The 55,254-nt window shown below is 69.5% G+C and carries 51 protein-coding genes and 4 tRNA genes (1 of these 55 cut by a window edge); 12 read left to right on the top strand and 43 right to left on the bottom strand.

Features of this window, described 5'->3' with window-relative positions; genetic code table 11:
• The 11 genes from rpmC to ACWF9Z_RS11785 all read right to left on the bottom strand — a co-directional run.
• Positions 1-96, bottom strand: partial view of a 50S ribosomal protein L29 gene (rpmC, locus tag ACWF9Z_RS11835; protein ID WP_073912892.1) — the 5' portion only. It extends 129 nt beyond the left edge of the window; only the first 96 of its 225 coding nucleotides appear in the window; it begins with the start codon at positions 94-96; the stop codon falls past the left edge of the window.
• Complete coding sequence (rplP, locus tag ACWF9Z_RS11830; RefSeq protein WP_030026326.1) at positions 96-515, bottom strand: 50S ribosomal protein L16; 420 nt, start codon at positions 513-515, stop codon at positions 96-98. The genes rpmC and rplP overlap by 1 nt, the downstream gene beginning before the upstream one ends.
• Positions 516-520: 5 nt before the next feature.
• The gene (rpsC, locus tag ACWF9Z_RS11825) at positions 521-1,363 is read right to left on the bottom strand and encodes a 30S ribosomal protein S3 (protein ID WP_266626437.1); all 843 of its coding nucleotides are present in this window, start codon (positions 1,361-1,363) and stop codon (positions 521-523) included.
• On the bottom strand, positions 1,363-1,710 hold the full coding sequence (rplV, locus tag ACWF9Z_RS11820; protein WP_214946990.1) for a 50S ribosomal protein L22: 348 nt from the start codon (positions 1,708-1,710) through the stop codon (positions 1,363-1,365). Before rplV ends, rpsC begins: the two co-directional genes overlap by 1 nt.
• A 43-nt stretch (positions 1,711-1,753) precedes the next feature.
• On the bottom strand, positions 1,754-2,035 hold the full coding sequence (rpsS, locus tag ACWF9Z_RS11815; RefSeq protein ID WP_112447747.1) for a 30S ribosomal protein S19: 282 nt from the start codon (positions 2,033-2,035) through the stop codon (positions 1,754-1,756).
• Between the two features lie 12 nt (positions 2,036-2,047).
• The gene (gene rplB / locus ACWF9Z_RS11810) at positions 2,048-2,884 is read right to left on the bottom strand and encodes a 50S ribosomal protein L2 (RefSeq protein WP_112447748.1); all 837 of its coding nucleotides are present in this window, start codon (positions 2,882-2,884) and stop codon (positions 2,048-2,050) included.
• Between the two features lie 39 nt (positions 2,885-2,923).
• Positions 2,924-3,247 carry a 50S ribosomal protein L23 gene (rplW, locus tag ACWF9Z_RS11805; protein ID WP_356649541.1) on the bottom strand — a complete coding sequence of 108 codons (324 nt, stop codon included), beginning with the start codon at positions 3,245-3,247 and terminating at the stop codon, positions 2,924-2,926.
• Complete coding sequence (gene rplD / locus ACWF9Z_RS11800; protein WP_453600540.1) at positions 3,247-3,897, bottom strand: 50S ribosomal protein L4; 651 nt, start codon at positions 3,895-3,897, stop codon at positions 3,247-3,249. The genes rplW and rplD overlap by 1 nt, the downstream gene beginning before the upstream one ends.
• A 4-nt stretch (positions 3,898-3,901) precedes the next feature.
• Positions 3,902-4,546: a 50S ribosomal protein L3 gene (gene rplC / locus ACWF9Z_RS11795; protein ID WP_215015311.1), complete on the bottom strand. Its 645-nt coding sequence runs from the start codon at positions 4,544-4,546 to the stop codon at positions 3,902-3,904.
• Positions 4,547-4,560: 14 nt separating this feature from the next.
• A complete protein-coding gene (gene rpsJ, locus ACWF9Z_RS11790; protein WP_003948644.1) occupies positions 4,561-4,869 on the bottom strand; it encodes a 30S ribosomal protein S10 in 309 nt (102 codons plus the stop codon).
• A gap of 498 nt (positions 4,870-5,367) precedes the next feature.
• Positions 5,368-7,167 (bottom strand): hypothetical protein, encoded by a 1,800-nt coding sequence (locus ACWF9Z_RS11785; protein WP_453600537.1) that lies wholly within the window; start codon positions 7,165-7,167, stop codon positions 5,368-5,370.
• A 235-nt stretch (positions 7,168-7,402) separates the two neighbouring features.
• Here ACWF9Z_RS11785 and ACWF9Z_RS11780 point away from each other — a divergent pair, with 235 nt between their 5' ends.
• Both ACWF9Z_RS11780 and ACWF9Z_RS11775 read left to right on the top strand, forming a co-directional pair.
• On the top strand, positions 7,403-9,061 hold the full coding sequence (locus ACWF9Z_RS11780; RefSeq protein ID WP_453600534.1) for a hypothetical protein: 1,659 nt from the start codon (positions 7,403-7,405) through the stop codon (positions 9,059-9,061).
• A 194-nt stretch (positions 9,062-9,255) separates the two neighbouring features.
• On the top strand, positions 9,256-10,893 hold the full coding sequence (locus tag ACWF9Z_RS11775) for a hypothetical protein (RefSeq protein ID WP_453600532.1): 1,638 nt from the start codon (positions 9,256-9,258) through the stop codon (positions 10,891-10,893).
• An 84-nt stretch (positions 10,894-10,977) separates the two neighbouring features.
• Here the strand turns inward: ACWF9Z_RS11775 and ACWF9Z_RS11770 are convergent, their stop codons facing one another.
• From ACWF9Z_RS11770 to rfbB, 5 genes are all read right to left on the bottom strand, one after another.
• Positions 10,978-11,880, bottom strand: coding sequence for a glycosyltransferase family 2 protein (locus ACWF9Z_RS11770; RefSeq protein ID WP_453600529.1), 903 nt, complete (start codon positions 11,878-11,880; stop codon positions 10,978-10,980).
• A gap of 17 nt (positions 11,881-11,897) precedes the next feature.
• On the bottom strand, positions 11,898-12,353 hold the full coding sequence (locus tag ACWF9Z_RS11765) for a DUF2304 family protein (protein ID WP_453600526.1): 456 nt from the start codon (positions 12,351-12,353) through the stop codon (positions 11,898-11,900).
• Positions 12,350-13,039 (bottom strand): glycosyltransferase family 2 protein, encoded by a 690-nt coding sequence (locus ACWF9Z_RS11760; RefSeq protein ID WP_453600524.1) that lies wholly within the window; start codon positions 13,037-13,039, stop codon positions 12,350-12,352. The genes ACWF9Z_RS11765 and ACWF9Z_RS11760 overlap by 4 nt, the downstream gene beginning before the upstream one ends.
• Positions 13,040-13,358: 319 nt before the next feature.
• Positions 13,359-14,228, bottom strand: a complete 870-nt coding sequence (rfbD, locus tag ACWF9Z_RS11755) for a dTDP-4-dehydrorhamnose reductase (protein ID WP_453600740.1) — start codon at positions 14,226-14,228, stop codon at positions 13,359-13,361.
• A 47-nt stretch (positions 14,229-14,275) separates the two neighbouring features.
• On the bottom strand, positions 14,276-15,253 hold the full coding sequence (rfbB, locus tag ACWF9Z_RS11750; RefSeq protein ID WP_453600521.1) for a dTDP-glucose 4,6-dehydratase: 978 nt from the start codon (positions 15,251-15,253) through the stop codon (positions 14,276-14,278).
• A 103-nt stretch (positions 15,254-15,356) separates the two neighbouring features.
• On the opposite strand from rfbB, the gene rfbA reads away from it, so the two are divergent.
• Complete coding sequence (rfbA, locus tag ACWF9Z_RS11745; protein ID WP_453600518.1) at positions 15,357-16,232, top strand: glucose-1-phosphate thymidylyltransferase RfbA; 876 nt, start codon at positions 15,357-15,359, stop codon at positions 16,230-16,232.
• Positions 16,229-16,828: a dTDP-4-dehydrorhamnose 3,5-epimerase gene (gene rfbC / locus ACWF9Z_RS11740; RefSeq protein WP_453600516.1), complete on the top strand. Its 600-nt coding sequence runs from the start codon at positions 16,229-16,231 to the stop codon at positions 16,826-16,828. The genes rfbA and rfbC overlap by 4 nt, the downstream gene beginning before the upstream one ends.
• 285 nt (positions 16,829-17,113) lie before the next feature.
• Here rfbC and tuf read toward each other — a convergent pair whose 3' ends face one another.
• The 4 genes from tuf to rpsL form a co-directional block, all read right to left on the bottom strand.
• Positions 17,114-18,307 carry an elongation factor Tu gene (tuf, locus tag ACWF9Z_RS11735; protein ID WP_407837694.1) on the bottom strand — a complete coding sequence of 398 codons (1,194 nt, stop codon included), beginning with the start codon at positions 18,305-18,307 and terminating at the stop codon, positions 17,114-17,116.
• A 149-nt stretch (positions 18,308-18,456) separates the two neighbouring features.
• Entirely contained in the window at positions 18,457-20,586 is a 2,130-nt protein-coding gene (fusA, locus tag ACWF9Z_RS11730) for an elongation factor G (RefSeq protein WP_356649528.1), read from the bottom strand.
• A gap of 39 nt (positions 20,587-20,625) precedes the next feature.
• Positions 20,626-21,096 (bottom strand): 30S ribosomal protein S7, encoded by a 471-nt coding sequence (gene rpsG / locus ACWF9Z_RS11725; RefSeq protein ID WP_215023410.1) that lies wholly within the window; start codon positions 21,094-21,096, stop codon positions 20,626-20,628.
• A 2-nt stretch (positions 21,097-21,098) separates the two neighbouring features.
• On the bottom strand, positions 21,099-21,470 hold the full coding sequence (rpsL, locus tag ACWF9Z_RS11720) for a 30S ribosomal protein S12 (protein ID WP_007265893.1): 372 nt from the start codon (positions 21,468-21,470) through the stop codon (positions 21,099-21,101).
• 471 nt (positions 21,471-21,941) lie between these two features.
• Here rpsL and ACWF9Z_RS11715 point away from each other — a divergent pair, with 471 nt between their 5' ends.
• Complete coding sequence (locus ACWF9Z_RS11715; protein ID WP_453600511.1) at positions 21,942-24,425, top strand: YfhO family protein; 2,484 nt, start codon at positions 21,942-21,944, stop codon at positions 24,423-24,425.
• A gap of 101 nt (positions 24,426-24,526) precedes the next feature.
• On the opposite strand, the gene ACWF9Z_RS11710 is transcribed toward ACWF9Z_RS11715, so the two are convergent.
• From ACWF9Z_RS11710 to ACWF9Z_RS11660, 11 genes are all read right to left on the bottom strand, one after another.
• Positions 24,527-28,426 carry a DNA-directed RNA polymerase subunit beta' gene (locus ACWF9Z_RS11710; protein ID WP_453600508.1) on the bottom strand — a complete coding sequence of 1,300 codons (3,900 nt, stop codon included), beginning with the start codon at positions 28,424-28,426 and terminating at the stop codon, positions 24,527-24,529.
• A 97-nt stretch (positions 28,427-28,523) separates the two neighbouring features.
• Complete coding sequence (gene rpoB, locus ACWF9Z_RS11705; RefSeq protein WP_453600505.1) at positions 28,524-32,006, bottom strand: DNA-directed RNA polymerase subunit beta; 3,483 nt, start codon at positions 32,004-32,006, stop codon at positions 28,524-28,526.
• Between the two features lie 587 nt (positions 32,007-32,593).
• Complete coding sequence (gene rplL, locus ACWF9Z_RS11700; protein ID WP_453600502.1) at positions 32,594-32,977, bottom strand: 50S ribosomal protein L7/L12; 384 nt, start codon at positions 32,975-32,977, stop codon at positions 32,594-32,596.
• Between the two features lie 110 nt (positions 32,978-33,087).
• Positions 33,088-33,618: a 50S ribosomal protein L10 gene (gene rplJ / locus ACWF9Z_RS11695; RefSeq protein ID WP_215023401.1), complete on the bottom strand. Its 531-nt coding sequence runs from the start codon at positions 33,616-33,618 to the stop codon at positions 33,088-33,090.
• 287 nt (positions 33,619-33,905) lie between these two features.
• Entirely contained in the window at positions 33,906-34,817 is a 912-nt protein-coding gene (locus ACWF9Z_RS11690) for a hypothetical protein (RefSeq protein WP_453600499.1), read from the bottom strand.
• Positions 34,818-34,909: 92 nt separating this feature from the next.
• A complete protein-coding gene (locus tag ACWF9Z_RS11685; RefSeq protein ID WP_453600736.1) occupies positions 34,910-35,812 on the bottom strand; it encodes an LppX_LprAFG lipoprotein in 903 nt (300 codons plus the stop codon).
• A 174-nt stretch (positions 35,813-35,986) separates the two neighbouring features.
• On the bottom strand, positions 35,987-36,715 hold the full coding sequence (gene rplA / locus ACWF9Z_RS11680; RefSeq protein ID WP_453600496.1) for a 50S ribosomal protein L1: 729 nt from the start codon (positions 36,713-36,715) through the stop codon (positions 35,987-35,989).
• Between the two features lie 88 nt (positions 36,716-36,803).
• Positions 36,804-37,238: a 50S ribosomal protein L11 gene (rplK, locus tag ACWF9Z_RS11675; protein ID WP_053682632.1), complete on the bottom strand. Its 435-nt coding sequence runs from the start codon at positions 37,236-37,238 to the stop codon at positions 36,804-36,806.
• Between the two features lie 170 nt (positions 37,239-37,408).
• Positions 37,409-38,362, bottom strand: a complete 954-nt coding sequence (nusG, locus tag ACWF9Z_RS11670) for a transcription termination/antitermination protein NusG (RefSeq protein WP_453600492.1) — start codon at positions 38,360-38,362, stop codon at positions 37,409-37,411.
• An 84-nt stretch (positions 38,363-38,446) separates the two neighbouring features.
• A complete protein-coding gene (secE, locus tag ACWF9Z_RS11665; protein ID WP_030298162.1) occupies positions 38,447-38,728 on the bottom strand; it encodes a preprotein translocase subunit SecE in 282 nt (93 codons plus the stop codon).
• Positions 38,729-38,832: 104 nt separating this feature from the next.
• A tRNA-Trp gene (locus tag ACWF9Z_RS11660) sits at positions 38,833-38,905 on the bottom strand.
• 202 nt (positions 38,906-39,107) lie between these two features.
• Here ACWF9Z_RS11660 and ACWF9Z_RS11655 point away from each other — a divergent pair.
• On the top strand, positions 39,108-40,334 hold the full coding sequence (locus ACWF9Z_RS11655; protein WP_453600488.1) for a pyridoxal phosphate-dependent aminotransferase: 1,227 nt from the start codon (positions 39,108-39,110) through the stop codon (positions 40,332-40,334).
• 227 nt (positions 40,335-40,561) lie between these two features.
• Positions 40,562-41,581, top strand: a complete 1,020-nt coding sequence (locus tag ACWF9Z_RS11650; protein ID WP_453600485.1) for an adenosine deaminase — start codon at positions 40,562-40,564, stop codon at positions 41,579-41,581.
• Here the strand turns inward: ACWF9Z_RS11650 and ACWF9Z_RS11645 are convergent.
• The 9 genes from ACWF9Z_RS11645 to ACWF9Z_RS11605 all read right to left on the bottom strand — a co-directional run bounded on the left by ACWF9Z_RS11645 (position 41,571) and on the right by ACWF9Z_RS11605 (position 47,227).
• Positions 41,571-41,987 carry a hypothetical protein gene (locus ACWF9Z_RS11645; RefSeq protein WP_453600482.1) on the bottom strand — a complete coding sequence of 139 codons (417 nt, stop codon included), beginning with the start codon at positions 41,985-41,987 and terminating at the stop codon, positions 41,571-41,573. The two genes, ACWF9Z_RS11650 and ACWF9Z_RS11645, sit on opposite strands and share 11 nt — an antisense overlap.
• A 17-nt stretch (positions 41,988-42,004) precedes the next feature.
• On the bottom strand, positions 42,005-43,060 hold the full coding sequence (locus ACWF9Z_RS11640) for a UDP-N-acetylmuramate dehydrogenase (protein WP_453600480.1): 1,056 nt from the start codon (positions 43,058-43,060) through the stop codon (positions 42,005-42,007).
• 181 nt (positions 43,061-43,241) lie between these two features.
• Positions 43,242-44,684: a DHA2 family efflux MFS transporter permease subunit gene (locus ACWF9Z_RS11635; RefSeq protein ID WP_453600477.1), complete on the bottom strand. Its 1,443-nt coding sequence runs from the start codon at positions 44,682-44,684 to the stop codon at positions 43,242-43,244.
• Between the two features lie 310 nt (positions 44,685-44,994).
• Complete coding sequence (locus tag ACWF9Z_RS11630) at positions 44,995-45,549, bottom strand: TetR/AcrR family transcriptional regulator (RefSeq protein WP_453600474.1); 555 nt, start codon at positions 45,547-45,549, stop codon at positions 44,995-44,997.
• A 174-nt stretch (positions 45,550-45,723) separates the two neighbouring features.
• Positions 45,724-46,152: a MaoC family dehydratase gene (locus ACWF9Z_RS11625; RefSeq protein ID WP_453600471.1), complete on the bottom strand. Its 429-nt coding sequence runs from the start codon at positions 46,150-46,152 to the stop codon at positions 45,724-45,726.
• Position 46,153: 1 nt separating this feature from the next.
• Positions 46,154-46,687 (bottom strand): FAS1-like dehydratase domain-containing protein, encoded by a 534-nt coding sequence (locus ACWF9Z_RS11620; RefSeq protein ID WP_453600468.1) that lies wholly within the window; start codon positions 46,685-46,687, stop codon positions 46,154-46,156.
• Between the two features lie 93 nt (positions 46,688-46,780).
• Positions 46,781-46,945: a 50S ribosomal protein L33 gene (rpmG, locus tag ACWF9Z_RS11615; protein WP_003956487.1), complete on the bottom strand. Its 165-nt coding sequence runs from the start codon at positions 46,943-46,945 to the stop codon at positions 46,781-46,783.
• Positions 46,946-47,033: 88 nt separating this feature from the next.
• Positions 47,034-47,106, bottom strand: a tRNA-Met gene (locus tag ACWF9Z_RS11610).
• Positions 47,107-47,154: 48 nt separating this feature from the next.
• Positions 47,155-47,227, bottom strand: a tRNA-Thr gene (locus ACWF9Z_RS11605).
• A gap of 491 nt (positions 47,228-47,718) precedes the next feature.
• On the opposite strand from ACWF9Z_RS11605, the gene ACWF9Z_RS11600 reads away from it, so the two are divergent.
• Both ACWF9Z_RS11600 and ACWF9Z_RS11595 read left to right on the top strand, forming a co-directional pair.
• A complete protein-coding gene (locus ACWF9Z_RS11600; RefSeq protein ID WP_453600465.1) occupies positions 47,719-49,005 on the top strand; it encodes an amidohydrolase family protein in 1,287 nt (428 codons plus the stop codon).
• Positions 49,006-49,059: 54 nt separating this feature from the next.
• The gene (locus ACWF9Z_RS11595) at positions 49,060-49,716 is read left to right on the top strand and encodes an SDR family oxidoreductase (protein WP_453600462.1); all 657 of its coding nucleotides are present in this window, start codon (positions 49,060-49,062) and stop codon (positions 49,714-49,716) included.
• Positions 49,717-49,804: 88 nt separating this feature from the next.
• On the opposite strand, the gene ACWF9Z_RS11590 is transcribed toward ACWF9Z_RS11595, so the two are convergent.
• Positions 49,805-50,239 (bottom strand): DUF3574 domain-containing protein, encoded by a 435-nt coding sequence (locus tag ACWF9Z_RS11590; RefSeq protein ID WP_453600460.1) that lies wholly within the window; start codon positions 50,237-50,239, stop codon positions 49,805-49,807.
• Between the two features lie 207 nt (positions 50,240-50,446).
• Positions 50,447-50,528, bottom strand: a tRNA-Tyr gene (locus ACWF9Z_RS11585).
• A 199-nt stretch (positions 50,529-50,727) separates the two neighbouring features.
• Between ACWF9Z_RS11585 and ACWF9Z_RS11580 the strand changes: the two genes are divergently transcribed.
• Positions 50,728-51,216 (top strand): YajQ family cyclic di-GMP-binding protein, encoded by a 489-nt coding sequence (locus tag ACWF9Z_RS11580; RefSeq protein WP_356649509.1) that lies wholly within the window; start codon positions 50,728-50,730, stop codon positions 51,214-51,216.
• Between the two features lie 235 nt (positions 51,217-51,451).
• Here the strand turns inward: ACWF9Z_RS11580 and ACWF9Z_RS11575 are convergent, their stop codons facing one another.
• A complete protein-coding gene (locus ACWF9Z_RS11575) occupies positions 51,452-52,213 on the bottom strand; it encodes a DUF6585 family protein (RefSeq protein ID WP_453600457.1) in 762 nt (253 codons plus the stop codon).
• A 262-nt stretch (positions 52,214-52,475) separates the two neighbouring features.
• Between ACWF9Z_RS11575 and ACWF9Z_RS11570 the strand changes: the two genes are divergently transcribed.
• Both ACWF9Z_RS11570 and ACWF9Z_RS11565 read left to right on the top strand, forming a co-directional pair.
• The gene (locus ACWF9Z_RS11570) at positions 52,476-53,903 is read left to right on the top strand and encodes a SulP family inorganic anion transporter (RefSeq protein ID WP_453600454.1); all 1,428 of its coding nucleotides are present in this window, start codon (positions 52,476-52,478) and stop codon (positions 53,901-53,903) included.
• Between the two features lie 30 nt (positions 53,904-53,933).
• Complete coding sequence (locus ACWF9Z_RS11565; RefSeq protein WP_453600733.1) at positions 53,934-55,226, top strand: APC family permease; 1,293 nt, start codon at positions 53,934-53,936, stop codon at positions 55,224-55,226.
• The last annotated feature ends 28 nt before the right edge of the window (positions 55,227-55,254 follow it).

Here is a 55,254-nt window from a genome sequence, read left to right as displayed (position 1 = left end):
GAGCTTGAACAGCTCCTCCTTGGCCTCGCGCAGCTTGCCAACGAGCTCCTCGTTGCCGAGCTCACGCAGCTCGGACGCCTTGGTTCCCGTCGCCATCACGACTCACCTGCCTCGCGCCGAACAATCCGGCACTTCATCGGAAGCTTGTGAGCAGCGCGGGTGAGCGCCTCACGAGCAATCTTCTCGTTCGGGTAGGACAGCTCGAACATGACCCGGCCCGGGTGCACGTTCGCGATCCACCACTCGGGAGAACCCTTACCGGAACCCATGCGGGTCTCGGCAGGCTTCTTCGTCAGGGGACGGTCCGGGTAGATGTTGATCCAGACCTTGCCGCCACGCTTGATGTGGCGGGTCATCGCGATACGAGCCGCCTCGATCTGGCGGTTCGTCACGTAGGCGGGGGTAAGCGCCTGGATGCCGTACTCGCCGAACGAGACCTCAGTACCGCCCTTGGCCATACCACGGCGCTTCGGGTGGTGCTGCTTGCGGTGCTTGACCCTACGAGGGATCAGCATGTCGGTCAGGCCTCCGTTCCGGTGCTCTCGGCCGGAGCGGCGGCGGGAGCGTCGGCCTTGGGGGCCTCGGCACCAGCAGCCTGCTGCGGCTTGCGGCCACCACGGCCGCCGCGCTCGCCACCACGGCCACCACGGCCGGCGGGACGGTCGCCAGCGCCTGCGGCACCACGGGCCGGGCGGTTACCCGCACGGGCCGCAGCGTTCTCGGCGCGAACCTCGGCGATGTTCTTGACGTCGCCCTTGTAGATCCAGACCTTCACACCGATACGGCCGAAGGTGGTCTTGGCCTCGAAGAAGCCGTAGTCCACGTTCGCGCGCAGGGTGTGCAGCGGCACACGGCCTTCGCGGTAGAACTCGGAGCGGGACATCTCGGCGCCGCCGAGGCGACCGCCACACTGGATCTTGATGCCCTTGGCGCCGGCCTTCATCGTGCCCTGCATGCTCTTACGCATGGCGCGACGGAAGGAGACGCGGGAGGAGAGCTGCTCGGCAACGGCCTGGGCAACCAGCTGAGCGTCAAGCTCGGGGTTCTTGACCTCGAGGATGTTCAGCTGGACCTGCTTGCCCGTGAGCTTCTCGAGGTCACCGCGGATGCGGTCGGCCTCGGCGCCACGGCGACCGATGACGATGCCCGGACGAGCGGTGTGGATGTCCACACGCACGCGGTCACGGGTGCGCTCGATCTCAACCTTCGAGATGCCGGCGCGCTCCATGCCGGACGTCATCATCCTGCGGATGGCGACGTCTTCCTTGACGTAGTCCTTGTACAGCTTGTCGGCGTACCAACGCGACTTGAAGTCGGTGGTGATGCCGAGCCGGAACCCGTGCGGGTTTACCTTCTGGCCCATTACCGGGAACCTTCCTTGCTGCTGACGACCACGGTGATGTGGCTGGTCCGCTTGCGGATCCGGTAGGCACGGCCCTGTGCACGCGGACGGAACCGCTTCAGGGTCGGGCCCTCGTCCACGTACGCCTCGCTGATGACCAGCGTGGTGGCGTCCGGGTGGTTGTAGTTGTGTGCGGCATTGGCAATGGCGCTGTCGAGCACCTTGCCAACCGGCACGCTCGCGGCCTGCGGGGCGAAACGCAGGACCGCCTGAGCCTCCGTGGCATCCATGCCACGGATAAGGTCCACCACTCGGCGGGCCTTCATGGGCGTGACGCGGATGTACCGCGCCTGGGCCCTGGCTTCCATGGTTGTCCCTTCGGTGTAAGTCATAGTCGTAACCACCCCGCCTTTAGCGGCGCTTCGACTTCCGGTCGTCCTTGACGTGGCCGCGGAAGGTGCGAGTCGGCGAGAACTCGCCGAGCTTGTGGCCGACCATCGACTCGGTGACGAACACCGGGACGTGGATCTTGCCGTTGTGCACCGCGATGGTGTGACCCAGCATGGCCGGGATGATCATCGAGCGACGGGACCAGGTCTTAATGACGGTCTTGGTACCGGCTTCGTTCTGTACGTCCACCTTCTTGATGAGGTGTCCGTCGACGAAGGGTCCCTTCTTGAGACTGCGCGGCATCTAAACCCGCTCCTAGCGCTTCTTGTTCGTCTTGCGGCGGCGGACGATGTACTTGCTCGAAGCCTTCTTCGGCGAGCGAGTACGACCCTCCTTCTGACCCCACGGGGAGACCGGGTGGCGACCACCGCTGGTCTTACCCTCACCACCACCGTGCGGGTGGTCGACCGGGTTCATCGCGACACCGCGGACGGAGGGGCGAACGCCCTTCCAGCGCATACGGCCGGCCTTGCCCCAGTTGATGTTCGACTGCTCGGCGTTGCCGACCTCACCGACGGTGGCGCGGCAGCGGGCGTCGACGAGACGGATCTCGCCGGACGGCATACGAAGGTGGGCCATGGTGCCCTCCTTCGCCAGCAGCTGCACGGAGGCACCAGCGGAGCGGGCGAACTTCGCGCCACCACCGGGACGGAGCTCGATCGCGTGGATCGTGGTACCGACCGGGATGTTGCGGAGCGCCAGGTTGTTACCGGGCTTGATGTCGGCCGTGGGGCCGTTCTCAATCCGGTCACCCTGCTTCAGGTTCTTCGGCGCGATGATGTAGCGCTTCTCACCGTCGGCGTAGTGCAGGAGCGCGATGCGCGCAGTGCGGTTCGGGTCGTACTCGATGTGCGCGACCTTGGCCGGCACGCCGTCCTTGTCGTGACGACGGAAGTCGATCACGCGGTAGGCGCGCTTGTGTCCACCACCCTGGTGGCGAACAGTGATCCGGCCGGTGTTGTTACGGCCACCCTTGCTGTGCAGAGGGCGAACCAGCGACTTCTCCGGCGTGGACCGCGTGATCTCGACAAAGTCGGCGACGCTGGAGCCACGACGGCCCGGGGTCGTCGGCTTGTACTTGCGGATACCCATTTCTCAGTCCTCGTCCGATTCCGGACGACTAGACCTCCGTTAGGAGGCCTGGCCGCCGAAGATGTCGATTCGGTCGCCTTCAGCGAGGGTCACGATGGCGCGCTTGGTGTCAGCGCGCTTGCCGAAACCGGTCTTGGTGCGCTTGCGCTTACCCTGACGGTTGATCGTGTTGACCCCGGTGACCTTGACCGAGAAGACCGCTTCCACGGCCTGCTTGATCTGGGTCTTGTTCGAGCCGGGCGCGACGATGAACGTGTACTTGTTCTCGTCGAGCAGCGCGTAGCTCTTCTCCGAGACAACCGGCTTGATCAGCAGGTCGCGCGGGTCGGTGAAGGTCTTGCTGGTAACGGTCGCCTCAGACATCAGGCGTCGCTCCCTTCGGTCTCATCGGCCTTGGGGCCAGACACGAAGGACTCGAAAGCGGCCTGAGTGAAGACCACGTCGTCAGAGACGATCACGTCGTACGTGTTCAGCTGGCCCGGCTCCAGGATGTGCACCTGGGGCAGGTTGCGGGCGGACAGCCACGAGGCCTCGTCGGCGCGGTCGACGACCAGGAGCAGGTTCTTGCGCTCCGAGATCTTGCCGAACAGCGTCTTGGCGGCCTTCGTGGAGGCGGCACCCTCGACCACACCGGTGACGATGTGGATGCGGGAGTGACGCGCGCGGTCCGACAGGGCACCGCGGAGAGCGGCGGCCTTCATCTTCTTCGGGGTCCGCTGCGAGTAGTCACGCGGCTGCGGGCCGTGGACGACGCCACCGCCGACGAACTGCGGAGCGCGGGTCGAACCCTGGCGCGCGCGGCCGGTGCCCTTCTGGCGGTACGGCTTGCGGCCACCACCACGGACTTCGCCACGACGCTTGGTCTTGTGCGTGCCCTGACGGGCAGCAGCCAGCTGAGCGACAACGACCTGGTGGATCAGCGGAATGCTGGTCTTCGCGTCGAAGATCTCCGAGGGGAGCTCGACGGTACCGGCCTTGTCGCCTGCCGGCGAAAGGATGTCAATGGTGCTCATTACCTCAAGCCCCCTTGGCCGCGGTACGGACCAGGACGAGGCCGCCGTTCGGACCGGGGACCGCGCCCTTGATGAGGAGCAGACCCTTCTCCGCGTCAACCGCGTGGATGGTCAGGTTCTGGGTGGTGACGCGCTCGTTACCCATACGACCGGCCATGCGCATGCCCTTGAAGACACGCCCAGGGGTGGCGCAGCCACCGATCGAACCGGGGGAGCGGTGCTTGCGCTGCACGCCGTGGCCGGCGCCGAGGCCCTTGAAGTTGTGACGCTTCATGACACCGGCGAAGCCCTTGCCCTTGCTGTTGCCCGTGACGTCAACCTTGACGCCGGACTCGAACACAGCGGCGGTGATCTCCTGGCCGAGCGTGTACTCGCTGGCGTCAGAGGTCCGGAGCTCCACCAGGTGGCGGCGCGGGGTTACATCGGCCTTGGCGAAGTGACCCTTGAGGGGCTTGTTCACCTTGCGCGGGTCGATCTCGCCGAAGGCGATCTGGACCGACTCGTAGCCATCGATATCGTTCTTGCGGACCTGGGTAACGACGCAGGGCCCGGCCTTGACGACGGTCACCGGGACGACACGGTTGTTCTCGTCCCAGACCTGGGTCATGCCGAGCTTCTCGCCCAGGACGCCCTTGATCTGCTTTGCCATCTTCTCCGTGCCTCTCAGAGCTTGATCTCGATGTCAACGCCGGCCGGAAGGTCCAGGCGCATCAGCGAGTCAACGGTCTTGGGCGTCGGGTCGAGGATGTCGATCAGGCGCTTGTGCGTGCGCATCTCGAAGTGCTCGCGCGAGTCCTTGTACTTGTGCGGCGACTTGATGACGCAGTACACGTTCTTCTCAGTGGGCAGCGGCACCGGGCCCGCGACCGACGCACCAGTGCGCGTCACCGTCTCGACGATCTTCTTCGCCGACGAATCGATGACCTCGTGGTCGTAGGCCTTGAGCCGGATGCGGATCTTCTGTCCCGCCATGGCTACTCCGTAGTCCTGTCTGTTGTGGAAACGCTCTGGCTCTCGGTCGGCTGCGGATCGCTCCGCCGCTTTCCTCCGACCCACGCGGTCGGGCGTGTCGCACTCCCTCTACAGAAAATTCCCATACGGAAATTCCCTCGTCCAAGGGGGTGCGGTCCCAAGACCGCAGATCGGGGGCAAACACCCACCGAGTGCCTGGAAGGCACCGTGCTGACACTTCCCAGAAGATTCCCGTACGTCCGCCCCATTGCTGCCCCGAAAGGCAGATAAGGCGACGAGTACTGTGGGACTCGCTTCCGGTCCTCCCGGCGGGAGGCGCGCAGCATCGGCACTCAGCCGAGCAACTTGAGTAGTCTGCCATACGAGACACGTACCTGGCCAATCGGGCGGAAGACAATACCCCGCCACGCTGAGTGGTCAAACCGCGCCACGCAGCGGGGGTCCCCGGGACCATGTCCCGGGGACCCCCGTCGTTCTCCCCGCGACCGGGGGATGCGCTCAGATGCCGGGCGGGGCCTTGCGGCCGCAGACCACGGGCCACTTGGCGGGATGGATGCCGCCGCACCAGATCTTGCCGTCGTCGCCGTTCTGCTTCCAGAACCTGATGTTGATGTCGGCGCAGTTCTTGACCGGCGCGTAGCGCGGGCAGGTGCCGTCGGCCTTCTTCACGCTGTGCGCCCGGTAGGCGTCGATGCCCATCTGGTCGCTCTCGGGCGAGGGCATGTACCGGTTGATGGACCAGGACGCGCCCATCGTGCCGAACAGCGCCAGCGCGCAGATCATGCCGGCCGAGACCTGCTGGACCACGCGCCGCGGCAGGACCCGCGCCGAGGGTCCCTCGCCGCTCGGCCGCAGGGAGCGCTCGGCCCAGCGGGAACCCCGCTGGACCGTCGCCATCAGACCGAGCACGGCCAGGATCATCAGGCAGTACATGATGATCCAGGTGGTCCGCGGGAAGAGCATGACCGCCTTGTCGTGCGCCATGTGCGAGGCGAACCACATGCGGGCGAGCCACGCTCCGGCCAGCGTGGCCGCAGCGGTCCGGACCATCATGCTGCGCAGGCCGAGGCCCATGGCGAGGGCCACACCGAAGAGCAGCAGCAGGGAGACGCCGGTCTGCCCCGCCATCTCGCCCGCCACCGGCCAGTTCTGGTAGGTCAGCCCGCCGGACCGGTCGGAGGACCAGCCCAGCACGTAGGCCGGGTCCACGTAGACGGAGAGGTAGGCGTAGCGGTCCGGGGACTGGGAGCCGAGCCGGGCCATCTGGTAGAGCAGCGGGGCGCCGACCACGCCGGCCGTCACCAGGAGGGATCCGATGTACAGCGCCGCCCGCTTGCGGGCCGCCCCGCCCTTGCGCCAGGGGAAGACGAACAGGGCGAGCAGGCCCGCGCCGGGCGCGGCCCACACGTACCAGCCGGAGTACCAGAGGAAGAGCAGGCCGAAGATCAGGCCGAAGCCCGCGCCGCGCAGCAGCAGCGACCTCACGGAGCGCTCGCCGGCCCGGCTCATCTCGCGCAGGCAGTAGCCGAGCAGCGGGAGCAGGACGAGCATGACGACGTGGCTGTAGGGGCGGATCGGGTCGACGAAGAGGACCGACGCCGGAACCGCGATCAGCAGCGCCCAGAAGGGGCGCAGCAGCAGCCGCCAGGACAGGTAGGCCATCGGGCCGACCAGGGCGGTGAAGAAGATCTGCATGTCGTGCAGGGCGAAGCCGCCCCCGCCGAGGCCGCCATAGCGGACCTTCGCCCAGAGCGCCATCAGGGCCGGGAAGCCGGGCGGGTAGATGCCCGACATGCCCTCGCCGTGCAGGAAGGAGTTGGCCATCTCCACGAGGACGCTCGGGTCGCCCTCCTGGCCGCCGAGCGGCGAGGGGGTGCCCCGCAGGGCGACGACGATGCCGCCGGCCACGATGCCGGTGGCCAGGCCGGCCAGGGCGGCGCAGACCAGGCGCTTCACCTGCTGGTGATGGCGCAGCGTGCTCCGGTACGCGGTGTAGAGGAGCAGCGCGAGCACCGGCAGGCCGATGACGGCCGCGTACTGCTGCATCTTGGCGAGGCCGCTGACCTGGCCGATGCGGTTGAGGGGGTTCACGCTGATGTGCTTGCACAGCAGCGTGTAGCCGAGTGCCATCACCACGCTGACCACGACCTCGGCGACGGGGAGCACCCACCGCCTCGACGTCCACGGGCGCCGGCTCGGTGACGTGGACGAGACCGTCTCGCCGTCCGCGGTTCCGGTGCCGGTCCGGCGGGGCGCCGTGCCGGATGTTCCGGCCGCCCCGGGGGCCAGTTCTGTCATCTCAGTCCACTTTCCTCCGCGGGGTGTCACCGCGGGTACGGCCCGGCGCTGCGTCCGGCCAGGGTTTCCGGGTCGGGAGGGCCGGGGCGCACAGGCCCGGAACAGCCAAGGCGCGTCTTCGAACGACCTTCACATCCCCCACCGCGCTCCACCGTACAAGGGGTCGCGCCCTTACCGGTCCGGCGGTCCCGGCCCAGATCGCACCGTGGAGGTACGGGCCGGTAGGGTCCCCGACATGATAGACATCGCCGCTTCGCCCGCACCAGGCACCGATCTCCGGGCCTCGCACCGCGCGGGCGCCGGGCCCGCGCGCAAGGCAGCCGTCACCGCGGCCGAGGCGGCCACGTCTGTCATCGCCGCGGTGCTGCTCACCGGACTGGCCTGGCGCCTGCGGGTGGATCCGGTGGAGCGCATCGGTCAGGTGAGCGGTCTGGCGGCGATCCAGCTGCGCCTGCTGTTCCTGCTGGCCGCGACCGTGCTGCTGTACGCCTTCTTCGCCCGGATGTGGCCGGGAGCCGCCGTCCGGCTGGCCTCGGCGGCCGTGGCGGGCCTCGCCACCGGGGTGATCGCGGCGGGCAACGTGGTGGCCCTGCGCGGCACCGACTGGCCGATGTACGCGAACTGGGCCGACGCCGGGAACCTCCAGCAGTGGGCCTTCAACATCATCGACGGGGTGGCGCTCCCCAAGGAGTACCCGCCCGGCTTCCCGCACCTGCTCGCGAGCACCGCGCAGCTCTTCTTCGACGGCGACGTCCCGAAGGCCATGAAGTGGCTGATGATCGGCTTCGCCGCGATCGCCGGGCCCGCCGCGTACCTGGCCTGGCGGATGCTGCTGCCGCCGCTGTGGGCGCTGGGCGTCGGGGTGACCTCGACCCTGCCGCTGATGGACCTGTACAAGCCGTACTCCGCGCTCGTCCTGATCGTCGTGATCCCGGTCTTCGCCAAGCTGGCCGACGTGGTGCAGCGCTCCGCCGAGCTGGGACGCAAGCGCGCGACGGCCGCGGGCGCCGGGCTCGGGGTGCTGCTCGCCGCGATGTTCCTGCTGTACTCGGGCTGGTTCCTCTGGTCCGCGGTCGGCATGGTCGTGCTGTTCGCCCTCCTGCTGGTACGGCTCGCCCGCTCGGGCGGAAAGCGCGCCCTGGCGGACGGGCTGCTGGCGCTGGGCGCCGCCACCGCGGCCTTCCTCCTGCTGGCCGGCAGCTACCTGGTGAACCTGCTCGCCACGGGCGGTTCCACCAAGGACGGGTACTTCTACTTCGACACCTACAGCGACCCCGCCTACTTCGCCATGTGGGGCGGCGCGTTCCCGGGCCGTCAGCGCATGGCGGGCTGGGCGCCGCTGGGTGAGCTCGGCGGCGTCCAGCTGTTCAGCATCGTGCTGGTGATCGGGCTGGGCGTGGCCCTCACCCTCGGTCTGCGGCGCCCGGCCGTGCTGACCCTGGCCGCCTGCACGGGGAGCGCCTTCCTGCTGCGCTACTGGTACGCCTCGCACATGGAGCGGGACAGTGCCGTGCAGCTGTACCCGCGCACCAGCGTGCAGATCACGTACTGCCTGATCGCGCTGACGGGTCTGGCGGTGTACCTCACCGTGCAGCGGGTCCGGGACTGGTCCCGCGCCCACGAGGGCGCCGCGGGCGCCGGGAGGCGGCGCGGGGCCGCGGGCACGCCCCGGGCCATGGTCATCGGCGCGCTGTGCGCGCTGGGGCTGCTCTTCGGGATGGCCGGGTCGGCCACCGCCAACGCCTACATGCCGGCGAGCCCGGGCGAGAGCTCCAACGGGCAGCTGACCTGGACCGCGCACAACGTGCGGCAGTCGAACGGGGAGTGCCCGATGTTCGCCGAGCACGGCAGGTGCGCTCCGTACAACCCCCCGCAGCGCGTCGGGAAGCACTGAGCCGGGGCGCCGGGCGGACCCGCGCGCGGGGGTGTGCGGGAACGGAACGGAAACGTCCGCGGCGCCCGCCCGTGAATTCGTTCACAATCCCCGGGGCCGCTGCCGTACGGAGGCTGTAATTCCGCTGCTCCGGGGGCTCTGGAGGCCTTATCGCCGTCACACCACGGGGGCGGGGGCCGGTAAGGTCACAGGCCATGATAGACATCGCCCTCAAACCAACACCGGGCGCGGAGCGCCGGGCTGATCGGCCGAAGCCGTACCGCCGGATGTCCCGCTCGCTGGTACTCATCGGCGCCGAGGTGGGCACCTCGCTCTTCTTCGCAGGGCTGCTCACGTTCCTGGGCTGGCGCCTGCGGGTCAACCCGATGGAACGGATCGGTCAGGTCAGCGGCCTGGCGGCGATCCAGCTCCGGCTGTTGGTGCTGCTGGGGGCGACCGTACTCCTCTATCTCCTCCTCGCCAGGATGGTGCCCGCCGTCGCCGTGCGGGTCGGCGCGGCCGCCGTGGCCGGTCTGGCCACCGGTGTGACGGCAGCCGGCCACGTGGTGGCGCTGCGCGGCGCCGACTGGCCGCTGAACGGCCTCGGCGGTGACATCGGCTACCTCCAGCAGTGGGGGCTCAACATCATCGACGGGGTGCCGCTGCCGTCGATGTACCCGCCCGGGTTCCCGTACCTGCTCGCCGGAGCGTACGAGGTGTTCGGCGGTGACATGGGCAAGGCCACGAAGTGGATGATGATCGGCTTCGTCGCCATCTCCGGGCCCGTCGCCTACCTGGTGTGGCGCATGCTGCTGCCCCCGCTGTGGGCGCTCGGCGTCGGAGTCACCGCCATGCTGCCGCTGGTGGACCTGTACAAGCCGTACTCGGCGCTCGTGCTCGTCGTCGTGATCCCGGTCCTCGCCAAGCTGCTCGACGTGGTGCAGCGCTCCAGTCTGCTGGGACGCAAGAGGTCGATGCTGATGGGCGGCGGGCTCGGGGCCGTCCTCGCCCTGATATTCCTGCTGTACTCGGGCTGGTTCGTCTGGTCCGCGGTCGGTGTGGCCGTGCTGTTCACGATCGTCCTGGCGCTGAAGTACCGCGAGGGCGGCAAGCGGACGCTGGTGGACGCCGTGCTCCCGCTGGGCGCGTCCCTGGTCGTGTTCCTCGCGCTGGCCGGCAAGTACATGGTGAGCCTGCTGCGTTCGCGGGGCACCAAGGACACCTTCTTCTACTTCGACACCTCCACCGACCCGGCGTACTTCGCGATGTGGGGCAACAACGCCCCCGGCGCGCAGCGCACGATCGGCCTGCCGCCGCTCGGCGAGCTCGGCGGTGTCCAGCTGTTCAGCGTCGTCCTGGTGATCGGCCTGGCCACGGCCCTCGGCCTGGCCATGCGCAAGCCGGCGGTGATCACCCTCGCCGCGTGCACGGCCAGCGCGTTCCTGCTGCGCTACTGGTACGCCTCGCACATGGAGCAGGACGGGGTCGTGCAGCTGTACCCGCGCACCAGCCACCAGATCACGTACTGCCTGATCGCCCTCACGGGACTGGCGGCGTACTACGCGTCCCAGCGCGTCCGGGACTGGATGCGGGCGAACGAGACGCGCCTGCCGAACCGGCTCACCCAGCGGTCCCCCGCGGGTGTCATCGGCGCGCTGTGCGCGATGGCGCTGCTCTTCGGGATGGCGGGCTCCGCCACCGCGAACCAGTACATGCCCGGGTCCCCCGATGACAACGCCCTCTCCCAGCTCGCCTGGAACTCGCACAACCTGCGGCAGGGGAACGGCCGGTGCCCGATGTTCGCGATCAACCACGAGTGCGGCAGCTACTCCCTGGAGCGTGCCAAGAAGTAGTGCGCGGGCGATGCGCAACGGCCTGCGGCCGGTCCTGGGACCGGCCGCAGGCCGTTTCTCGTGCCGTGTCACGCGGCGTCGGTGCTACCGGGGGACGCCCGAGGTGAAGGCGTGCCGGGCCAGGTTGCGGACGCCCTCGCGCCGGCCGTGACGCAGGGCGCCCGGCAGCATCGAGAGGGCGTGGAAGCGGGAGCCGCTGTGGATGCGGGCGGCGCGGGCCGCCCTGGACCAGCCGCGGGCGTCCATCCGGCCGGCGACCGCGTCGAAGTAGCGCGCGGCCTCGGTGAAGCGGGTGCCGGTGAAGGCCTGGACCGAGGACTCGCTGACGGCGTGCCGGCGGTACTGGAAGACGGGGGCCGCGTGGTCGATCACCATCTCCTCGCCGAGTTCGAGGAGGTCGACCACGAGCGCGAGGTCCTGGATCACCGAGTACTCGGCCTGGAAGCTCACCCGGCGCAGGGCCTCGCCCCGCCAGGCGATGGACGGGAAGTACAGCCAGTTCCCGCGCAGGACGCTGACGGCGAGCTCCTCCCCCGCCATCGTGCGCCGGCCCTTGACCCGCGGGGCGTAGACCATGCGCTTGACCTTGTCCACCAGTCCGGCGGTGACCCGGCCTTCGGAGTCGATGATCTCGACCCCGGGCTGGATCATGCCGATGCCCGGCTGGGCCCGCGCGAGGTCCCGTACGGTCCTCACGTAGTGCCGGTCGAGGACGTCGTCGCAGCCCATGATGACGACGTAGTCGGCCTCCGAGAGGCGCACGCACTTCCTGAAGTTCTCGGTGATGCCGAGGTTCCGCTCGTTGCGGGTGTAGGTGACCCGCTCGTCGCCGAGCGCCGCGAACCAGCCGGGGACCTCCGGCTCCTGGCCGTCGTCGACGACGACGAGCCGGAAGTCCGGATCCGTCTGGGCCAGGACGCTGCGCACGGCGCCCTGCATCAACCGGACGTCCCCGTAGTAGGGGATCAGGAAGTCTAAGGTCACCATCGCGGTCCCCCGGTTCCTCAGGCCTTGACGGAGTCCGACGGAGCCTCGGCCGTCACGGTCGCCGCGAGCTCGGCGGACGGTGCGGACCCGGTCGGAACGATCGGGGAGACCGCGTCCTGGCCGAGGCGCTCCCCGTTGTGGCGCACGCCCTCGCTGAGGGCCACCGTCCGGGCCAGGTCGGTGATCTTCTTCTCCAGCGAGCGGAAGCGCAGGAAGGTGTTGAGGGTGAGGAAGCCCATGGCCAGGACCATCACGTACAGCACCAGGTCGGTGCCCCGGCCGACGCCGAGCGCGTGGGCGAGCCAGGTGACGTCCGTCGGGCGCAGCACGGCGTAGACGTTGACGACGACGAAGACGGAGAAGGCGATGCGCTTCCAGGCCCGCGTCTTCGCCTGGTCCCAGTTGCGTATGAACATCAGGGCCAACGAGACGGAGCCCAGGATGAGCACCAGCTGGATCCAGAAGTACTTCATCGGCGGCCACGCTCCCGCAGGGTGATGTCGAAGAGGATGTTGACGCCGTTGATCAGGGACTGACCCTTGGCGCGCGAGTAGTCGGTGTAGAGGATGTTCACGGGGACCTCGACGACGCGCAGTCCGGAGCCGGCCAGGTAGCCGACGATCTCGGAGGCGTGGGCCATGCCGTTGTGCGTGATCTGCACCTGCTCCGCCGCCTTGCGGCCCAGTACGCGCAGGCCGTTGTGCGAGTCGGTGAGGTTGAGCTTGCGGGCGGTCGGGCTGACGGCCGCGGCCGTGCGCAGCACGACCCGCTTGATCCACGGCACTTGGCCGTTCTGCTCGATGAAGCGCGAGCCGAGCACGACGTCGGCCTCGCCGCCGCGCAGTACCGCGACCATCTTCTCGACGTCGTCGGTCTGGTGCTGGCCGTCCGCGTCGAAGGTGGCGAAGTAGCGGGCACCCGGCTGGGAGAGCGCGTACTTGAGACCGGTCTGGAGGGCGGCACCCTGGCCGAGGTTGACCGGGTGCTGCACCAGGTGGGCCCCGGTGGTCGCGATGTGCTGGGCCGAGTCGTCCGAGCTGCCGTCGTCGACGACGACTATGTTCGGAAAGGTCTTGCGCGCTCCCTCGACGACGTCGGCGATCACCTGCCCCTCGTTATAGGCCGGGATGACCAGCCAGACATCGTCGTATTGGGACACGCTAACTCCAGCAATATGTGGCACGGACAAGTGCGCGGGGATCGGTGGGACTTCGGGGGCGGACACGGTCATTTCCCGCCCGCGCCGGCGCCCAGCGGGCTCGCGACGCCTGTCTTTCCGGGGCCTTGGACGGCTTCCGGAGCCGTAGAGGGGACACCGGGCCTCAGTGCGATCAGCATAGCGAGCACTGCGGCGGCGGAGCCGGGAGGATGGGTCAGGATCACAGGGTGAGCCGCCTCACCCGGGGCGAGGGCGACGGTGAGCAGGGCGAGGGCTCCGGCGGCTCCGACGGTCCGGCACGGCCGGCCCGCTGGGGAGCTCATCCGACGCCCCCGTCGCGGTCCGCGCCGTTGCGCACCGCGAAGGCCGGGAGGGCCAGGGCTTCGGCCAGCTGTTCGCGCCAGTCCGCGAGCGGGGCCAGGCCGACCTCGGTCCAGCGGCCGTGGGCGAGGACGCTGAAGGCGGGACGGACTGCGGGGCGGACGAACGTGGCGGAGTCCGTCGGCCGGATCCGCTCGGGGTCCAGGCCGCTGAGCCGGTAGGTCTCGCGGGCGAGTCCGAACCAGGTGGTCCGGCCGCTCGCGGTGCCGTGGTACACCCCGCCGGGGGCTCGGCCGTCGAGAGCCGCTCGGCCGAGCTCGGCTAATCGCCGGGCGAGCGCGTACGACCAGGTGGGCTGGCCGTGCTGGTCGTCGACCACGTCGACGGTGTCCCGCTGGGTGGCGAGCTTGAGCATGGTGGAGACGAAGTTCGGACCGTGCTCTCCGTACATCCAGGCGGTGCGGACGATGTAGCCGTCCCGCGGCAGCAGTTCGGCGATGGCCCGCTCGCCGACCAGCTTGGAGCGGCCGTAGGCGTTGACCGGGCCGGTCGGGGCGGACTCGGGGTACGGCTGCGAGGCGTCGCCCGGCAGCACGTAGTCGCTGGAGACGTGCAGCAGCCGGGCCCCGGCCACGGCGCAGGCCGCGGCGAGGTTCCGTACACCCGTGCCGTTGACGGCGGTGGCGGCCTCCTCGGCCGTCTCCGCGCCGTCGACGTCGGTCCAGCCGGCGCAGTTCACGACCACGGCCGCACCGTCCACGGCCGCCTGGACGGCGGCCGGGTCGGTGATGTCGAGGTCGCCGCGGCTCAGCCCCGCGGACTCGATCCCGGCGCCTTCGAGCACGGCCAGGACGTCCTGGCCGAGCATGCCGGCGGCGCCGGTGACGAGCCAGCGCGCGCCGGCTGGATTCACGGTCACTTCTGCAGCGCTGCCTTCGCCTTCAGAGGCTCCCACCAGGCGCGGTTCTCGCGGTACCAGTCGATGGTCGACGCGATGCCGTCCTCGAAGGTGACCTGCGGGGCGTAGCCGAGCTCCGAGCCGATCTTGCTGATGTCGATGGAGTAGCGCAGGTCGTGGCCCTTGCGGTCCTCGACGCGCTCGACCATGTCCCAGCCGAGGCCGGCGGCCTCGAGCAGGACGCCGGTGAGCTCCTTGTTGGTGAGCTCGACGCCGCCGCCGATGTTGTAGACCTCGCCGCCGCGGCCCTTGCGCATCGCCAGGTCGATGCCGCGGCAGTGGTCGGAGACGTGCAGCCAGTCGCGGACGTTGCCGCCGTGGCCGTACAGCGGGACCTTCTTGCCGTCCATCAGGTTCGAGACGAACAGCGGGATGACCTTCTCCGGGAACTGGTAGTGCCCGTAGTTGTTGGAGCAGCGCGTGACGACGACGTCCATGCCGTGCGTCCGGGCGTAGGCCAGCGCGAGCAGGTCGGAGGAGGCCTTCGAGGCGGAGTACGGGGAGTTGGGCACCAGCGGCCACTCCTCGGTCCAGGAACCCTCGGAGATCGAGCCGTACACCTCGTCGGTGGAGATGTGGACGAAGCGGCCGACACCGTGCTTGCGGGCGGCGTCCAGGAGGACCTGGGTGCCCACGACGTTGGTCATCACGAAGGGTCCGGCGCCGGCGATCGAGCGGTCCACGTGGGACTCCGCGGCGAAGTGCACGACGACGTCGTGGCCGGGCATCACCTGGTCGACGGCCTCGGCGTCGCAGATGTCACCCTTGACGAAGGCGTAGCCGGGGTGGTCCGCGACGGGAGCGAGGTTGGCTTCGACGCCTGAGTACGTCAGCTTGTCGAAGACGGTGATCTGGGCCGAGGGGTCCGAACCGAGCTGCTGGCGGACGAATTCTGAACCGATGAAGCCGGCGCCGCCGGTCACGAGGATGCGCATAATACAAACAGTCTAGCCGCTCGCCTACTCCGCCACGGGGCCCCGTCCATTCCGTTATGTACCCAGACCCCGCGCCCCCGTTGCTCTCGCATAGGGTTGGGCCATGCGTGGAATTCTCTTGGCCGGCGGCACCGGATCCCGACTCTGGCCTCTGACGCGGGCAGTCTCGAAGCAGCTGCTGCCCGTCTTCGACAAGCCGATGATCTACTACCCGCTCTCGACGCTGGTCATGGCCGGGATCAGCGAGATCCTCGTCATCACCACCCCGGACGACCGCGACCAGTTCGAGCGCCTGCTCGGCGACGGCTCGCAGTTCGGCATCCGTCTGGAGTACGCCGTCCAGGAGCGCCCCGAGGGCATCGCCCAGGCCTTCGTGCTCGGCGCCGACTTCATCGGTGACGACTCGGTCGCCCTGATCCTCGGCGACAACATCTTCCACGGCAGTGGCCTCGGCACGCGTCTGGCCGAGCACACCGACTCCAAGGGCGGCCGGGTCTTCGCGTACCCGGTGGCGGACCCGACGGCGTACGGCGTGGTCGAGTTCGACGCGAACGGCCAGGCCATCTCCATCGAGGAGAAGCCGGTCAAGCCCAAGTCGCGCTACGCCGTGCCGGGCCTCTACTTCTACGACAACCGCGTCGTGGAGATAGCCCGCGGCCTGAAGCCCAGCGCCCGCGGCGAGCTGGAGATCACGGCCGTCAACGACGCGTACCTCCAGGCCGGTGAGCTGAATGTCACCATCCTCGACCGCGGCACCGCCTGGCTCGACACCGGCACCTTCGTGTCGATGGTGCAGGCCTCGGAGTTCGTGCGCGTGATCGAGGAGCGTCAGGGCTTCAAGATCGGCTGCATCGAGGAGGCCGCCTGGCGGGCGGGCCTGATCGACTCCGCGCAGCTGCGCGCGCTGGCCGAGCCCCTCCTCAAGAGCGGCTACGGGGACTACCTGATCGGTCTGCTCGAAGAGGAGGCCTCCCGGTGAAGTTCCGCGAACTCTCCCTCGGGGGCGTCTTCGAGATCACCCCTCAGCAGCACGGCGACCCGCGCGGCATGTTCATGGAGTGGTACCGCTTCGACCGTCTCGCCGAGGTCGTCGGCCACCCGCTGAACCTGGCGCAGGCGAACCTCTCCGTCTCCCAGCGCGGTGTGGTGCGCGGCATCCACTTCGCCGACGTCCCGCGCGGCCAGGCCAAGTACGTCACCTGCGTGCGCGGCGCCGTGCTCGACGTCATCGTGGACCTGCGGGTCGGCTCCCCGACCTTCGGCCGCTGGGAGGGCGTCCGGCTGGACGACGTGGACCGCCGTGCGGTCTACATCCCCGAAGGCATGGGCCACGGCTTCTGCGCGCTGAGCGACGACGCCACGCTGTCCTACCTCTGCTCGGAGACGTACAACCCGACGGGCGAGCACTCGGTGCACCCGCTGGACCCGGACCTGGGCATCGACTGGCCGGCGGAGGTCCCGCTGCTGTCCGCCCGCGACGAGGCCGCGCCGTCGCTGGCCGACGCCCTCGCGACGGGCCTGCTGCCCGACCACGCGGCGTGCCTCGAGTTCACCGAGTCCCTGCGCGTGAACTGACCGCCGCCGCGCACGGCACGGCGTAGCGAAGAGGGCCGCACCCCCCCCCGGGGGGCCGGCGTCGCGGGGGCCCCGGGGGTGGACCGCGCGGCGGGGGCCCCGGGGGCCCGCGCCCCGGGGGGGGTGGGGCCCGGGGGGCGCGCCGAGGCGCGCCCCCGCCCGGGGGGGGTCCGCCCGGGGGCGCCCCGCCCCGGGGCCCGCTCCCCCGGCGGGCGGGGGCGGGGGAAGGGGCCCTCCTGTCAAACGTGGTGCCCGCTCGCGCGAGCTACCAGGTCAGAACACGAATTACTTCGTGATCTTGGTGACCTGGCCGGCGCCCACGGTACGACCACCCTCACGGATGGCGAACTTGAGGCCTTCCTCCATGGCGACCGGCTGGATCAGCGCGACCGTCATCTCGGTGTTGTCGCCCGGCATGACCATCTCCGTGCCGGCCGGCAGGGTGACGACACCCGTGACGTCCGTGGTACGGAAGTAGAACTGCGGACGGTAGTTGTTGAAGAAGGGGGTGTGACGGCCACCCTCGTCCTTCGACAGGATGTAGGCCTGGGCCTCGAACTCGGTGTGCGGGGTGACCGAACCGGGCTTGATGATGACCTGGCCGCGCTCGACGTCCTCGCGCTTGATGCCACGGAGGAGCAGACCGACGTTCTCGCCCGCCTGGCCCTCGTCGAGGAGCTTGCGGAACATCTCGATACCGGTGACCGTGGTGGTGGTCTTGGTCTCCTTGATACCGATGATGTCGACGGTCTCGTTGACCTTCAGGACACCACGCTCGATACGGCCGGTGACGACGGTACCGCGACCGGTGATCGTGAAGACGTCCTCGACGGGCATGAGGAACGGCAGCTCGGTGTCACGCGGCGGGGTCGGGATGGCCTCGTCGACGGCGGTCATGAGGCCGAGAAGCTTCTCGCCCCACTCCTTGTCGCCCTCGAGCGCCTTCAGCGCGGAGACGCGGACGACCGGAAGGTCGTCGCCCGGGAACTCGTAGTCGGAGAGGAGCTCGCGCACCTCGAGCTCGACGAGCTCCAGGATCTCCTCGTCGTCCACCATGTCGGCCTTGTTCAGGGCGACGACGATGTAGGGGACGCCGACCTGGCGGGCCAGGAGCACGTGCTCCTTGGTCTGCGGCATCGGGCCGTCGGTGGCGGCGACCACGAGGATCGCGCCGTCCATCTGCGCGGCACCGGTGATCATGTTCTTGATGTAGTCCGCGTGACCCGGGCAGTCGACGTGGGCGTAGTGACGCGCCTCGGTCTGGTACTCGACGTGCGCGATGGAGATGGTGATACCGCGCTGGCGCTCTTCGGGAGCCTTGTCGATCTGGTCGAAGGCCGAGGCCTCGTTCAGGTCCGGGTACGCGTCGTGCAGCACCTTGGTAATGGCGGCCGTGAGGGTCGTCTTACCGTGGTCAATGTGACCGATGGTGCCGATGTTGACGTGCGGCTTAGTCCGCTCGAACTTCGCCTTCGCCACGGGGTCCTCCTGGAGAGTGGTTCTGTACGCCTTGCTCATCGGCGCCAGGTGATCTTTGCTGGATAGCCGGTACCCCCGGGGCAACGGGAGGGTTGCTCCTGTTGCCCCTGAGGCTCCGGTGACAAGCCTAAAGCGTGTACTCGGAAGAGTTACTCGCCCTTGGCCTTCGCGATGATCTCCTCGGCGACGTTCCGGGGAACCTCGGCGTAGGAGTCGAACTGCATCGAGTAGCTGGCGCGACCCGAGGTCTTGCTGCGGAGGTCTCCGACGTAGCCGAACATCTCCGAGAGGGGCACGAGGCCCTTCACGAGGCGAGCACCGTGACGCTCCTCCATGGCCTGGATCTGGCCACGACGGGAGTTGATGTCACCGATGACGTCACCCATGGACTCCTCCGGCGTGGTGACCTCGACGGCCATCATCGGCTCGAGGAGCACGGGAGAAGCCTTGCGCGCGGCCTCCTTGAAGGCCTGCGAACCGGCGATCTTGAAGGCGAGCTCGGAGGAGTCGACCTCGTGGTAGCCACCGTCGAGAAGGATGACGCGGACGCCGGTCATCTCGTAGCCGGCGAGGATGCCGAACTTCATGGCTTCCTGCGCACCCGCGTCGACCGAGGGGATGTACTCCCTCGGGATGCGGCCACCGGTGACCTTGTTCACGAACTCGTACGCGGGACCGTCGGCCTCGAGGATCGGCTCGATCGCGATCTGCACCTTGGCGAACTGACCGGTACCACCGGTCTGCTTCTTGTGGGTGTAGTCGTGACGCTCCACCGTCTGGCGGATCGTCTCGCGGTAAGCGACCTGCGGCTTGCCGACGTTGGCCTCGACCTTGAACTCGCGCTTCATACGGTCGACCAGCACCTCGAGGTGCAGCTCGCCCATACCACCGAGGATGGTCTGGCCGGTCTCTTCGTCCGAGTGAACGTGGAAGGAGGGGTCCTCCTCCGCGAGAGACTGGATGGCGACACCCAGCTTCTCCTGGTCACCCTTGGACTTGGGCTCGATGGCGACCTGGATGACCGGAGCCGGGAAGTCCATGGACTCCAGGATCACGGGGTTCTTGTCGTCACACAGCGTCTCACCGGTGGTGGTCTGCTTCAGGCCCATGACGGCGACGATGTCACCGGCGCCCACCGACTCGATCTCTTCACGCTTGTTGGCGTGCATGCGGTAGATCTTGCCGATGCGCTCCTTCTTGCCCTTGACGGAGTTCAGCACCGCAGTGCCGGCCTCCAGGCGGCCCGAGTAAACCCGGACGAAGGTGAGCTTGCCGAGGTGCGGGTCGCGCATGATCTTGAACGCGAGCGCCGCGAGGGGCTCGTCGTCAGACGGCTTGCGCTTCACGACGACCTCGGCGTCCCGGACGTCGTGGCCTTCGATGGCCTCGATGTCCAGGGGCGACGGGAGGTAGCGGACGACGGCGTCGAGCAGGGGCTGAACGCCCTTGTTCTTGAACGCCGTGCCACAGAACACGGCGGTAACCGTGGCGCCGTTGTCACCCTTGGAGCCGATGATGATGCGACGCACAGCGGCGTGCAGCTGCTCGACGGTGGGCTCGACGCCCTCGAGGAACAGCTCCATGATCTGGTCGTCGTTCTCGGCGACCGTCTCGACCAGCTTGGCGTGCCACTCTTCAGCGGCTTCCTTGTGGGTGTCCGGGATGTCGACGATGTCGTACATCTCGCCCTTGGTCGCCTCGGCGGACCAGACGAACGCCTTCATGGTGACCAGGTCGACAACGCCCTGGAAGTCCATCTCGGCGCCGATGGGGAGCTGCATGACGATCGGAACCGCACCGAGGCGGTCCTTGATCATGTCGACACAGCGGTGGAACTCGGCGCCGGTGCGGTCCAGCTTGTTGACGAAGCAGATGCGCGGCACGCCGTAGCGGTCCGCCTGACGCCAAACGGTCTCGGACTGCGGCTCCACACCGGCGACACCGTCGAACACGGTGACGGCACCGTCGAGGACGCGGAGCGAACGCTCCACCTCGACCGTGAAGTCAACGTGACCCGGGGTGTCGATGATGTTGATGGTGTGGTCGACGTCTTCGAGCGGCCAGTGGCAGGTCGTCGCGGCAGACGTGATCGTGATGCCGCGCTCCTGCTCCTGCTCCATCCAGTCCATCGTGGCAGCGCCGTCGTGGACTTCACCGATCTTGTACGACACACCGGTGTAGAACAGGATGCGCTCGGTGGTGGTCGTCTTGCCCGCGTCGATGTGAGCCATGATGCCGATGTTGCGCACCTTGGCCAGGTCAAGCGAAGTGGTAGCCATATCGGCTCAGTCTTCTCTCGGTCTCGATGTGGGTTGGGACTACCAGCGGTAGTGCGCGAAGGCCTTGTTGGACTCGGCCATCTTGTGCGTGTCCTCACGCTTCTTGACGGCAGCGCCAAGACCGTTCGAGGCGTCGAGCAGCTCGTTCATGAGGCGCTCGGTCATCGTCTTCTCGCGGCGGGCGCGGGAGTAACCCACGAGCCAGCGCAGCGCGAGGGTCGACTGACGGCCCGGCTTGACCTCGATCGGCACCTGGTAGGTGGCGCCACCGACACGACGGGACTTGACCTCGAGGGACGGCTTGACGTTCTCGAGCGCGCGCTTCAGCGTGATGACCGGGTCGTTGCCGGTCTTCTCGCGGAGGCCTTCCATGGCGCCGTAAACGATGCGCTCGGCGGTGGAGCGCTTGCCGTTCAGGAGGATCTTGTTGATGAGCGACGTCACCAGAGGAGATGCATAGACCGGGTCGATGATGACCGGGCGCTTCGGGGCGGGGCCCTTACGAGGCATTTCTACTTCTCCTTCTTGGCGCCGTAGCGGCTGCGGGCCTGCTTGCGGTTCTTGACAGCCTGGGTGTCAAGCGCACCGCGGATGATCTTGTAACGAACACCCGGCAGGTCCTTCACACGGCCACCACGCACGAGCACGATCGAGTGCTCCTGCAGGTTGTGTCCCTCGCCCGGAATGTAGGCCGTGACCTCGATACCGGAGGTCAGACGCACACGCGCGACCTTACGGAGGGCCGAGTTCGGCTTCTTCGGGGTGGTCGTGAACACACGCGTGCAGACGCCGCGGCGCTGGGGCGAAGCCTCAAGCGCGGGGGTCTTGGTCTTCTCGACCTTGTCCTGCCGGCCCTTCCGGACCAGCTGCTGGATCGTAGGCACTACTTCTCCGGTTTCTGTGTGCCGTGTAGTGAAACTAACCTGGAACATTTGCCGACCCACGCGGTCGGGTGTGTCGGATCCGGCGGACTCCCGCGCAAGCACGGAAACGCATGGATCGCAGTGGCCCGATACGGCTCGAGTGCGGTTGATGGACACGCACAGGAGCCCAGGCACACCCCAGGCACAAGGTCTGAGCGTACCTACCGCATCCACTCCGGTCAAAACAAAAGCCCCCGGCCCGGCCGCCCGGAGTACCCGCAGGCCAGTAGCCGCACGGCCGGGACGGGGGTGCGGCCCCTCCGATGTGCGGACGGGGTGCGCGTGTGCTAGGGGCCGGCGCCGCCGGGGACCGCTCGAACATGCGCGCCGCACCCCCCGTCCCGGCCGGGCGCGGACCGCCCGGCAACTAAACTGCCCAGCGATTCGGCGCAAACGGCACGACCGGGCACCATCACACCAGGGAGCGGGACATTGGGGACGGCCACGATCGAGCCGGCGACGACCGACGGCCCGCCCGACCCGCCCGCACCGGACCGGGCCCCCGCCAGGCGCGCGCGCCGGCGCCTGCGGCGGCTCTCCGCCCCCCTGCTGGCCTTCCTCGTCACCGCGGGCGCCTTCTGCGCCTCCTGGGCGGCCCGCGGCACCTTCCCCTTCGGGAACACCGGCCGCGCCGTCAACGACCAGGCCAACCAGTACGTGCCCTTCCACCGGGCGCTGTGGGACCTGGTCCACGGGCAGGCCGCGGGCGACCTCCTGTTCACCTGGCGCGGCGGCTTCGGCCAGCAGTTCCTCTCCGACGCCTACACGTACCTGGGCAACCCCTTCTCCTGGCTGGTCGTCCTCGTCCCCCGCGCACACGTGGACCTCGCCGTCTTCGCGCTCACCCCCCTCACCATGGGCGCCGCGGCCGCCGTGATGGCCGTCTACCTCGGCAAGCTGCACCCCGGCCCCTGGTGGCAGCGGGGCGTGCTCGGAGCCGTGTACGGCCTGTGCGGCTGGGCGCTGAGCGACGCCTCGTACATCCCCATGTGGCTCTGGGGCCTGGTCGCCCTCCCCCTCCTCGGCATCGCCGTCGAATGGTGCCTGGAGGAACGCCGCTGGCCCGGCGTGGCCCTGCTGGTCGCGCTCGCCTGGTTCGGGAACTTCTACACCGCGATGATGGCCACGATGGCCGCGTGCGTCCTGCTCGGCATCCGCCTGGTCGTCCTGGACCTGACCGCCCGGCAGCGGCTGCGCGCCGTGTGGCGGGCCGCGACGGCCTCCGCGACGGGCATCCTGCTCACCCTCCCCCTCCTGCTGCCGTCGTTCCTGTCCAGCGGGGCCGCGCAGCCCACCAAGGCGGCCGCCTTCGATCCCGTACGGCTCGAGGTCTTCCTGACGGGCATGCTCCCCGGCACCTACCTGTGGGGCGGCCGGCCCCGGCTGTACGTGGCCTCGCTCGGCCTGATCCTGGCCGGGTCTTTCCTCCTGAACTCCTCCGTCGCGCGGAAGACCCGCCTGGTGTGGGCGGCGGCGACCCTGCTGGTCCTCCTCTCCTTCCAGTTCCCGCCCACCCAGTACGTGTGGCACGGGCTGGCGGTGCCCAACGGCAACCCCTACCGGGAGGCGTTCGTCTTCAGCGGGATGGTCGTGGTCGTCGCCTGGCTGTCGCTGGCCCACCGGCCGCGCCCGCTCCACCTGGCCCTGACCGCGGCCCTGCTGGTGGCCGCCACCTTCGCGCTCCGCCACACCGACGACTTCGGCGGCACCACCTGGCCCGCCGTCCTCGGGGGCGGCGCGGTCTCGCTGCTGGCCCTGGTCCTGCTGGCGCTGGGCGAGAAGCGCCGCTTCCTGATCCCCGTGGCCGCGGTGCTGATGATCGGCGTCGTCTTCGCCGAGTCCACGGCGGCCGCCCACAACGCGGACGTCCGCCGCTCGCGGGAGCGCTGGGCGAAGCCGGTCGCCACCTCGAACGAGTCGATCACCCGCCACGCCGAGGCCGTCCGGTCCGTGGCCGGCTGGCCCGCCCACCGCACCGACTCGGGTGCGCCGCAGACCTCGTACAACGACGCGCTCGCGCTCCAGGCGGAGGGCCCGCAGTACTACAGCAGCTACCTGCCCGAGGCCACCTACCGGGCCCTCGAACCCCTCGGCTACGGCTACAAGAACGACGGCCGGACCTTCTTCGGCGCCGACAACCCCGTCCTGGACGCGATCTTCTCGATCGGCGCCCGGGTCCGGCCCGGCGACGGCCCCGGCACCTGGACCGGCTCGACGTTCCCCGCCCCGCCCCTGGTCACCGTGCGCAGCGGCCCGTACGCCTCCCCCAACCCGGCGGACAGCGTCTACGCCCGCCAGGAGAACGTGCTCGGCGCCACCGTCTACCGGGTCCCGGACGTCCACGCCGGCGGCACCGCCACGGAGCAGACCTACGCCGCCCGCTGCACGCCCGGCTCCGAGGCCTTCTGGTACTCCCCCGAGCTCTACGGCACCCTCGCCTCCGGCGGCGCCGAGAAGCCCCTGGAAGACCGGATGGCGGGCGTCCTGCCGCTCGGCGAGGTCCCCGCGGACGGCGCGGTCGCGGTCACGGTCAGGACGCGGACCCAGGGCGCGACCGCCGGGCAGCACCCCATCGGCTGCCTGGACCGCGCGGCGCTCACCGAGGCCGTCGGCCGGCTGACGGCCACGGGCGCCACGCGGGTCACCGCCGGCGGCCACACCATCGAGGCCACCCTCCCGAAGGGCACCACGGGCACCGCCGTCTTCGCGATGACGGACGTCCCCGGCTGGCAGTGCACGGCCCCGGTGAAGAGCTTCCACGGCCTGGTCTCCATGGACGTCCCCACCGGCACCGACACGCTCTCCTGCACCTTCACCCCCAAGGGCCTCACCCCGGGCCTGGCAGGCGCCGCCCTCTCCCTCCTGGCCCTGGCCTCGGTCACGGTCACGGGCCTGCGGCGGCGCAACCGCTCCTGATCCGGCCCGCCCCCGGAGGCACCCGGACACGAAGAAGCCCCCCGCCGCTCCTCTCGGAGCCGCGGGGGGCTTTCCCGGTACTACCTGCTACTCAGGCGACCTCAGCCGTTGTACGGGCCGTAGTCGTAGTCCTCCAGCGGGACGGCCTGGCCGGAGCCGGTGCCGAAGGGCGAGTAGTCGATGTCGTCGTAGCCGACGGCCGAGTACATCGCGGCCTTGGCTTCCTCGGTCGGCTCGACCCGGATGTTGCGGTAGCGGGCGAGGCCCGTACCGGCCGGGATGAGCTTACCGATGATGACGTTCTCCTTGAGGCCGATCAGGGAGTCGGACTTGGCGTTGATCGCCGCGTCCGTCAGAACCCTGGTCGTCTCCTGGAAGGACGCCGCCGACAGCCACGACTCGGTGGCGAGCGAGGCCTTGGTGATACCCATCAGCTGCGGACGGCCGGAGGCGGGGTGACCGCCCTCGGTGACCACGCGACGGTTCTCGGTCTCGAACTTCGACCGCTCGACGAGCTCGCCCGGCAGGAGCTCCGCGTCGCCGGACTCGATGATCGTCACGCGGCGGAGCATCTGCCGGATGATGATCTCGATGTGCTTGTCGTGGATCGACACGCCCTGCGAGTTGTAGACCTTCTGGACTTCGCCGACCAGGTGGACCTGGACCGCACGCTGGCCGAGGATGCGCAGCACGTCGTGCGGGTTGGTCGCACCCATGGTGAGCTTCTGGCCGACCTCGACGTGGTCGCCCTCGCCGACGATGACCTTGGCGCGCTTGGAGATCGGGAAGGCCGTCTCCTCGCTGCCGTCGTCCGGCATGATGACGATCTTCTTGGTCTTCTCGGTCTCCTCGATCCGCACGCGGCCGGCGGCCTCGGAGATCGGGGCGACACCCTTCGGGGTACGGGCCTCGAAGAGCTCGACGACACGCGGCAGACCCTGCGTGATGTCGTCACCGGCCACACCACCGGTGTGGAAGGTACGCATCGTCAGCTGGGTACCGGGCTCACCGATGGACTGGGCGGCGATGATGCCGACCGCCTCACCGATGTCGACCAGCTTGCCGGTGGCGAGCGAGCGTCCGTAGCAGAAGGCACAGGTGCCGACCGCGGACTCACAGGTCAGGACCGAGCGGGTCTTGACCTCCTCGACGCCGTTCGCGATGAGGGCGTCGATGAGCACGTCACCGAGGTCCACGTTCGCCGGCGCGATGACCTTGCCGTCGATGACGACGTCCTCGGCCAGCATGCGGGCGTAGATGGAGGTCTCGACGTCGTCGGCCTTGCGCAGAACGCCGGCCTCGTCCTTGACACCGATCTTGAGCTTGAGGCCGCGCTCGGTGCCGCAGTCCTCCTCGCGGATGATGACGTCCTGCGAGACGTCCACCAGACGACGGGTGAGGTAACCCGAGTCGGCGGTACGCAGGGCGGTGTCCGCCAGACCCTTACGGGCACCGTGCGTGGAGATGAAGTACTCCAGAACGGTGAGGCCCTCACGGAAGGACGCCTTGATCGGACGCGGGATGGTCTCGTTCTTCGCGTTCGACACCAGACCACGCATACCGGCGATCTGCCGCATCTGCATCATGTTTCCTCGGGCACCCGAGTCAACCATCATGAAGATGGGGTTCGTCTTGGGGAAGTTCGCGTTCATCGCCTCGGCAACCTCGTTGGTCGCCTTGGTCCAGATCGCGATGAGCTCCTGCGTGCGCTCGTCCTTGGTGATCAGACCGCGCTCGTACTGCTTCTGGACCTTCTCGTCCAGGTCCTCGTAGCCCTTGACGATGGCCTTCTTGGCCTCGGGCACGACGACGTCGGAGATGGCCACGGTGACGCCCGAACGGGTCGCCCAGTGGAAGCCGGCCGCCTTCAGGTTGTCGAGCGTCGCCGCCACGATGACCTTGGGGTAGCGCTCCGCCAGGTCGTTGACGATCTCGGAGAGCTGCTTCTTGCCCACCGAGTAGTCGACGAACGGGTAGTCCTCGGGCAGCAGCTCGTTGAAGAGCGCGCGGCCCAGGGTGGTGCGCAGACGGAAGCTGTCGCCCGGCTGGAACTCCTGCTCGCCCTCTTCGCGGACCGGGGGCACCCAGCCGCGCGGCGGGATGGTGCCCACCGGGAAGCGGATGTCGACGGCCGACTGGAGCGCCAGCTCACCGTTGTCGAACGCCATGGTCGCCTCGGCCGTGGAGCCGAACGCGCGGCCCTCGCCCTTGACGTTGCGGAGCTCGCCGTCGGTGGTGAGGAAGAACAGACCCAGCACCATGTCCTGGGTCGGCATGGTGACGGGACGACCGTCGGCCGGCTTCAGGATGTTGTTCGAGGACAGCATCAGGATGCGGGCCTCGGCCTGCGCCTCTGCCGAAAGCGGCAGGTGCACGGCCATCTGGTCACCGTCGAAGTCCGCGTTGAACGCGGTGCAGACGAGCGGGTGGATCTGGATGGCCTTGCCTTCGACCAGCTGGGGCTCGAAGGCCTGGATGCCGAGGCGGTGCAGCGTGGGCGCACGGTTCAGCAGAACCGGGTGCTCGGCGATGACCTCTTCGAGCACGTCGTAGACGACCGTGCGGCCGCGCTCGACCATGCGCTTCGCCGACTTGATGTTCTGCGCGTGGTTCAGGTCCACCAGGCGCTTCATCACGAACGGCTTGAAGAGCTCCAGCGCCATGGCCTTGGGCAGGCCGCACTGGTGCAGCTTCAGCTGCGGGCCGACGACGATCACGGAACGCGCGGAGTAGTCCACGCGCTTGCCGAGGAGGTTCTGACGGAATCGACCCTGCTTGCCCTTGAGCATGTCGCTCAGGGACTTCAGCGGACGGTTACCGGGACCGGTCACCGGACGGCCACGACGACCGTTGTCGAAGAGGGCGTCGACGGCCTCCTGGAGCATGCGCTTCTCGTTGTTCACGATGATCTCGGGGGCACCGAGGTCGAGAAGGCGCTTCAGGCGGTTGTTGCGGTTGATCACGCGGCGGTACAGGTCGTTCAGGTCGGAGGTCGCGAAGCGGCCACCGTCCAGCTGCACCATCGGACGCAGGTCCGGCGGGATCACCGGGACGCAGTCCAGAACCATGCCCTTGGGCTTGTTGCTGGTCTGCAGGAACGCGGAGACGACCTTGAGGCGCTTGAGCGCACGGGTCTTCTTCTGGCCCTTGCCGGTACGGATGATCTCGCGGAGGCGCTCGGCCTCCTCGTCGAGGTCGAAGGACTCCAGGCGCTTCTGCAGCGCCGCGGCGCCCATGCAGCCGTCGAAGTACGTACCGAAGCGGTCGCGCAGCTCGCGGTAGAGCAGCTCGTCGCCCTCGAGGTCCTGGACCTTGAGGTTCTTGAAGCGGGCCCACACCTCGTCGAGGCGGTCGATCTCGCGCTGGGCGCGGTCACGGAGCTGCTTCATCTCGCGCTCGGCACCTTCGCGCACCTTGCGGCGTACGTCGGCCTTCGCGCCCTCGGCCTCGAGCTCGGCCAGGTCGGTCTCGAGCTTCTTGGCACGGCCTTCGAGGTCCGAGTCGCGACGGTTCTCGATCTGCTGGCGCTCGATGGAGACGTGCGCCTCCAGGGACGGGAGGTCGCGGGTGCGGCGCTCGTCGTCCACGAACGTGATCATGTACGCGGCGAAGTAGATGACCTTCTCGAGGTCCTTCGGCGCGAGGTCCAGCAGGTATCCGAGGCGCGACGGGACGCCCTTGAAGTACCAGATGTGGGTGACGGGAGCGGCAAGCTCGATGTGGCCCATCCGCTCGCGGCGCACCTTGGCGCGCGTGACTTCGACGCCACAACGCTCACAGATGATGCCCTTGAAGCGGACACGCTTGTACTTGCCGCAGTAGCACTCCCAGTCCCGGGTCGGACCGAAGATCTTCTCGCAGAAGAGTCCGTCCTTCTCGGGCTTGAGCGTGCGGTAGTTGATGGTCTCCGGCTTCTTGACCTCGCCGTGGGACCAGGTTCGGATGTCGTCCGCGGTGGCAAGGCCGATCCGCAGCTCGTCGAAGAAGTTGACGTCGAGCACTGTGCGTCAATCCCTCTTTCGGGGTCGAGTCTCAATCATGGTCTGAACGGTCCCGGGGATGACGGGGGGCTCTTGAGCGAGCCCCCCGTCAGGCCCGTCAGACCTCTTCGACGCTGCTCGGCTCACGCCGGGACAGGTCGATACCGAGCTCCTCCGCCGCGCGGAAGACGTCCTCGTCGGTGTCGCGCATCTCGATGGACATGCCGTCCGAGGACAGCACCTCCACGTTGAGGCAGAGCGACTGCATTTCCTTGATGAGCACCTTGAAGGACTCGGGAATGCCCGGCTCGGGGATGTTCTCGCCCTTGACGATGGCCTCGTAGACCTTCACGCGGCCGGTGACGTCATCGGACTTGATGGTCAGCAGCTCCTGGAGGGCGTAAGCGGCGCCATAAGCCTCGAGCGCCCACACCTCCATCTCACCGAAGCGCTGGCCACCGAACTGCGCCTTACCACCCAGCGGCTGCTGCGTGATCATCGAGTACGGACCGGTCGACCGAGCGTGGAGCTTGTCGTCGACCAGGTGGTGGAGCTTGAGGATGTACATGTAGCCGATCGAGACCGGCTCCGGGAACGGCTCGCCGGAGCGGCCGTCGAACAGGTGCGCCTTGCCGGTCGGGAGGACCAGGCGGTCCCCGTCGCGGTTCGGGATCGTGTGCTCGAACAGGCCGGCGAGTTCGTCCTCGCGGGCACCGTCGAACACGGGGGTGGCGACGTTGGTGCCGGGCTCGACGCGGTCGGCGCCGATGACCTTCAGCCGCTCGGCCCACTCCTCGGCCACGCCGGAGACGTCCCAGCCGCGGCTGGCGAGCCAGCCGAGGTGGATCTCCAGGACCTGTCCCGGGTTCATTCGGGACGGGACACCCAGCGGGTTGAGGATGATGTCGACCGGCGTGCCGTCCTCAAGGAAGGGCATGTCCTCGATCGGAAGGATCTTGGAGATGACACCCTTGTTGCCGTGGCGGCCGGCGAGCTTGTCACCGTCGGTGATCTTGCGCTTCTGGGCGACGTAGACGCGGACCAGCTGGTTCACGCCCGGGGGAAGCTCGTCGCCCTCTTCGCGGTCGAAGACGCGGACGCCGATGACCTTGCCGATCTCACCGTGAGGAACCTTGAGCGAGGTGTCACGCACCTCGCGGGCCTTCTCACCGAAGATCGCGCGGAGCAGGCGCTCTTCCGGGGTCAGCTCGGTCTCGCCCTTGGGCGTGACCTTTCCGACCAGGATGTCGCCGGCGACCACGTCGGCGCCGATGCGGATGATGCCGCGCTCGTCGAGGTCCGCGAGGACCTCTTCGGAGACGTTCGGGATGTCCCGGGTGATCTCCTCCGGGCCCAGCTTGGTGTCACGGGCGTCGACCTCGTGCTCCTCGATGTGGATCGAGGAGAGGACGTCGTCCTGCACGAGGCGCTGCGACAGGATGATCGCGTCCTCGTAGTTGTGACCTTCCCAGGGCATGAACGCGACGAGCAGGTTCTTGCCGAGGGCCATTTCGCCCTCTTCGGTCGCAGGACCGTCGGCGAGGACCTGGGCCTCGATGATGCGGTCACCCTCGTTGACGATGACCTTCTGGTTGACCGAGGTGCCCTGGTTCGAGCGGGAGAACTTCGCGACGCGGTACGTGGTGTACGTGCCGTCGTCGTTGGCGACGGTGATGTAGTCGGCCGAGACCTCCTGGACGACACCGTCCTTCTCCGCCTTGATCGAGTCACCGGCGTCGACCGCACAGCGGTACTCCATGCCGGTGCCGACGAGCGGCGCCTCCGCCTTGATCAGCGGAACGGCCTGGCGCATCATGTTCGCGCCCATGAGGGCGCGGTTGGCGTCGTCGTGCTCGAGGAAGGGGATCATCGCGGTCGCGACGGACACCATCTGGCGCGGGGAGACGTCCATGTAGTCGACGTCGTCGCCGGCGATGTAGTCGATCTCGCCGCCACGACGGCGGACCAGCACGCGGTTCTCGGTGAAGCGCATCTCGTCGTTCAGGCCGGCGTTGGCCTGGGCGATGACGAAGCGGTCTTCCTCGTCGGCCGTCAGGTAGTCGACGTCGTCCGTGACGACACCGTCGATGACCTTGCGGTACGGGGTCTCGACGAAACCGAACGCGTTGACGCGGCCGTAGGACGCGAGCGAGCCGATCAGACCGATGTTCGGGCCTTCGGGGGTCTCGATCGGGCACATGCGGCCGTAGTGCGACGGGTGGACGTCTCGGACCTCGAAGCCGGCCCGCTCACGGGACAGACCACCGGGACCCAGAGCCGAGAGACGACGCTTGTGCGTCAGACCCGACAGCGGGTTGTTCTGGTCCATGAACTGCGACAGCTGGCTGGTGCCGAAGAACTCCTTGATGGAGGCGACGACCGGCCGGATGTTGATCAGGGTCTGCGGCGTGATCGCCTCGACGTCCTGGGTGGTCATCCGCTCGCGGACGACGCGCTCCATACGAGCCAGACCCGTGCGGACCTGGTTCTGGATGAGCTCGCCGACGTTGCGCAGACGACGGTTGCCGAAGTGGTCGATGTCGTCGGTCTCGACGACGATCGAACGGCCCGACTCACCGGTGGTCTCGGTCTCGCCCGCGTGGAGCTTCACGAGGTACTTGATGGTCGCGGTGATGTCGTCGGTGGTGAGCACACCGGCGTCCAGCGGCTCATCCGCGCCGAGCTTCTTGTTCACCTTGTAGCGGCCGACCTTCGCGAGGTCGTAGCGCTTCGGGTTGAAGTAGAGGTTCTCGAGCAGCGTCTGAGCGGCCTCGCGGGTCGGCGGTTCGCCCGGACGCAGCTTGCGGTAGATGTCGAGCAGCGCGTCGTCCTGGCCCTGGGTGTGGTCCTTCTCCAGGGTGGCGCGCATGGACTCGTACTCGCCGAACTCCTCGAGGATCTGCTCGGTGGTCCAGCCGAGAGCCTTCAGGAGAACGGTGACGGACTGCTTGCGCTTGCGGTCGATGCGAACACCGACCATGTCGCGCTTGTCGATCTCCATCTCGAGCCAGGCACCCCGGGAAGGGATGATCTTGGCGGCGAAGATGTCCTTGTCGGACGTCTTGTCGATGGAGGAGTCGAAGTAGACACCGGGGGAACGGACGAGCTGCGACACGACGACACGCTCGGTGCCGTTGATGACGAAGGTGCCCTTGTTGGTCATGAGCGGGAAATCGCCCATGAAGACCGTCTGAGACTTGATCTCTCCGGTCTCGTTGTTCGTGAACTCGGCGGTGACGAAAAGCGGCGCCGCGAACGTGAAGTCGCGGTCCTTGCACTCGTCGACCGAGTTCTTCGCCGGCTCGAAACGGTGGTCGCGGAACGTCAGCGACATCGACCCGGAGAAGTCCTCGATCGGCGAGATCTCCTCGAAGATCTCTTCCAGACCGGACTTGGTGGGAACGTCCTGTCCGCTCTCAAGCGCCGACTCGACGCGAGACTTCCAGGCGGCGTTGCCGAGCAGCCAGTCAAAGCTCTCGGTCTGCAGCGCCAGGAGGTTCGGAACCTCGAGGGGCTCCTTGATCTTTGCAAAGGAGATGCGCAGCGGGGCGGTGCTGGCACCGTTGTTCGTATTGGTCGAGGCGTTGCGCGAGGCGGCCAAGAGGGGGTCCTTCCGAGGGCTCGGACTCACTACGCGCGTACCGGTCCCAGCTGACACAGAAGACAAGCGCCCCCCATCTGGTCAAAGGACCAGCTCAGGGCCGTTCAATCAAGTGTGCTCATGCGTGGGCATGCCCCTGGCGACGGGCAGGGGGCAGCTAACAGGCAGCGCAAAGGGTCAGTGTAGCCACTTGGCTCACTGATGTCCAGACCAGGTTTCCGGAAACCGGCAACAGGCCTTCCCCATGTCGTTTCAACTGCGTCCAACGGTTCGGCTCTCGCACACAGAGCGCGTAACAGTACTGCCCTCTTCGTAGTCGATCCATGCCCGATGTGGGCCCGATCCATGCCTCGGATCTCGGATCGAACCGGCCCATCTCGCGACGGCTCTGAGAATTGCGCGCCGCGTGCCGTTCGTCAAGGCCCCCTGCTCCGTGCGGATCATCCAAGGACCCTGCCGCGGAGCAACGAAGATCACCCTACTCCCCAACGAGACGGGGGCAAATCAGGCGCTCCGGGTACGCCAAAGGGCGACCACCCTTACGGGTGATCGCCCTTCGGTTGGGGCCCTGAAGGGCCCCAGAGGTGTTACTTGACCTCGACAGCCGCGCCGGCAGCCTTGAGGGACTCGGCGGCCTTGTCAGCGGCCTCCTTGGCGACCTTCTCGAGGACCGGCTTCGGAGCGCCGTCGACGAGGTCCTTGGCCTCCTTGAGGCCCAGGGAGGTCAGCTCGCGGACGACCTTGATGACCTGGATCTTCTTGTCGCCGGCGCCGGTGAGGATGACGTCGAACTCGTCCTGCTCCTCGGCAACGTCGGCGGCGGGGCCACCGGCGGCGGGACCGGCAACGGCGACGGCCGCGGCGGCGGTGACGTCGAACTTGTCCTCGAACGCCTTCACGAACTCAGAGAGCTCGATGAGGGTCATCTCCTCGAACTGGGCGAGGAGGTCGTCCTGAGAGAGCTTCGCCATGATGGGCGATCCTTCCACTAAATCGGCAGGTGCCGGATGTATATAGAGGCGGGCGTAACGGCCCGCTTTGACCCGCGCGCTAGGCGGCGCGGATCAGTGCGCGAGCCGAATTACTCGGCACCGCCCTGCTCGGCGAGCTTGACGCGAAGCGCTTCCGCAGTGCGGACGAACTTCGACGGCAGCGCCTGGAAGAGCGAGGCAGCCTGAGACTGCTTGCCCTTGAACGCGCCGGCCAGCTTGCTGAGCAGAACCTCGCGGGACTCGAGGTCCGCAAGCTTCTTGATCTCATCCGCGGTGAGCGCCTTACCATCAAGGACACCCGCCTTGATGATGAGGTTCGGGTTTTCCTTGGCGAAGTCACGCAGGCTCTTCGCCGACTCCACCGGGTCACCGGTGATGAAGGCGACCGCGGTGGGACCAGCGAAGTGCTCGTCCAGCGCGGTGATCCCGGCCTGGTTGGCCGCAATCTTGGTCAGCGTGTTCTTCACCACGGCGTACTGGGCGTTCTCACCGAGAGAGCGACGCAGCGTCTTGAGCTGCGCGACGGTGAGACCCCGGTACTCGGTCAGCACGGCGGCGTTCGAGTCGCGGAACTGGTCCGTGAGCTCGGCTACCGCGGCAGCCTTGTTGGGCGTCGGCATAGTGCGTCGGCCTCCTTCCGGGTGATGAGGACCGCTCAGAAGGGGCACACATACGAAACGCCCCGGCGCAGGCGCCAGGGCGTAGCTCAACCGGAACGAGTCCGGGAACTTTCCAAGGTCACCTGCGCAGGACGTCCGCGGTATACGGATCCTTCGGCCACCGCACCCTTGCGGGCACGGCAACGACCAGCGGTCTTTGGCTTCTCCCGAAGAGTACGCGAACGGTGCCGCGCAGAGCAAATCGGTCACCCGGCGCCCTCCGGGATGCCCCGGCGGCGGACCCGGGATCAGTACCCCAGGTCCTTCAGCTTCTCGTTGGTGTCCTTCAGGCTCTTCTCGGTCTCCTTCAGGCTCGCGTCGACGTCCTTGAGGGTGTCGTCGACGCCCTTCATGACGTCCTCGAAGGCCACCGTGTCCTCGGCCGGCGGAGCCTGGACCGCGGGGGTCGTCGCGAAGCCGGAGAACTTCGCCGTGGTCTTGGCCGGTCCCTCGTTCCCGCTGACCGCGACGGTGTCGACCCGGAGCGGGTAGCCGTCCCCGCCGATCCACAGGTCGATCTCCAGCGACGTGACCTGCTGGAGCGACTCGTGGAGGTACTGGCGGTCCTTGTCCTGCATGACCTTGGTGGACTCGTCCGCCTTGATCAGGTCCGCGTGGGTGAGGACGGCCTTGTAGTGCTCGGTGTCCACGCCGTCGGTCTTCTCCGCCGCGACGTGCTTGAGGCCCTCCTGGCCCAGCGTCATCGCGAGGTACTCGGCCGGGTCGTCGTTCAGCCGGACGCCGGGCTTCCCGTCCTTCGACAGGTTCAGCTTCATCCAGGACTTGCCGTGCACGGGCTCGGCCATCTGGGTGTAGATGAGGTCACCGATCATGATCGACCGGGCGGCGGGCTCCTCGGCCTTGATCATGAGGTCGTGGCTGGACGGGTACCAGCCCTTGGAGCCGGACTGGGTCGAGGTCTTGCCGTCGGCCTCGACCGTCGACAGCTCCGCCTTGGCGAACTTGGCCGCCACCGTCTTGAGGTAGGCCGCCTTCACCGCCTCCCCGGGCGTCGGGGGCTCGGCGGCCTCCTGCTTCGACCCGGCGGCCCCGCCCCGGCCCCCGTCGGCCTTGTCCCCGCCACATGCCGTGAGGCCACCCACGAGCAGCGCCGTGCCCGCGAGGGCGGCACCGGTTCGGGTCCAGACAGCCTTGTTCATCGCGTACTCCCCCATGAAAAGAAAAATCTCGTGCTTCGTGCGTCATGCGTCGTGCGTCGTACGTGCTCTGCCGGGCCGGGCCCGGCCGGCGATCAGCTCTCGCCGGCGCCCTTCATCATTTCGGCGAGGTCGACGACCTGGCCGGCGGGCGGCGCGGCCACCTCGACCGGCTGGTTGTACTCGTGGAACGTGATGGTGGTGTCCACCGGCCCGCTCGCCGCGTCACCGCGGGTACGGACCTGCTTGGTGTGGTCCGACTCGTCGATCCACATGTCCACGGTCAGGCTCTTGACGCCCTGCGCCTCGAGGCCCTTGACGGACTCCTCCTGGCGCTTCTTGGCCTCGGGGTCCGCCGAGGCCAGCGCGGCCCGCATCTCGTCGAGGGTGACCGTGCCGCTGAGGTGCTTGGTCTTCACACCGTCGACGGTCTCGTCACCGACGAGCTTCAGGTCCTTGGCCTTGAGCAGCTCGCCCGCCCGGTCGCCCGGGTTCTCGCCGGCCTTGTTCGCCGAGCCGCCCGCGCTGTTCAGCTTCTCCGCGGTGGCCGGGTCCAGGCTCTTCATGTCGAACTTGATCCACTTGCCCTCGGTCCCGATGAACATGGCCTCGTCGAGGACGCGGATCTCGGCCGCCCGGCCGCCCTCGCCGGAGGTGCTCATCTTCATGGCCATCGCCACCGACGGCTTGAGCCGCATGGAGACGTCGCCCGAGAACTGCTCGCCCTTCGCCGTACCCGTCATCGAATAGCGCAGCGAGGTGATCTCCTGCGACTTCGCCTTGACCTTCTCCAGGTAGGCGGCGGGGACGACCTCCACGGCGCCCTTCCCGGCGCCCGGGGAGGACGGCGCGGCAGAGGAGCCCGCGGCCTTCCCGGCGGCGTCCTCGTCCCCGCTCTCGCACGCCGTGGCCCCGCCCACGAGCAGGACGGCGGCCAGCACGGCCCCGGCGGTCTTGTGGCGGCTGCCCGCACGGTTGGCGATGCGGTTGCGGTACACGGACAAGAGTCCCCACCCCTGATGTGATCGTTTGATTGAATTTTTACCCTACTCGTCGGTCAGTCGATCACTGCGCGATTTTCCGGGCGGAACACGAGAACGGGCCCTTCGTCCCCCAGTGGGGGACGAAGGGCCCGTTCGGGCAACTCAGCGAGCCGTGAGGCCCGGGCCTGATCAGACCGCGGCCGGGTCTTCCTCGACGAGGAGGTTCCGGGTGCGGTTCTGGTCCAGGATGATGCCGGGGCCCATCGTGGTGCTCAGGGCGGCCTTCTTGATGTAGCGGCCCTTCGCGGCGGACGGCTTCAGACGAAGGATCTCGTCCAGGGCCGCGCCGTAGTTCTCGACCAGCTGCTCATCGGTGAAGGAGACCTTGCCGATGATGAAGTGCAGGTTCGAGTGCTTGTCGACGCGGAACTCGATCTTGCCACCCTTGATCTCGGTGACAGCCTTGGCGACGTCCATCGTGACGGTGCCGGTCTTCGGGTTCGGCATCAGGCCACGGGGACCGAGCACGCGGCCGAGGCGGCCGACCTTGCCCATGAGGTCCGGGGTGGCCACAACGGCGTCGAACTCGTTCAGGCGGTTGCCCTTGGCGATCTCGTTGATGAGCTCGTCATCGCCGACGATGTCGGCGCCGGCGGCTTCCGCGGCCGCAGCACGGTCACCGGTCGCGAAGACCAGGACCCGGGCGGTCTTGCCGGTGCCGTGCGGGAGGTTCACGGTGCCGCGGACCATCTGGTCGGCCTTGCGCGGGTCTACACCCAGGCGGAAGGCGACCTCGACGGTGCTGTCGAACTTGGTGGAGGAGGTCTCCTTGGCGAGACGGACGGCCTCGAGCGGGGCGTAGAGCTTGTCCCGGTCGACCTTGGCGTCCGCAGCGCGGAGAGTCTTGCTGCGCTTCACTTCTGCTCCTGTGTAGTGACTTCAGGCGTGGAGTCGTGGTGCGGACCAGCGCTTGGTCCTACCACTGTGGTGCTGGGGGGTGGCTGAATCAGCCTTCGACCGTGATGCCCATCGAACGCGCGGTGCCGGCGATGATCTTCTCGGCCGCGTCGATGTCGTTGGCGTTCAGGTCAGGCATCTTGAGCGTGGCGATCTCGCGGACCTGGTCACGGGTGAGCTTCGCGACCTTGGTCTTGTGCGGCTCGCCGGAGCCCTTCTCCACGCCCGCGCTCTTCAGGATGAGACGCGCGGCCGGCGGAGTCTTGGTGATGAAGGTGAAGGAGCGGTCGTCGTAGACCGTGATCTCCACCGGCACGACCATGCCACGCTGCGACTCGGTCGCGGCGTTGTAGGCCTTGCAGAACTCCATGATGTTGACGCCGTGCTGACCGAGCGCGGGGCCGACCGGCGGAGCCGGGTTGGCCGCACCGGCCTTGATCTGGAGCTTGATGAGCCCCGTGATCTTCTTCTTCTTGGGAGGCATTGCTCTCTCCGGGTCCTAGTGAGAGTTTTCGCCGCCAATCCGGTCATCCGGATGGAGGCATACCGCACCACGATAACGGGTATCGGCACGGGGCTAAAAACCGAGCAGGTCAGACCACCCGTAAGCGGGCAATCTGACCTGTCCGGAAGCGTGAGTCAGAAGACTGTGGATCAGTTCTTCTGGATCTGGTCGAAGCTCAGCTCGACCGGGGTCTCGCGGCCGAAGATCTCGACGAGGCCCTTGACCTTCTTCGAGTCCGGGTTGATCTCGTTGATGGTCGCCTGCAGCGTCGCGAACGGGCCGTCGGTGACGGTGACCGAGTCGCCGACCTCGAAGTCCAGGACCTCGATGGTGCGCCGGACGGAGGGCGCGGGCAGGCCGGCCTCTTCCGCCGCGAGCTTGGCGGCCTTCTCCTGAGCCTCGGGAGCGAGCATCTTGACGATCTCGTCCAGGGTCAGCGGGTACGGGTCGTACGCGTTGCCGACGAAGCCGGTGACGCCAGGCGTGTTGCGGACGACGCCCCAGGACTCGTTCGTCAGATCCATGCGGACGAGAACGTAGCCGGGCAGCTTGTTCTGCCGGACGTTCTTGCGCTCGCCGTTCTTGATCTGGACGATCTCTTCCTCGGGCACCTCGGCCTGGTAGATGAAGTCCTCGACGTTGAGCGAGACGGCGCGCTGCTCGAGGTTCGCCTTCACGCGCTTCTCGTAGCCGGCGTACGTGTGGATGACGTACCACTCGCCGGGCAGGAGGCGCAGCTCGTCGCGCAGGGCCTGGATGGGGTCGACGGGCTCGGCCGGCTCGGCGTCGGCCTCCTCGGCCTCCACGTCGGCCTCGGCCTGCGCGGAGTCGTCCTCGTCGTCGGCCTCGTCGGCCTCGTCCTCGTCGGAAGCCTCGTCGGCCTCGTCCTCGTCGGCGGCCTCTTCGACCTCGGCGTCGTCCTCAGCCGCGGCGTCGACCTCGTCCTCGACGTGCAGCGCGGCCTCCTCGGCGGCGACACCCGCCTCGGCGTCGGCGAGCTCGGCCTCGTCGGGGTCCACAGCGTCTGCAGCCTCGACGATGTCGAGCGCGTCCTCGACGGACTCGACGGAGTCGGGGCTCGCGTTCAGGTTCGGGTCAGACACGGTGGCTGCTTCTTCCTGGATACAAAAGGTGGTCGAACATGCGAAAACGGGCGGCACCCATCAAGGCGCCGCCCTCCGCGGGGATCAGCCGAAGACGAACTTGATGGCTTCCTGGAACCCATAGTCAATCACGGTCACCAGACCGATCATGATGACGACGAAGACGATCACCACAGTGGTGTACGTCGTCAGCTGGTTGCGAGTGGGCCAAACAACCTTGCGGAGTTCCGCGACGATCTGGCGGTAGAACAGCGCGAGCCGGCCCAGGGGGCCCTTCTTGCCGCGCTTGCCGCCCTTGCGGGCCTTCTTCTCGCGAGTGTCATCCTCGGCGTCAGGCATGTCGATGGAGCCCAGGGCGTCCGTCACGTCTCTCACCTGAATCCGGGTCGTGGCCGTTGCCGCGCCCGGTTGCGCCGCACGGCGTTGCATCGAAGTACGTACCTGCGCACACATCCGAGAGGAGTGTGGAGCAGGGCCGGAGGGACTCGAACCCCCAACCGCTGGTTTTGGAGACCAGTGCTCTACCAATTGAGCTACGACCCTTTGCGTTCCCCAACCTACCGCATCCAGACGAGTGCACGGAGTGCTCACGCTCTGCAGCGTTCGGCGAGGGCCAACGACGGTTGAGTGTACGTGGTCCGGGCCCTGACGTCGAACAGCACCGTCCCGAGCTCCTCCGAGCCCCTTCCGTCCGGTAACTGAAACGGCGTGCGGCGGTTCTCGACCGTCTGGGACGATTGGCCGCATGACCTCTGAAACGCCTTCCGCCGAACGTCGCGTGTCCGCCCGTATCGGCGCCATCTCCGAGTCCGCCACCCTCGCCGTCGACGCCAAGGCCAAGGCCCTCAAGGCCGCCGGGCGCCCGGTGATCGGTTTCGGAGCGGGCGAGCCCGACTTCCCGACCCCGGACTACATCGTCGACGCCGCCGTCGAGGCCTGCCGCAACCCCAAGTACCACCGCTACACGCCGGCCGGCGGGCTGCCCGAGCTGAAGGCCGCCATCGCCGCGAAGACGCTGCGCGACTCCGGCTACGAGGTCGACGCGTCGCAGGTCCTGGTGACCAACGGCGGCAAGCAGGCGATCTACGAGGCGTTCGCGGCCATCCTGGACCCGGGTGACGAGGTCATCGTCCCGGCTCCTTACTGGACCACCTACCCCGAGTCGATCCGTCTCGCCGGAGGCGTCCCGGTCGAGGTCGTCGCCGACGAGACCACCGGATACCGGGTCTCCGTCGAGCAGCTCGAGGCCGCCCGCACCGAGCGCACGAAGGTCGTCCTCTTCGTCTCCCCGTCCAACCCGACGGGCGCCGTCTACTCCGAGGCCGACGCCGAGGCGATCGGCCGCTGGGCCGTCGAGCACGGCCTGTGGGTCCTGACCGACGAGATCTACGAGCACCTGGTCTACGGCGACGCGAAGTTCGTCTCGCTCCCGGCGATCGTCCCCGAGCTGGCCGACAAGTGCATCATCGTCAACGGCGTCGCCAAGACGTACGCCATGACCGGCTGGCGCGTGGGCTGGATCGTCGGCCCGAAGGACGTGGTCAAGGCCGCGACCAACCTCCAGTCGCACGCCACCTCCAACGTCTCCAACGTGGCCCAGGTCGCGGCACTGGCCGCCGTCTCCGGCAACCTGGAGGCCGTCCACGCGATGCGCACCGCCTTCGACCGCCGCCGCCAGACCATGGTGCGGATGCTGAACGAGATCGACGGCGTCTTCTGCCCGACCCCCGAGGGCGCGTTCTACGTCTACCCCGCGGTCAAGGACGTGCTCGGCAAGGAGATCCGCGGCAAGCGCCCGCAGACCTCCGTCGAGCTCGCGGCCCTGATCCTGGACGAGGCCGAGGTCGCGGTCGTTCCCGGCGAGGCCTTCGGCACCCCCGGCTACCTCCGCCTCTCCTACGCCCTGGGCGACGAGGACCTGGTCGAGGGCGTCTCCCGCATCCAGAAGCTCCTCGCGGAGGCCAAGGCCTAGGCCTCCGGCGGTTCCGCGAGACCCCGAGCGGCGGTTCCCCTGACGGGGGCCGCCGCTCGGGCATGTGCGTCCAGGGACAACCCGGCCCCGCCGGCGTTCGAGACCCGGGTCCGGGCAGCGCCCGCAAGGGCCCCGCACGGCGGACCCGCCCCGCTCATCCGTACGGACGAGCCCCCGATCGGTAAAACCCCCTCCCGCCGAGCGCTGCGGTACGGCAGGATCACCGGATGGAGCACGTACGCGATCTTTCGCTTCTGCCGAAAGCCCACCTCCACCTGCACTTCACCGGTTCGATGCGCCCGTCGACCCTTCTGGAGCTGGCCGACAAGTACGGTGTCCGCCTCCCGGACGCCCTGACCGCCGGCGAGCCCCCGAAGCTCCGCGCCACCGACGAGCGCGGCTGGTTCCGCTTCCAGCGGCTCTACGATGCCGCGCGCTCCTGTCTGCGCGAGCCCGACGACATCCGCCGGCTGGTCCGCGAGGCCGCCGAGGAGGACGTGCGGGACGGCAGCGGCTGGCTGGAGATCCAGGTGGATCCCACTTCCTACGCCCCCCTGCTCGGCGGGATGATCCCGGCCGTCGAGATCATCCTCGACGCCGTCGACGCCGCCTCCCGCGAGACCGGCCTGGGCATGCGCGTCCTGATCGCCGCCAACCGCATGAAGCACCCCCTCGACGCCCGTACGCTCGCCCGGCTCGCCGTCCGCTACGCCGACCGCGGCATCGTCGGCTTCGGCCTCTCCAACGACGAGCGCCGCGGCATGGCCCGCGACTTCGACCGGGCCTTCGCGATCGCCCGCGAAGGCGGCCTCCTCGCCGCCCCCCACGGCGGCGAACTGACCGGCCCGGCCTCCGTCCGCGACTGCCTCGACGATCTGCACGCCTCCCGCATCGGGCACGGCGTACGGGCCGCCGAGGACCCCCGGCTGCTCAAGCGGCTCGCCGACCGGCAGATCACCTGCGAGGTCTGCCCGGCGTCCAACGTGGCCCTGGGGGTCTACGAGCGCCCCGAGGACGTCCCGCTGCGCACCCTGTTCGAGGCCGGGGTCCCGATGGCCCTCGGAGCGGACGACCCGCTGCTGTTCGGCTCCCGGCTCGCGGCACAGTACGAGTTCGCCCGTGAGCACCACGCCTTCACGGACGAGGAGCTCGCCGAGCTGGCCCGCCAGTCGGTGCGCGGTTCGGCCGCGCCCGCCGACGTACAGGAGAAGCTGCTGGCCGGGATCGACCACTGGCTCACTTCGTGAGGCGCAGATCGCCCTCGTAGCAGTCGGCCCGCACCCGCGCGCCGTCCGGGAAGCCGATCTCCAGGTGGGTGCGTCCCCGCGCGGGCAGCGCGTACTCGGCCACCGATTCGACGCTCTCGCCGAGGTGGCGCAGGAAGGGGTGGTCGCCGAGGTCCTCGCCCACCTCGACGCGGCCCCACTCCCCCATGTCGTACGGCGCGTGCGGCGCGGCGGATTCCACGATGAGGCAGGCGTCGGACCCGGTGGTGATCCGGGTGGATTCGCCGGCGCTGTCGAAGAGCCAGACGTCGAGGGGCGCCTCGGAGCGTTCTCCGTCGCTGATGTGCCAGGACGCGACGACTCTCCTGAGCGTGCGTCCCACCAGCCGGGTGGGGTCCGTACCGGCCCCGTGCAGGGGACAGAGCATGGGCGGGCCGGGACTCCTCAGATGCTGACGCCGACCGTTACCGGCTCGTTGACGAGGGTGACGCCGAAGGCGGCGTGGACGCCCGCGACGACCTCGCGGGCCAGGGCGAGGAGGTCTTCGGTGGTGGCCCCGCCGCGGTTGGTGAGGGCGAGGGTGTGCTTGGTGGAGATGCGGGCCGGGCCGTCGCCGTAGCCCTTGGTGAAGCCGGCCTTGTCGATGAGCCAGGCCGCGCTGGTCTTCGTACGGCCCTCGCCGGCCGGGTACGCGGGCGGGGCCGCGTCGGGGCCGAGGCGGTCCTGCGCGCGGGCCAGGAAGGCGGCGTAGGCCTCGTCGCCGAGGATCGGGTTGTGGAAGAAGGAGCCGGCGGACCAGGTGTCGTGGTCGGCCGGGTCCAGGACCATGCCCTTGCCGGCGCGCAGCCGCAGGACGGTCTCGCGCACCTGCGCCGCCGGGACCCGGTCGCCGGCCTCGACGCCGAGGGCGCGGGCCGTCTCGGGGTACTTGACCGGCGCGGACAGCCCGCCCGCGTCCTCCAGGGCGAAGCGGACGCGCAGGACGACGTACCGCTCCGGCTCGTGCTTGAAGAGGCTGTCGCGGTAGGTGAACGCGCACTCGGCGGCCGACAGCGTGACCGTCTCGCCGCGCGTGCGGTCGTAGGCGACGACCTCGGTGATCGTGTCGCAGACCTCCTGGCCGTACGCCCCCACGTTCTGGATCGGGGTGGCGCCCGCGGACCCGGGGATCCCGGCCAGGCATTCGACGCCCGCCAGTCCCGCCTCGACGGTCCGGGCGACGGCCTCGCTCCAGTTCTCGCCGGCGGCCAGCTCCAGGCGCGTCCCGTCGAGCGTGAAGCCGGTGGTCGCGATGCGCAGGGCGGTGCCCGCGAAGCCGCGGTCGCCGATGACCAGGTTGCTGCCGCCGCCGATGACCAGGAGCGGGGTGCCGCTCTCGTCCGCGGCGCGCACGGCGGCGACGACCTCGGCGTCGGTGGTCGCGGTGACCAGCCGGGCGGCGGGGCCGCCGAGCCGGAAGGTGGTCAGCGGGGCGAGGGGGGCGTCGTGGATTTCCTGCACGTGGACAAGAGTACGGTCCGTGTCCCCCCAACCCGGCGGGGCCACGGACCGCGGTCTCACAGCAGTCGTTCCTTGTGGCGTTCCTTCTCGCGTTCCTTCTCGCGTTCCTCTCGCGTCCGCTTCCGCGCGCGTACCCCCCTACGGGGCTTCGCGCGGTGCGGCCGCCGTGGTGCTCCCCGGCTCAGCTCGCCGCGGGCACCTTCTCGACGGCGGGGGCCACGGCCGCGGCCGCCGCCTGGCCCTGCTTCTCCTTCGTGCGGCCGGGCAGCAGCAGCGCCATGGCGGCCGCCACGGCGACGACCGAGGCGCCGATCCACAGGGCGGGGACGGTGCCGTCGGCGAAGGACTGGCCGCTCTCGTAGCCGCCCTGGGCGGAGAAGACGGAGGCCAGGACCGCGACGCCGAGGGCTCCGCCGACCTCGCGCAGCGCGCTGTTGGCTCCGGCCGCCTTGCCCTGGTCGGCGGGGGCGACGGTGGACATGAGGGCGTTGGAGGCCGGGGCGAAGAACATGCCCATGCCGAGCCCGCTGATGATCAGCGGCGGGAGCTGGGCGGCGTAGGAGAGGTCGGTGTTCACGATCGCGGCGAACCAGCCGAGGCCGACGGCCTGGAGCGCCAGCCCGGCGGCGACGACGGGGCGGCTGCCGATGCGGTCGGAGAGGATGCCGGAGACCGGCGCGACGATCATGGGCATGCCGGTCCAGGGGAGCATGCGCAGCCCGGCCTCGGTGGGCGAGTAGCCGAGTACGCCCTGGAGGAACTGGCTCAGCAGGAAGATCGAGCCGAACATCCCGGCGAACATCAGCAGGCTGGCCATGTTGATGCCGAAGAAGCCCCGGTCGCGGAAGAGCCTCATGGGCAGCACCGGGTTGGCGCTGCGGAAGCCGTGGAGGATGAACGCACCGACCAGGAGGGACCCGAGCACGAGGCAGGTCAGCACGGAAGCGCTGGTCCAGCCGTCCGCGTTGGCGTTGACCAGCCCGTAGACGATCCCGAAGAGGCCGAGGCTGATCAGCGCCGTTCCCGGGACGTCCAGCTTGGCCCGGGGGGCGGTGGACTCGGCGAGCCGCAGCCGGGAGAGCGGGATGAGCGCGAGCCCGATCGGGACGTTCAGCCAGAAGATCCACTGCCAGGAGATGTGCTCGGTCAGGCTGCCGCCGATGAGCGGTCCGCTGGCGACGGCGAGGCCGCTGAGGGCTCCGTAGATGCCGAGGGCCATGCCGCGGCGGGCGGCCGGGACGGCGACGGTCAGCAGGGTGAGCGAAAGCGGCATCATGACCGCCGCGCCCACGCCCTGGACGGCCCGGGCGGCGATGAGCTCGTTGATGCCGGGCGAGAGGGCTGCGGCGGCGGAGGCGCCGGTGAAGACGACCATGCCCGCGATGAAGAGGCGCCGCCGCCCGAAACGGTCACCGAGGGCCGCGCCGAACATAAGGAGGACGGCGAAGGTGAGCGTGTACGCGTTCACCGTCCACTCCAGGTCCTCCAGCTTCCCGCCGAGGTCCTCGCGGATGGAGGGGAGCGCGGTGGTGACGACGAGGTTGTCGAGCGCGGCCATGAAGCCGGCGGCCCCGGTGATGACGAGCGCCCATATCGCGGGCGCTCGAAGCTTGGCGTCTTGCATGAATCCCCCAAAACTAGTTATTGCTCACTAACTTCACTGGGCAGAACTCCGCACCACCGCACCGCGCGCACGGGCGGACGGACGGGCGGGCGGATGGCGGGCCGGGCACCAAGGGAGCCGATGGAGCTGGTGAACGGCTGGAACCGAAGGAACCGAAGGAACAGAGGGAACGGAAGGAACGGCTGGAACCGAGGAAACCCAAGGGACCGAGGGAACGGAACCGAAGAAGCCGACGGCCGGCGGGCAGGATCGCCGACTCCTGGAGCGACGGGATCCAACGGGTCTCCGGGATCCGGGGGATCCCGCGGACCTACTGGGGCCGGATCCCGGGGTAGCAGCCGTCCCAGACCCGGTGTCCGGCCGGGAACCCCATGGCGGACAAGGTATTGATCAGCATTCCGTAGGCGAGGAACGTGGTCGTCTCCTTCACGTCCGCCCCGAGCGGCACGTGGACGGTGTCCCACAGCTCCATCCAGGCGGCCCGCACCATCTCCCCGAAGGCCGGCTCCCCGGCGGCTTCGGCGGCGGCGACCGTCACGTACGTCTGGAGCTGCATCTGCAGCTTGTCCGGCTGCTCGGCGATCAGCCGCATGTACGCCGCGCCCATGGCCTCGACCGCGTCGTCGCCCTCGTGACCCTTGACGGCTTCCTCGAAGACGACGCGGATGTCCTCCATGCAGCGCGCGGCGGCGGCGAGGAAGATGGCCTGCTTGTTCGGGAAGAGCCGGAACAGGTAGGGCTGCGAGACCCCGACCCGCTTCGCGATCGCCTCGGTGGACGTCCCGTAGTACCCGCCCCGGGCGAACTCGCTCATCGCCGCCCGGATGACGCTCTCACGCCGCTCGTCCGCACTCATCCTTGCCATGCGTTCTAAGTTAGTGGCCAATCACTAACTACGCAACCCCGGGGATGGCGGTGTGCATTCGACGGCCGGGGGGGGCGGGACCCCGGGACGGCCCACGGCGGGCCCGCACCGCGCGCGGGGCGCGGGGGGTGGCGGCGAGGCGCCCGCCCCTCCCCCACCCCCCGCGCGTCGGGACTACGCGAGCGCGACCACCGCGCGCGACATCCCCAGCACCTTCTGCCCGGCGCTCTTCGCGATCAGGTCGACCCGTACGCGGTTGTCGTCCAGCTTCGCCGCGACCTTCGCCGTGACCTCGATCAGCGCGCCCTGCCCGTCGTCCGGGACGACGACCGGCTTCGTGAACCGCACCCCGTACTCGACGACGGCGCCCGGGTCGCCCACCCAGTCCGTGACCACGCGGACCGCCTCGGCCATGGTGAACATGCCGTGCGCGATCACGTCCGGCAGCCCGACCTCGACGGCGAACTTCTCGTTCCAGTGGATCGGGTTGAAGTCACCCGACGCGCCCGCGTACCGGACGAGCGCCGCCCGGGTCACGGGGAAGGACGCCGCCGGCAGCTCGGTGCCGACCTCGACGTCGTCGTACTGAACCTTCGCGGCCATCTCAGACCTCCTCGGTGACGGAAGCGGGAGCGGAAGCGGCATCCGCGGCGGCATCGGGAGCCTGCGCGGCAGCGGCCGGCTCGGCGGCCGGCTCGGGGGCCCGGGAGACGAGCTTCGTCCAGGCCGTCACCACGTGCTCGCCGCTCTCGTCGTGCACCTCGCCGCGGATGTCGATGACGTCGTTGCCCGCGAGGGACTTCACGGACTCGATGGTCGACGTCACCGTCAGCCGGTCACCGGCCCGCACGGGGCGGGAGTACGCGAACTTCTGGTCGCCGTGCACGACGCGGCTGTAGTCCAGACCCAGCGCGGGGTCCTCGACCACCAGGCCGGCCGCCGCGAACGTGATGGCAAACACAAAGGTCGGCGGGGCGATCACGTCCAGGTGACCGAAAGCCTTGGCCGCGTCGGGATCGGTGTAGACGGGATTCTCGTCCCCCACCGCCACCGCGAATTCGCGGATCTTCTCCCGGCCGACCTCGTACGGATCGGTGGGCGGGTAGCTCCGCCCGACGAAGGACTGGTCGAGCGCCATGACCCACTACCTCCTAGTGAAACGACACGAGGCCGCCCCCAAATGAAGGGGACGACCTCGTGACTGTGCCTGTTATTCGAGACTTCGCTGGGGTCAGCGGGTCTCGCGGTGCGCGGTGTGCGAGTTGCAGCGCGGGCAGTGCTTCTTCATCTCAAGACGGTCCGGGTTGTTACGCCGGTTCTTCTTGGTGATGTAGTTCCGCTCCTTGCACTCCACGCAGGCCAGCGTGATCTTCGGGCGGACGTCGGTGGCAGCCACGTGAGTGCTCCTTGACGGACAATAGGACGGATGAACGCATAAAAGAGTAGCCGATCGGGAGACCGACCCCGCAATCGGCTACTGTGTGTAGCGGCGACCGGACTTGAACCGGTGACACAGCGATTATGAGCCGCTTGCTCTACCGACTGAGCTACGCCGCTTTGATGAGATCCGTTCCCTGCCCGAGGACAGGGAACCTCTCTCACCAGAGCCCCAATGCGGAATCGAACCGCAGACCTTCTCCTTACCATGGAGACGCTCTACCGACTGAGCTATTGGGGCGAGCGAGGAAGACATTACACGGTGGTCCGCCGATCGCCCAAATCCTTTGCGGGGCCTGGCCTCGGAGCTCTGCCGCCGCGTTTCTTGATCGCCTCGGAATGAGCCTCCGGCGCCCCTCGGAGGGCTTTCCGCCCCTAAAAGTGTCCGAGGTCACAGCCCGGTCCACGGGCTCGGGCTCGGGCCGCGGCCGTGACCTCCGGCCGGCCGGGACGCGCACGGCGGTCCGGGCGGAGGCCGGGCACCGGCGCGGGCCCCGGCGCGGGCGCCGTCCGCGCAGCCGTGCGAGCGGCCGTCCCCGTAGCGGTGCGAGCGCCGTCCCCGCAGCCGTGCGAGCGGCCGTGCGCCCGGACGGCGCCCGCACCGGTACGACTATTTCTCTCCTCCTCGAAGCGAGGGCCCCCGCCCCCTAGGCTCTGAGCACGCTGCGTGATCTTGGGCCGCGGGCCGCGGTCACGGGCCCAGGAAACCGCCCGAGCCACCGCAGGAGTGCGATGTCCGACAGCCAGCCGCAGCAGCCGTCCCACTCCCCGCGCAATCGCCCGGCCGACGGCGGGAGCACCCCCGGCGGCTCCGGGGCCGAATCCACCACCCTGCTCCTCACCGGTGCCCGCCTCACCGACGGCCGCACCGTCGACCTCCGCCTCGGCGCCGGCCGGATCCAGGCCGTCGGCACGGCCGGCAGCCTCCCCGCCCCGGCGGGCTCCCGCGTCGACCTCACCGGCTACCTCCTGCTCCCCGCCCCCGCCGAGCCCCACGCCCACGGGGACACCGCCCTGACCGCCGACGGCGAGGGGCCCGTCTCCTACGCACCCGACGAGGTCCAGCGCCGCGCCACCGAGGCCGCCCTGCTCCAGCTGGGCCACGGCGCGACGGCCGTACGGTCCCACGTGCGCATCGGGGACGTGCACGGCCTCGGCCCCCTGGAGGCCGTCCTCCAGGCGCGCCGCTCCCTGCGCGGCCTCACCGACCTCACCGCCGTGGCCGTCCCCCGGCTGCTGACCGGGGTGGCGGGCGCCGACGGGCTCGCCATGCTCCGGGACGCCGTGAAGATGGGTGCCTCCGTCATCGGCGGCTGCCCCGACCTCGACCCCGACCCGACGGGCTTCCTCGAAGCCGTACTGGAGCTCGCCGCCGAGCACGGCTGCCCGGTGGACCTGCACACCGACGGGGACGACCCCGCCCGTCTGTCCCGGCTCGCCGCCATGGCCGGCGGGCTGCGGCCCGGCGTCTCCATCGGCCCCTGCGGCGGCCTGGCCCGGCTCCCGCTGGACGTGGCCGGCCGGGCCGCCGACCAGCTGGCGGCCGCCGGCGTACAGGTCACCTGCCTCCCGCAGGGCGACTGCGCCGCCCTCGAACGGCGTGGTCTGCGCACCGCCCCCGTACGGCTGCTGCGCGCCGCCGGGGTCCGCGTCGCCGCCGGCAGCGGGGCCCTGCGGGACGCCGGCAACCCGGTCGGCCGCGGCGACCCGCTCGAAGCCGCGTACCTCCTGGCCTCCCAGGGCGGACTGCGCGCCGCCGAGGCCTACCACGCGGTCAGCGCCGCCGCCCGCGAGGCGATGGCGCTGCCGGAGGTGCGGGTGGAGGCCGGCTTCCCGGCCGAACTGCTCGCCGTGCGCGGGGACCGGATCGCCGGTGTGCTGTCCCTCGCCTACAGCCGGATCGTGATCCACCGCGGGCGGGTGGTAGCCCGGACGAGTGCCGTACGGGAGTACTGCGACTCCGCCGTCGCCGTGGCGCTGGACCTGCCCCGGCAGGGCCGCACGGAGCCCGGTCCCTGACCGTTCGCCGTGCGTTCGCGGGCGCGCGGGCCCGGCTCGTCGTACGGTCGGGACATGCGCATCGTCATCGCGGGTGGACACGGTCAGATCGCGCTGCGGCTGGAGCGCCTGCTCGCCGCGCGCGGGTACGAGGTCGCGGGGATCATCCGCGACCTGGAACAGGGCGACGACCTCAGGGAGGCGGGCGCCGAACCGGTGCTGTGCGACCTGGAATCGGCCACGGTCGAACACGTGGCGGGCATCCTGCAGGGCGCGGACGCCGCGGTGTTCGCGGCCGGCGCCGGTCCCGGCAGCGGCGTCGGACGCAAGGACTCGGTGGACCGGGGCGCGGCGATGCTCTTCGCGGACGCGGCCGAACGGGTCGGAGTCCGCCGCTTCCTGATGGTCTCTTCGATGGGCGCGGACAGCCGCCGCGAGGGCGACGAGGTCTTCGACGCCTACCTCCGCGCCAAGGGCGCGGCGGACGAGTACCTCCGTACGCGCCTCGGCCTGGAGTGGACCGTCCTGCGCCCCGGCGCGCTGCTCGACGACGCGGGGACGGGCCTGGTCCGGCTGGAGGCGCAAACGGGCCGTGGACCGGTTCCGCGCGACGACGTGGCGGCGGTGCTCGCCGAACTGCTCGAAACCCCCGCGACCGCGGGCCTCACCCTGGAGCTGATCTCCGGCTCGACCCCGGTCGCGGTGGCGGTCAAGGACGTGGCGGGCAACTGACCGGCGCCCCGCCCCACCGGCGCCCCCCGCGGGCCCCTGCGGGGCGGGGCGCCGGTGGCGGTCGCCGCCGGGGCGGGGCGCCGGCCGGTCAGAACTCGGCGGTCAGCTGGTCGTCGGACCGCCCGACGGAGTCCTGCTGGAACCGCTGCTCGTACGCCCGCCGGATCCGCTCGACGCGCACGCCGCGCTCGCCCGCCTCCTTCTCGGGGTAGAGCAGGATCACCTCGTACGAGACCTCGTGGACGATCGCCCCGTTGCTCCCCCGCCACTGGCCGTGTCCGTCCTGGACGGTGAGCCCGTCGGGGAAGGCCGGGGTGATCTCCTGGTCGACGAAGCCCATGAACTCCCGCTCCCCGACCGCCGGCCGTCCGTCCGGACGTTCGGTGCCGAAGTAGAGCCGGGTCTCCTGGTAGGGCTCCCCCACGTCGGTGTGCAGTGCCGCCCCGACCAAGGCGGGGATCCCGGCGCCGAGCAGGGCGATGAGCACCCCGCCTCCGACCTTTCCGCGCGTGTCAAAAGTCAATTTCACCCCCGATGAACGACGCGCCCCCGACATCGGCACGCCCCACCCGCCCGATTGGGTCACGCCGCCGCCGGACGGCCCCCGGCCGGTGCCCTGCTCCGCGCCCCGCCTCGCGGGCCCCCCGGACCGGTGCCGCCGGGTCCCCGACGGCATACGAGAAAACCCCCGTTCATCGCGTTTCCGCAATGAACGGGGGTCTCACTCGCGTGGCGGCGCCAGGGTTCGAACCTGGGTAGGCTGAGCCGGCAGATTTACAGTCTGCTCCCTTTGGCCACTCGGGCACACCGCCATGATCGCTGCCGTCTTTCCGCCTTTCGGCGGCGCTCCGTGGCAACGACGTAAACAATACCCGATGGCCGGGGGTGCTTCGCCACGTGATTGATCTGCGCCGCACGTGGGCGCGGTGGCTAGGCTTTACGGCGCGGGCCGGGGATGTCCGGCCGCGCCCCCCAGGGGCCGTCACAGCCGACTTCAAGGAGCCACAGCACATGGCCGACTCCAGTTTCGACATCGTCTCGAAGGTCGAGCGGCAGGAGGTCGACAACGCCCTCAACCAGGCCGCCAAGGAGCTTTCGCAGCGCTACGACTTCAAGGGCACCGGCGCCACCATCGCCTGGTCGGGCGAGAAGATCCTCATGGAGGCGAACTCCGAGGAGCGCGTCAAGGCCGTTCTCGACGTCTTCGAGACCAAGCTGGTCAAGCGCGGGATCTCCCTCAAGGCGCTCGACGCCGGTGAGCCGCAACTGTCCGGCAAGGAGTACAAGATCTTCGCCACGATCGAGGAAGGCATCTCCCAGGAGAACGCCAAGAAGGTCGCGAAGATCATCCGGGACGAGGGCCCCAAGGCCGTCAAGGCCCAGGTCCAGGGCGAAGAGCTGCGCGTCAGCTCCAAGAGCCGCGACGACCTCCAGGCCATCCAGGCCCTCCTCAAGGGCAAGGACCTGGACTTCGCGATCCAGTTCGTCAACTACCGCTGACCAGCGCCTCCGGCCCCCGTGCGCGGGGGACGACGGGGGCCGGCGGGGGGGGGGGGGGGCCGGGCCGCGGGGGGGGGGGCGGCGGCGGGGGGGGGGGGGGGCGCGGGGGGGGGGGGGGCGCGGGGGGGTGTCGGGGGGCCCGCCGAATGTAGCGCGCTGGGGGCCTCAACCCGGGGGGCCCCCGCCCTCCCCCCCCCCCCCGTCGCGTTCCGGGCCCCGGTCCGTCAGTGGCCCGTCAGTGGCCCGCGGGCCGGTGGCCTTCGCGGAGCCGGTCGACGACGCTGAGGAACAGGAAGAAGTTGGGGATCTTCGCGACCGGGGTGTTCGACCACGCCAGCATCTTGCCCGCCTTCGCCACGAAGACGGTGCCGTTCTTGACCTCGATCTTCTGGATGTCGCCCCAGTGCGCCCCGCCGCGCCTGGGGGTGGCGATGCCGCCCAGCGTCATCGAGATGTCGCCGAAGCCGAGGGTGGCCCCGTTCTCCAGCGCGGTGATCACGCCCGGCAGCTGGGCCCGGGTGATCTCGTGCTGGATGGCCGCGCCCCAGCGTTCCGGGTCGGCGTAGAAGTTGGTCAGCTTGACCGCGGAGCCGTCCTGCCTGAACAGCGTGTACAGGTAGCTGGTCCCGACGTAGACGCCGTTGGCGTACCGCTGGGTGATCTGCTGGAGCACCGTCATCGAGTCCCACCGGAACGCGCTGACCGGACCGGTGCCGTCGGCGACGATCAGCCCTTCCTCGAACAGGTGGATGCGCTTCGCCGCCTGCTTGCGGGAGAGGTTCGGGCTCTGCGCGAGGAGCCAGACGAACATCAGGCCGGGCAGGACGAAGCACGCCAGACCGAGGATCGCGAACAGGAACAGTCCGGCCATCCGCCAGGCGCCCAGGCGCTGGGGCAGGAAGGTCTCGCGGTGACGTCCCAGACCCTGGGCCGTCGCGAGGGCGGTGACCTCGTCGGATATCCGCTCAGGGACCGAGGGGGCGGCGGCTGACGCCATGGTGCCTCTTTCATAACACCCGCGGTGTCCTCCGCGGGCGAGTGCGATGGGAGCAGGCGGAGCCTAACCAGCCAATCAAAACCAGCCACCGCCGGGCCGTCCGCCACGTCCCCGGCCCCGATCGCGCGCGGCGGACGCGGGTGGCACGTACCGGGCGTGAACGGCGTACGCGCCTGCGGCGCTCCCGATGCGGACTGGGGTGACCGGGAGTGCGCCCAGCACGCTGAGGACTGTTCACCCGTCCTGACAGAGGGGTTTGCCCATGCCTGGGACCGGCACGTTCCGCGAGGACCTCGGCGCGTCCGTCGTCGTCGCACTGGTCGCGCTACCGCTCTGCGTCGGGGTGGCCGTCGCCTCCGGGGTACCGGCCGAACTGGGGATCGTCACCGGGGTGGTGGGCGGGCTCGTCACGGGATGGTTCACGGGCAGCTCGCTCCAGGTCAGCGGGCCGGCCGCCGGGCTCACCGTGCTCGTCTACGAGGCCGTACGGACGTACGGGCCGGCCGCGCTCGGCGTACTCGTCCTCGCCGCGGGCCTGGTGCAGCTGGGCATGGGGGCGCTGCGTCTCGGGCGGTGGTTCCGGGCCATCTCCGTGGCCGTCGTGCACGGGATGCTCGCCGGGATCGGACCGGTCCTGATCGCCGGTCAGACCTACGCCCTGGCCGACGCGCGGGCCCCCGCGGGAACCCTGGGGAAGCTGGCCGGGGCGGCGGAGCTCGGCGGGCGGGCCGACTGGACCGCCGTGGCCCTCGGGGCCGGGACCATCGCGGTCCTGGTGGCCTGGCGCCGGATGCCGGACCGGCTGCGGCGGGTGCCGGGGGCGCTCGTCGGGGTGGCGGCCGCGACCGCCGCGGCCGTGCTGCTGCGGCTGCCGGTGGAGCGGGTCAGCGTGACGGGGGTCCTCCGGGCCGTGGCGCCGCCCGGCTGGGAGGAGTTCGGGGTACTGGCCTCCGCGGGGGCCGTCGGGACAGTGATCGCGCTCGCGCTGATCGCCTCCGCCGAGACCCTGTTCAGCGCGGCCGCCGTGGACCGGATGCACGACGGGGACCGGACCGACTACGACCGCGAACTGGTCGCCCAGGGCTTCGGGAACACCCTCTGCGGGCTGCTCGGAGCACTGCCGATGACCGCCGTCATCGTCCGCAGCGCCGCCAACGTCGAGGCCGGCGCCCGCACTCGGGCGGCCCGGATCCTGCACGGCGGCTGGCTCCTGGTGTTCGCCGTGGCGCTGCCGGGCCTGCTGGAGGCCGTCCCGCTCGCCGCGCTGGCCGGGGTGCTGCTGCACGCCGGCTGGAAACTGCTGCCGGCCCGGCAGGTGGCCGCCCTGTGGCGCACGCACCGGGGCGAGGCGGTCGTGCTCGTGGCGACGGCCTCGGCGATCGTGGCCACCAACCTCTTCGAGGGGGTGCTCGTCGGGCTGGGTCTCGCCGTCGCCAAGGCGGCCTGGGAGACCTCCCACGTCCACCTCGAGCAGGTGTGGGACGGCCAGGAGCTGCGCGTGCGGATCGTGGGCAACGCCAGCTTCCTGCGCCTGCCCAAACTCCTCGACGAGCTGGACGCGCTGCCGCGCGGCGGCGCCGTGCACCTCGACCTGAGCGGGCTGCGCCACCTCGACCACGCCTGCCTGACCGCGCTCGACGGCTGGGAACGCGACCGCACGCCACTTCCCGGCAGGGAAGGCGTCATCTGACGCGGTTACCCTCCAGCGGTGAAAGACGAGATGAAGCGCACCCTGGGCGTCGGCGACGCGGTCGTCGTCGGGCTCGGCGCGATGGTCGGTGCCGGGATCTTCTCCGCGCTCGCCCCGGCGGCGCGCGCGGCCGGCGGAGTGCTCCTCGCGGCGCTCGCGCTCGCCGCCGTGGTGGCCTGGTGCAACGCGCACTCCTCGGCGCGGCTGGCCGCCCGGTACCCGGCCTCGGGCGGCACCTACGTGTACGGGCGCGAGCGGCTCGGGCCCTTCTGGGGGCATCTGGCCGGCTGGGGCTTCGTGGTCGGCAAGACCGCCTCCTGCGCGGCGATGGCCCTCACCGTCGGGGCCTACGTGTGGCCCGGCCACCAGCGCGCGGTGGCCGTGGCGGCGGTGGTGGCGCTGACCGCCGCGAGCTACGGCGGGGTGCGCAAGTCCGCCCGGATCTCCCGGGTGATCGTGGCGGCCGTGCTGGCCGTGCTGGCCGCGGTCGTGGTGGCGTGTCTGTCCGGCGGCGCGGCCGACGCCGGCCGGCTCGGCGGCGGGGACTGGGACGGCCTGGGCCTGTTGCGGGGGGCCGGGCTGCTGTTCTTCGCCTTCGCGGGCTACGCCCGGATCACCACGCTGGGCGAGGAGGTGCGCGACCCGGAGCGCACGATCCCGCGCGCGGTGCCCCTGGCCCTGGGGATCGCCCTGCTCGTGTACGCCGCGGTCACGGTGGCGGCGCTCTCGGTGCTCGGCTCCGACGGGCTGGCCCGGTCGGCGGCTCCCCTGGCCGACGCCGTGCGCGCGGCGGGGTGGCCCGGACTGACTCCCGTCGTCCGGGCGGGTGCGGCCCTGGCCGCGCTGGGCTCGCTGCTGGCCCTCGTGCTCGGGGTGTCGCGGACCACCCTGGCGATGGCACGGGACGGCCATCTCCCGCGCGCGCTGGCCGCCGTACATCCCCGGCACCAGGTGCCGCGCCATGCCGAGCTGGCGGTGGGGACGGTCGTGGCGGTGCTCGCCGCGACCACCGATCTGCGGGGTGCGATCGGTTTCTCTTCCTTCGGCGTGCTGGTGTACTACGCGATCGCGAACGCCTCCGCGTGGACACTCGATTCAGGTGTCAAGGACCGGGCCGTGGCAGCGGCGGGGCTGTCCGGCTGTGTGGTGCTGGCCTGCGCGCTGCCCCCCGCTTCGGCGCTCACGGGGGCGGTCGTGCTGGCACTGGGCGCGGCGGCCTTCGGCGCGCGCCGAAGGCTCACGCGCGGGGTAGCGGGACCGTCCGGGGGGGGGCGGCCCCCCCGCGCCCCCCGGCTTTTTATGCCCGGGGGCTTTACAAAATGACGGGCCCGCGGGAAAGTGTGGGGTTTTA

It is taken from the genome of Streptomyces sp. NPDC054961, assembly GCF_053609145.1.
The sequence above is the reverse complement of the archived record's forward strand: the minus strand, read 5'-3'. Positions and strand labels throughout refer to the sequence as shown.

What these genes read in the sequence shown, in the direction of transcription:
- rplP (WP_030026326.1), bottom strand. Translation starts at nt 515, where the DNA reads ATGCTGATCCCTCGTAGGGTCAAGCACCGCAAGCAGCACCACCCGAAG.
- rpsC (WP_266626437.1), bottom strand. Translation starts at nt 1,363, where the DNA reads ATGGGCCAGAAGGTAAACCCGCACGGGTTCCGGCTCGGCATCACCACC.
- rplV (WP_214946990.1), bottom strand. Translation starts at nt 1,710, where the DNA reads ATGGAAGCCAGGGCCCAGGCGCGGTACATCCGCGTCACGCCCATGAAG.
- rpsS (WP_112447747.1), bottom strand. Translation starts at nt 2,035, where the DNA reads ATGCCGCGCAGTCTCAAGAAGGGACCCTTCGTCGACGGACACCTCATC.
- rplB (WP_112447748.1), bottom strand. Translation starts at nt 2,884, where the DNA reads ATGGGTATCCGCAAGTACAAGCCGACGACCCCGGGCCGTCGTGGCTCC.
- rplW (WP_356649541.1), bottom strand. Translation starts at nt 3,247, where the DNA reads ATGTCTGAGGCGACCGTTACCAGCAAGACCTTCACCGACCCGCGCGAC.
- rplD (WP_453600540.1), bottom strand. Translation starts at nt 3,897, where the DNA reads ATGAGCACCATTGACATCCTTTCGCCGGCAGGCGACAAGGCCGGTACC.
- rplC (WP_215015311.1), bottom strand. Translation starts at nt 4,546, where the DNA reads ATGGCAAAGCAGATCAAGGGCGTCCTGGGCGAGAAGCTCGGCATGACC.
- rpsJ (WP_003948644.1), bottom strand. Translation starts at nt 4,869, where the DNA reads ATGGCGGGACAGAAGATCCGCATCCGGCTCAAGGCCTACGACCACGAG.
- ACWF9Z_RS11785 (WP_453600537.1), bottom strand. Translation starts at nt 7,167, where the DNA reads ATGACAGAACTGGCCCCCGGGGCGGCCGGAACATCCGGCACGGCGCCC.
- ACWF9Z_RS11780 (WP_453600534.1), top strand. Translation starts at nt 7,403, where the DNA reads ATGATAGACATCGCCGCTTCGCCCGCACCAGGCACCGATCTCCGGGCC.
- ACWF9Z_RS11775 (WP_453600532.1), top strand. Translation starts at nt 9,256, where the DNA reads ATGATAGACATCGCCCTCAAACCAACACCGGGCGCGGAGCGCCGGGCT.
- ACWF9Z_RS11770 (WP_453600529.1), bottom strand. Translation starts at nt 11,880, where the DNA reads ATGGTGACCTTAGACTTCCTGATCCCCTACTACGGGGACGTCCGGTTG.
- ACWF9Z_RS11765 (WP_453600526.1), bottom strand. Translation starts at nt 12,353, where the DNA reads ATGAAGTACTTCTGGATCCAGCTGGTGCTCATCCTGGGCTCCGTCTCG.
- rfbD (WP_453600740.1), bottom strand. Translation starts at nt 14,228, where the DNA reads ATGCTCGGCCAGGACGTCCTGGCCGTGCTCGAAGGCGCCGGGATCGAG.
- rfbB (WP_453600521.1), bottom strand. Translation starts at nt 15,253, where the DNA reads ATGCGCATCCTCGTGACCGGCGGCGCCGGCTTCATCGGTTCAGAATTC.
- rfbA (WP_453600518.1), top strand. Translation starts at nt 15,357, where the DNA reads ATGCGTGGAATTCTCTTGGCCGGCGGCACCGGATCCCGACTCTGGCCT.
- fusA (WP_356649528.1), bottom strand. Translation starts at nt 20,586, where the DNA reads ATGGCTACCACTTCGCTTGACCTGGCCAAGGTGCGCAACATCGGCATC.
- rpsG (WP_215023410.1), bottom strand. Translation starts at nt 21,096, where the DNA reads ATGCCTCGTAAGGGCCCCGCCCCGAAGCGCCCGGTCATCATCGACCCG.
- rplL (WP_453600502.1), bottom strand. Translation starts at nt 32,977, where the DNA reads ATGGCGAAGCTCTCTCAGGACGACCTCCTCGCCCAGTTCGAGGAGATG.
- rplJ (WP_215023401.1), bottom strand. Translation starts at nt 33,618, where the DNA reads ATGCCGACGCCCAACAAGGCTGCCGCGGTAGCCGAGCTCACGGACCAG.
- ACWF9Z_RS11690 (WP_453600499.1), bottom strand. Translation starts at nt 34,817, where the DNA reads ATGAACAAGGCTGTCTGGACCCGAACCGGTGCCGCCCTCGCGGGCACG.
- rplK (WP_053682632.1), bottom strand. Translation starts at nt 37,238, where the DNA reads ATGCCTCCCAAGAAGAAGAAGATCACGGGGCTCATCAAGCTCCAGATC.
- ACWF9Z_RS11655 (WP_453600488.1), top strand. Translation starts at nt 39,108, where the DNA reads ATGACCTCTGAAACGCCTTCCGCCGAACGTCGCGTGTCCGCCCGTATC.
- ACWF9Z_RS11650 (WP_453600485.1), top strand. Translation starts at nt 40,562, where the DNA reads ATGGAGCACGTACGCGATCTTTCGCTTCTGCCGAAAGCCCACCTCCAC.
- ACWF9Z_RS11645 (WP_453600482.1), bottom strand. Translation starts at nt 41,987, where the DNA reads ATGCTCTGTCCCCTGCACGGGGCCGGTACGGACCCCACCCGGCTGGTG.
- ACWF9Z_RS11635 (WP_453600477.1), bottom strand. Translation starts at nt 44,684, where the DNA reads ATGCAAGACGCCAAGCTTCGAGCGCCCGCGATATGGGCGCTCGTCATC.
- ACWF9Z_RS11630 (WP_453600474.1), bottom strand. Translation starts at nt 45,549, where the DNA reads ATGGCAAGGATGAGTGCGGACGAGCGGCGTGAGAGCGTCATCCGGGCG.
- ACWF9Z_RS11625 (WP_453600471.1), bottom strand. Translation starts at nt 46,152, where the DNA reads ATGGCCGCGAAGGTTCAGTACGACGACGTCGAGGTCGGCACCGAGCTG.
- ACWF9Z_RS11620 (WP_453600468.1), bottom strand. Translation starts at nt 46,687, where the DNA reads ATGGCGCTCGACCAGTCCTTCGTCGGGCGGAGCTACCCGCCCACCGAT.
- ACWF9Z_RS11600 (WP_453600465.1), top strand. Translation starts at nt 47,719, where the DNA reads ATGTCCGACAGCCAGCCGCAGCAGCCGTCCCACTCCCCGCGCAATCGC.
- ACWF9Z_RS11595 (WP_453600462.1), top strand. Translation starts at nt 49,060, where the DNA reads ATGCGCATCGTCATCGCGGGTGGACACGGTCAGATCGCGCTGCGGCTG.
- ACWF9Z_RS11580 (WP_356649509.1), top strand. Translation starts at nt 50,728, where the DNA reads ATGGCCGACTCCAGTTTCGACATCGTCTCGAAGGTCGAGCGGCAGGAG.
- ACWF9Z_RS11575 (WP_453600457.1), bottom strand. Translation starts at nt 52,213, where the DNA reads ATGGCGTCAGCCGCCGCCCCCTCGGTCCCTGAGCGGATATCCGACGAG.
- ACWF9Z_RS11570 (WP_453600454.1), top strand. Translation starts at nt 52,476, where the DNA reads ATGCCTGGGACCGGCACGTTCCGCGAGGACCTCGGCGCGTCCGTCGTC.
- ACWF9Z_RS11565 (WP_453600733.1), top strand. Translation starts at nt 53,934, where the DNA reads ATGAAGCGCACCCTGGGCGTCGGCGACGCGGTCGTCGTCGGGCTCGGC.